Annotated in this window: 57 protein-coding genes and 1 pseudogene (2 of these 58 only partly in view); 34 read left to right on the top strand and 24 right to left on the bottom strand. The window is 54.1% G+C overall.

All coding sequences use genetic code 11. From position 1 onward, the window contains the following. A protein-coding gene (locus AC3WOK_RS04160; protein WP_492353990.1) for an autotransporter outer membrane beta-barrel domain-containing protein crosses the window boundary here: on the top strand, positions 1–3,036 show its 3' portion. 1,110 nt of this gene lie to the left of the window's left edge; 3,036 of the gene's 4,146 nt are visible here — the last part of the coding sequence; its start codon lies off the left edge, out of view; it ends in the stop codon at positions 3,034–3,036. A 60-nt stretch (positions 3,037–3,096) separates the two neighbouring features. Then, positions 3,097–3,618: a helix-turn-helix transcriptional regulator gene (locus AC3WOK_RS04155; protein WP_059311324.1), complete on the top strand. Its 522-nt coding sequence runs from the start codon at positions 3,097–3,099 to the stop codon at positions 3,616–3,618. A 65-nt stretch (positions 3,619–3,683) separates the two neighbouring features. Here AC3WOK_RS04155 and dcp read toward each other — a convergent pair whose 3' ends face one another. Beyond that, complete coding sequence (gene dcp / locus AC3WOK_RS04150; RefSeq protein WP_492353989.1) at positions 3,684–5,717, bottom strand: peptidyl-dipeptidase Dcp; 2,034 nt, start codon at positions 5,715–5,717, stop codon at positions 3,684–3,686. Between the two features lie 142 nt (positions 5,718–5,859). Here dcp and ydfG point away from each other — a divergent pair, with 142 nt between their 5' ends. Next, positions 5,860–6,606 carry a bifunctional NADP-dependent 3-hydroxy acid dehydrogenase/3-hydroxypropionate dehydrogenase YdfG gene (ydfG, locus tag AC3WOK_RS04145; RefSeq protein ID WP_063431503.1) on the top strand — a complete coding sequence of 249 codons (747 nt, stop codon included), beginning with the start codon at positions 5,860–5,862 and terminating at the stop codon, positions 6,604–6,606. Positions 6,607–6,697: 91 nt separating this feature from the next. Beyond that, complete coding sequence (locus AC3WOK_RS04140; RefSeq protein ID WP_047348670.1) at positions 6,698–7,384, top strand: GntR family transcriptional regulator; 687 nt, start codon at positions 6,698–6,700, stop codon at positions 7,382–7,384. Between the two features lie 35 nt (positions 7,385–7,419). On the opposite strand, the gene AC3WOK_RS04135 is transcribed toward AC3WOK_RS04140, so the two are convergent. Beyond that, complete coding sequence (locus AC3WOK_RS04135; protein WP_059311321.1) at positions 7,420–7,851, bottom strand: universal stress protein; 432 nt, start codon at positions 7,849–7,851, stop codon at positions 7,420–7,422. 286 nt (positions 7,852–8,137) lie between these two features. On the opposite strand from AC3WOK_RS04135, the gene ydfZ reads away from it, so the two are divergent. Beyond that, positions 8,138–8,341 carry a putative selenium delivery protein YdfZ gene (ydfZ, locus tag AC3WOK_RS04130; RefSeq protein WP_025757991.1) on the top strand — a complete coding sequence of 68 codons (204 nt, stop codon included), beginning with the start codon at positions 8,138–8,140 and terminating at the stop codon, positions 8,339–8,341. 43 nt (positions 8,342–8,384) lie between these two features. Here ydfZ and AC3WOK_RS04125 read toward each other — a convergent pair whose 3' ends face one another. From AC3WOK_RS04125 to AC3WOK_RS04100, 6 genes are all read right to left on the bottom strand, one after another. Then, positions 8,385–9,848: a mannitol dehydrogenase family protein gene (locus AC3WOK_RS04125; RefSeq protein WP_492353988.1), complete on the bottom strand. Its 1,464-nt coding sequence runs from the start codon at positions 9,846–9,848 to the stop codon at positions 8,385–8,387. Positions 9,849–10,084: 236 nt separating this feature from the next. Further along, positions 10,085–11,419 (bottom strand): MFS transporter, encoded by a 1,335-nt coding sequence (locus AC3WOK_RS04120; RefSeq protein ID WP_059311319.1) that lies wholly within the window; start codon positions 11,417–11,419, stop codon positions 10,085–10,087. Between the two features lie 24 nt (positions 11,420–11,443). Next, positions 11,444–12,808, bottom strand: a complete 1,365-nt coding sequence (locus AC3WOK_RS04115) for an MFS transporter (RefSeq protein ID WP_063431505.1) — start codon at positions 12,806–12,808, stop codon at positions 11,444–11,446. A 73-nt stretch (positions 12,809–12,881) separates the two neighbouring features. Further along, positions 12,882–13,901, bottom strand: a complete 1,020-nt coding sequence (locus tag AC3WOK_RS04110) for a Zn-dependent oxidoreductase (protein WP_447855548.1) — start codon at positions 13,899–13,901, stop codon at positions 12,882–12,884. 14 nt (positions 13,902–13,915) lie between these two features. Next, entirely contained in the window at positions 13,916–15,130 is a 1,215-nt protein-coding gene (gene manD / locus AC3WOK_RS04105; RefSeq protein WP_059311316.1) for a D-mannonate dehydratase ManD, read from the bottom strand. A gap of 111 nt (positions 15,131–15,241) precedes the next feature. Beyond that, positions 15,242–15,568: a YnfA family protein gene (locus AC3WOK_RS04100; protein WP_023330304.1), complete on the bottom strand. Its 327-nt coding sequence runs from the start codon at positions 15,566–15,568 to the stop codon at positions 15,242–15,244. Positions 15,569–15,720: 152 nt separating this feature from the next. On the opposite strand from AC3WOK_RS04100, the gene AC3WOK_RS04095 reads away from it, so the two are divergent. Together AC3WOK_RS04095 and speG are read left to right on the top strand one after the other, a co-directional pair. Then, a complete protein-coding gene (locus tag AC3WOK_RS04095) occupies positions 15,721–16,059 on the top strand; it encodes a DUF1283 family protein (RefSeq protein ID WP_047348677.1) in 339 nt (112 codons plus the stop codon). Further along, positions 16,059–16,619, top strand: a complete 561-nt coding sequence (gene speG / locus AC3WOK_RS04090; RefSeq protein ID WP_047348678.1) for a spermidine N1-acetyltransferase — start codon at positions 16,059–16,061, stop codon at positions 16,617–16,619. The genes AC3WOK_RS04095 and speG overlap by 1 nt, the downstream gene beginning before the upstream one ends. Before the next feature lie 143 nt (positions 16,620–16,762). On the opposite strand, the gene AC3WOK_RS04085 is transcribed toward speG, so the two are convergent. Beyond that, positions 16,763–17,479, bottom strand: coding sequence for a YnfC family lipoprotein (locus AC3WOK_RS04085; RefSeq protein WP_047348679.1), 717 nt, complete (start codon positions 17,477–17,479; stop codon positions 16,763–16,765). Positions 17,480–17,577: 98 nt separating this feature from the next. Between AC3WOK_RS04085 and AC3WOK_RS04080 the strand changes: the two genes are divergently transcribed. The 3 genes from AC3WOK_RS04080 (at position 17,578) to dmsD (ending at position 21,122) form a co-directional block, all read left to right on the top strand. Next, complete coding sequence (locus tag AC3WOK_RS04080; protein WP_492353987.1) at positions 17,578–17,844, top strand: DUF1161 domain-containing protein; 267 nt, start codon at positions 17,578–17,580, stop codon at positions 17,842–17,844. Positions 17,845–17,975: 131 nt separating this feature from the next. Next, complete coding sequence (gene ynfE / locus AC3WOK_RS04075) at positions 17,976–20,414, top strand: selenate/tellurate reductase subunit YnfE (RefSeq protein ID WP_063956149.1); 2,439 nt, start codon at positions 17,976–17,978, stop codon at positions 20,412–20,414. Between the two features lie 93 nt (positions 20,415–20,507). After that, entirely contained in the window at positions 20,508–21,122 is a 615-nt protein-coding gene (gene dmsD / locus AC3WOK_RS04070) for a Tat proofreading chaperone DmsD (protein ID WP_492353986.1), read from the top strand. 51 nt (positions 21,123–21,173) lie between these two features. Here the strand turns inward: dmsD and AC3WOK_RS04065 are convergent, their stop codons facing one another. Beyond that, positions 21,174–22,889 (bottom strand): SulP family inorganic anion transporter, encoded by a 1,716-nt coding sequence (locus AC3WOK_RS04065; RefSeq protein WP_063956145.1) that lies wholly within the window; start codon positions 22,887–22,889, stop codon positions 21,174–21,176. 290 nt (positions 22,890–23,179) lie between these two features. On the opposite strand from AC3WOK_RS04065, the gene AC3WOK_RS04060 reads away from it, so the two are divergent. Next, a complete protein-coding gene (locus AC3WOK_RS04060) occupies positions 23,180–23,581 on the top strand; it encodes a cell envelope integrity TolA C-terminal domain-containing protein (protein WP_492353985.1) in 402 nt (133 codons plus the stop codon). Between the two features lie 126 nt (positions 23,582–23,707). Beyond that, positions 23,708–24,193, top strand: coding sequence for a GNAT family N-acetyltransferase (locus AC3WOK_RS04055; protein WP_063431517.1), 486 nt, complete (start codon positions 23,708–23,710; stop codon positions 24,191–24,193). A gap of 16 nt (positions 24,194–24,209) precedes the next feature. Here AC3WOK_RS04055 and AC3WOK_RS04050 read toward each other — a convergent pair whose 3' ends face one another. After that, positions 24,210–24,620, bottom strand: a complete 411-nt coding sequence (locus AC3WOK_RS04050; protein ID WP_063431519.1) for a VOC family protein — start codon at positions 24,618–24,620, stop codon at positions 24,210–24,212. A 259-nt stretch (positions 24,621–24,879) separates the two neighbouring features. Between AC3WOK_RS04050 and AC3WOK_RS04045 the strand changes: the two genes are divergently transcribed. After that, on the top strand, positions 24,880–25,428 hold the full coding sequence (locus AC3WOK_RS04045) for a hypothetical protein (RefSeq protein ID WP_235836414.1): 549 nt from the start codon (positions 24,880–24,882) through the stop codon (positions 25,426–25,428). 154 nt (positions 25,429–25,582) lie between these two features. On the opposite strand, the gene AC3WOK_RS04040 is transcribed toward AC3WOK_RS04045, so the two are convergent. Further along, entirely contained in the window at positions 25,583–26,419 is an 837-nt protein-coding gene (locus AC3WOK_RS04040; protein WP_059311308.1) for a MipA/OmpV family protein, read from the bottom strand. Between the two features lie 203 nt (positions 26,420–26,622). Between AC3WOK_RS04040 and AC3WOK_RS04035 the strand changes: the two genes are divergently transcribed. From AC3WOK_RS04035 to oqxR, 3 genes are all read left to right on the top strand, one after another. Then, entirely contained in the window at positions 26,623–27,300 is a 678-nt protein-coding gene (locus AC3WOK_RS04035) for a response regulator (RefSeq protein WP_059311307.1), read from the top strand. Further along, positions 27,300–28,688, top strand: a complete 1,389-nt coding sequence (locus AC3WOK_RS04030) for a sensor histidine kinase (protein ID WP_059311306.1) — start codon at positions 27,300–27,302, stop codon at positions 28,686–28,688. Before AC3WOK_RS04035 ends, AC3WOK_RS04030 begins: the two co-directional genes overlap by 1 nt. Positions 28,689–28,825: 137 nt before the next feature. Beyond that, positions 28,826–29,305 carry an efflux pump transcriptional repressor OqxR gene (gene oqxR, locus AC3WOK_RS04025; RefSeq protein WP_047348690.1) on the top strand — a complete coding sequence of 160 codons (480 nt, stop codon included), beginning with the start codon at positions 28,826–28,828 and terminating at the stop codon, positions 29,303–29,305. Between the two features lie 65 nt (positions 29,306–29,370). On the opposite strand, the gene oqxB is transcribed toward oqxR, so the two are convergent. Beyond that, the gene (oqxB, locus tag AC3WOK_RS04020; protein WP_059311305.1) at positions 29,371–32,526 is read right to left on the bottom strand and encodes a multidrug efflux RND transporter permease subunit OqxB; all 3,156 of its coding nucleotides are present in this window, start codon (positions 32,524–32,526) and stop codon (positions 29,371–29,373) included. A gap of 24 nt (positions 32,527–32,550) precedes the next feature. Further along, a complete protein-coding gene (oqxA, locus tag AC3WOK_RS04015; RefSeq protein WP_059311304.1) occupies positions 32,551–33,726 on the bottom strand; it encodes a multidrug efflux RND transporter periplasmic adaptor subunit OqxA in 1,176 nt (391 codons plus the stop codon). Positions 33,727–34,062: 336 nt separating this feature from the next. Between oqxA and AC3WOK_RS04010 the strand changes: the two genes are divergently transcribed. Both AC3WOK_RS04010 and AC3WOK_RS04005 read left to right on the top strand, forming a co-directional pair. Then, positions 34,063–34,416 (top strand): helix-turn-helix domain-containing protein, encoded by a 354-nt coding sequence (locus tag AC3WOK_RS04010; RefSeq protein ID WP_492353984.1) that lies wholly within the window; start codon positions 34,063–34,065, stop codon positions 34,414–34,416. Positions 34,417–34,486: 70 nt separating this feature from the next. After that, positions 34,487–34,804 (top strand): YebG family protein, encoded by a 318-nt coding sequence (locus tag AC3WOK_RS04005; protein ID WP_059311303.1) that lies wholly within the window; start codon positions 34,487–34,489, stop codon positions 34,802–34,804. Positions 34,805–35,013: 209 nt separating this feature from the next. On the opposite strand, the gene AC3WOK_RS04000 is transcribed toward AC3WOK_RS04005, so the two are convergent. Both AC3WOK_RS04000 and AC3WOK_RS03995 read right to left on the bottom strand, forming a co-directional pair. After that, a complete protein-coding gene (locus AC3WOK_RS04000) occupies positions 35,014–35,550 on the bottom strand; it encodes a GNAT family N-acetyltransferase (RefSeq protein WP_492353983.1) in 537 nt (178 codons plus the stop codon). Positions 35,551–35,740: 190 nt separating this feature from the next. Further along, positions 35,741–36,781, bottom strand: coding sequence for an NAD(P)/FAD-dependent oxidoreductase (locus AC3WOK_RS03995; protein WP_242658893.1), 1,041 nt, complete (start codon positions 36,779–36,781; stop codon positions 35,741–35,743). A 339-nt stretch (positions 36,782–37,120) separates the two neighbouring features. Here AC3WOK_RS03995 and AC3WOK_RS03990 point away from each other — a divergent pair, with 339 nt between their 5' ends. The 4 genes from AC3WOK_RS03990 to AC3WOK_RS03975 all read left to right on the top strand — a co-directional run bounded on the left by AC3WOK_RS03990 (position 37,121) and on the right by AC3WOK_RS03975 (position 39,872). Further along, a complete protein-coding gene (locus AC3WOK_RS03990; protein ID WP_063431529.1) occupies positions 37,121–37,507 on the top strand; it encodes a VOC family protein in 387 nt (128 codons plus the stop codon). Between the two features lie 239 nt (positions 37,508–37,746). Then, complete coding sequence (locus AC3WOK_RS03985; RefSeq protein ID WP_063431531.1) at positions 37,747–38,307, top strand: hypothetical protein; 561 nt, start codon at positions 37,747–37,749, stop codon at positions 38,305–38,307. 84 nt (positions 38,308–38,391) lie between these two features. After that, positions 38,392–38,763 (top strand): nuclear transport factor 2 family protein, encoded by a 372-nt coding sequence (locus AC3WOK_RS03980; RefSeq protein ID WP_447856659.1) that lies wholly within the window; start codon positions 38,392–38,394, stop codon positions 38,761–38,763. 185 nt (positions 38,764–38,948) lie between these two features. Continuing rightward, positions 38,949–39,872, top strand: a complete 924-nt coding sequence (locus tag AC3WOK_RS03975) for a hypothetical protein (protein ID WP_131797886.1) — start codon at positions 38,949–38,951, stop codon at positions 39,870–39,872. 177 nt (positions 39,873–40,049) lie between these two features. Here the strand turns inward: AC3WOK_RS03975 and hxsA are convergent, their stop codons facing one another. Genes hxsA through hxsD form a run of 4 tightly spaced genes read right to left on the bottom strand, consistent with a single transcriptional unit; the run spans position 40,050 to position 43,447 of the window. Then, on the bottom strand, positions 40,050–40,685 hold the full coding sequence (hxsA, locus tag AC3WOK_RS03970; RefSeq protein WP_072250640.1) for a His-Xaa-Ser repeat protein HxsA: 636 nt from the start codon (positions 40,683–40,685) through the stop codon (positions 40,050–40,052). Further along, positions 40,682–41,794, bottom strand: a complete 1,113-nt coding sequence (gene hxsC / locus AC3WOK_RS03965) for a His-Xaa-Ser system radical SAM maturase HxsC (protein ID WP_492353982.1) — start codon at positions 41,792–41,794, stop codon at positions 40,682–40,684. Before hxsC ends, hxsA begins: the two co-directional genes overlap by 4 nt. Beyond that, complete coding sequence (hxsB, locus tag AC3WOK_RS03960) at positions 41,787–43,175, bottom strand: His-Xaa-Ser system radical SAM maturase HxsB (RefSeq protein ID WP_063956135.1); 1,389 nt, start codon at positions 43,173–43,175, stop codon at positions 41,787–41,789. Before hxsB ends, hxsC begins: the two co-directional genes overlap by 8 nt. Next, positions 43,175–43,447: a His-Xaa-Ser system protein HxsD gene (gene hxsD, locus AC3WOK_RS03955; RefSeq protein WP_059311294.1), complete on the bottom strand. Its 273-nt coding sequence runs from the start codon at positions 43,445–43,447 to the stop codon at positions 43,175–43,177. Before hxsD ends, hxsB begins: the two co-directional genes overlap by 1 nt. Before the next feature lie 307 nt (positions 43,448–43,754). Here hxsD and AC3WOK_RS03950 point away from each other — a divergent pair, with 307 nt between their 5' ends. Beyond that, on the top strand, positions 43,755–44,165 hold the full coding sequence (locus AC3WOK_RS03950; protein WP_059311293.1) for a YybH family protein: 411 nt from the start codon (positions 43,755–43,757) through the stop codon (positions 44,163–44,165). A gap of 44 nt (positions 44,166–44,209) precedes the next feature. On the opposite strand, the gene AC3WOK_RS03945 is transcribed toward AC3WOK_RS03950, so the two are convergent. Continuing rightward, positions 44,210–44,665: a hypothetical protein gene (locus AC3WOK_RS03945; RefSeq protein ID WP_492353981.1), complete on the bottom strand. Its 456-nt coding sequence runs from the start codon at positions 44,663–44,665 to the stop codon at positions 44,210–44,212. Between the two features lie 358 nt (positions 44,666–45,023). On the opposite strand from AC3WOK_RS03945, the pseudogene AC3WOK_RS03940 reads away from it, so the two are divergent. Next, positions 45,024–45,101: pseudogene (locus AC3WOK_RS03940) on the top strand (helix-turn-helix domain-containing protein); the annotation flags it as partial. Positions 45,102–45,111: 10 nt separating this feature from the next. On the opposite strand, the gene AC3WOK_RS03935 reads toward AC3WOK_RS03940, so the two are convergent. Then, positions 45,112–45,570 carry a winged helix-turn-helix transcriptional regulator gene (locus AC3WOK_RS03935; protein ID WP_059311291.1) on the bottom strand — a complete coding sequence of 153 codons (459 nt, stop codon included), beginning with the start codon at positions 45,568–45,570 and terminating at the stop codon, positions 45,112–45,114. A gap of 61 nt (positions 45,571–45,631) precedes the next feature. Between AC3WOK_RS03935 and AC3WOK_RS03930 the strand changes: the two genes are divergently transcribed. Next, entirely contained in the window at positions 45,632–45,868 is a 237-nt protein-coding gene (locus AC3WOK_RS03930) for a tautomerase family protein (RefSeq protein ID WP_021241201.1), read from the top strand. 65 nt (positions 45,869–45,933) lie between these two features. Here the strand turns inward: AC3WOK_RS03930 and AC3WOK_RS03925 are convergent, their stop codons facing one another. Continuing rightward, a complete protein-coding gene (locus AC3WOK_RS03925) occupies positions 45,934–46,818 on the bottom strand; it encodes a LysR family transcriptional regulator (RefSeq protein WP_492353980.1) in 885 nt (294 codons plus the stop codon). 114 nt (positions 46,819–46,932) lie between these two features. Here AC3WOK_RS03925 and AC3WOK_RS03920 point away from each other — a divergent pair, with 114 nt between their 5' ends. From AC3WOK_RS03920 to AC3WOK_RS03905, 4 genes are all read left to right on the top strand, one after another. Beyond that, on the top strand, positions 46,933–48,060 hold the full coding sequence (locus AC3WOK_RS03920) for an alpha/beta hydrolase (RefSeq protein WP_059311289.1): 1,128 nt from the start codon (positions 46,933–46,935) through the stop codon (positions 48,058–48,060). 49 nt (positions 48,061–48,109) lie between these two features. After that, the gene (locus AC3WOK_RS03915) at positions 48,110–49,306 is read left to right on the top strand and encodes an MFS transporter (RefSeq protein ID WP_059311288.1); all 1,197 of its coding nucleotides are present in this window, start codon (positions 48,110–48,112) and stop codon (positions 49,304–49,306) included. Positions 49,307–49,378: 72 nt separating this feature from the next. Further along, positions 49,379–50,002 carry a glutathione S-transferase family protein gene (locus AC3WOK_RS03910; protein WP_059311287.1) on the top strand — a complete coding sequence of 208 codons (624 nt, stop codon included), beginning with the start codon at positions 49,379–49,381 and terminating at the stop codon, positions 50,000–50,002. Positions 50,003–50,154: 152 nt separating this feature from the next. After that, positions 50,155–50,892, top strand: a complete 738-nt coding sequence (locus AC3WOK_RS03905; RefSeq protein WP_059311286.1) for a YoaK family protein — start codon at positions 50,155–50,157, stop codon at positions 50,890–50,892. Here AC3WOK_RS03905 and AC3WOK_RS03900 read toward each other — a convergent pair. Further along, the gene (locus AC3WOK_RS03900; RefSeq protein ID WP_447855541.1) at positions 50,842–51,291 is read right to left on the bottom strand and encodes a MerR family transcriptional regulator; all 450 of its coding nucleotides are present in this window, start codon (positions 51,289–51,291) and stop codon (positions 50,842–50,844) included. The genes AC3WOK_RS03905 and AC3WOK_RS03900 overlap by 51 nt on opposite strands. A gap of 92 nt (positions 51,292–51,383) precedes the next feature. Between AC3WOK_RS03900 and AC3WOK_RS03895 the strand changes: the two genes are divergently transcribed. The 5 genes from AC3WOK_RS03895 to osmV form a co-directional block, all read left to right on the top strand. Further along, positions 51,384–52,331, top strand: a complete 948-nt coding sequence (locus AC3WOK_RS03895) for an NAD-dependent epimerase/dehydratase family protein (protein ID WP_447855540.1) — start codon at positions 51,384–51,386, stop codon at positions 52,329–52,331. A 275-nt stretch (positions 52,332–52,606) separates the two neighbouring features. Continuing rightward, on the top strand, positions 52,607–53,317 hold the full coding sequence (osmY, locus tag AC3WOK_RS03890; RefSeq protein WP_047348711.1) for an osmoprotectant ABC transporter permease OsmY: 711 nt from the start codon (positions 52,607–52,609) through the stop codon (positions 53,315–53,317). 18 nt (positions 53,318–53,335) lie between these two features. Next, the gene (osmX, locus tag AC3WOK_RS03885; protein ID WP_492353979.1) at positions 53,336–54,250 is read left to right on the top strand and encodes an osmoprotectant ABC transporter substrate-binding protein OsmX; all 915 of its coding nucleotides are present in this window, start codon (positions 53,336–53,338) and stop codon (positions 54,248–54,250) included. Positions 54,251–54,258: 8 nt separating this feature from the next. Further along, the gene (osmW, locus tag AC3WOK_RS03880) at positions 54,259–54,906 is read left to right on the top strand and encodes an osmoprotectant ABC transporter permease OsmW (RefSeq protein WP_014169860.1); all 648 of its coding nucleotides are present in this window, start codon (positions 54,259–54,261) and stop codon (positions 54,904–54,906) included. Next, positions 54,906–55,983 carry the 5' portion of an osmoprotectant ABC transporter ATP-binding protein OsmV gene (gene osmV / locus AC3WOK_RS03875; RefSeq protein WP_059311281.1) on the top strand. Its footprint extends 71 nt past the window's final position, so the window shows 1,078 of its 1,149 coding nt (coding positions 1–1,078); its start codon is at positions 54,906–54,908; its stop codon lies off the right edge, out of view. The genes osmW and osmV overlap by 1 nt, the downstream gene beginning before the upstream one ends.

Raw genomic sequence — 55,983 nt, 5'->3', positions numbered from 1 at the left:
CAAAATGCGTACGGCTCGGCCACCTCTACTAACATCAACAGCGGTGGTGAACAGAACATCTTTAATGGTGGCTCTGCCATCTCCACTACCATCTACAATGGTGGTCAACAGAACATCTCTAGTGGCGGCACTGCCATTAGTACTACCATTAACAGTGGTTATCAATACGTTTCCAGTGGCGGTTCGGCCAACATCACTACCATCAGCGGCGGTGCTCAGATCGTTTACAGTGGCGGCTCGGCCACTGACACCACTCTTGATGGCTGGGGCTATCAGACCGTCTTCGCTGGCGGTTTGGCTACATCTACCACTCTCAACAGTGGTGCCCGACAGTACGTCAATGGTGGCTCGGCGACCTCTACCACCATCAATAGTCGTGGTGAACAACACGTCAACAGTGGTGGTTCGGCCACATCTACAACCATCAAAGGCGGTGGAAATCAGTACATTAACAGTGGCGGATCGGCCACTGACACCATAATTAATAGTGGAACTCAGAGCATTTCAGATGGCGCTTCGGCTAACTTTACTGAAATCATTAGTGGCGGATATCAGTTCATTTCTAGTGGCGGCTCGGCCACTTCTACAACCATCACGCTCGGCACTCAGTACGTTTCAAATGGCGGCTCGGCCACTTCTACAATCATCACACGCGGCAATCAGTGGGTCAAAAGTGGAGGTTCGGCCACTGTCACTACCCTTGATGGTGGGCACCAGCACGTATCCAGTGGCGGCTCGGCCACTTCTACAACAATCACAAACGGCACTCAGCACGTTTCAAGTGGTGGCGTTGCTACTAGCACCACCATCAGTGGTTCTGGTTACATTTTTAATGCCCTGTCTAACCTGGAAGGAGGTACTGCCATTAGCACCACCATCACTTCAGGCGCTCAATTCGTCAGCAATGGCGGCGCAGCTATTTCCACTACCCTCAACAGTGATGGCATTCAGATCGTCTCCAGTGGCGGTTCGGCCACTGTCACTATCATCAGTGGTGGCGGTAAACAGAACATATCCAGTGGCGGAACGGCCATCTCGACTTTCATAAGCAATGGTGGTCAACAGAACATTTACAATGGCGGCTCGGCCACCTCTACTGACATTTACGGCGGTGGGATACAGAACGTATCCAGTGGTGGCAAGACCACTAACACGACCATCAGCAGCGGCAAGTCCTGGCTGATGACCGGCGCAGTGGCCGACGGCAAAACCATAGTGAGCGCGGGAGGCGTACTGCTGATGAACGCAGGCTCTCTCGCAACGGACGTCAACATCCAGGGAGGCACCCTCTCTGTCAATGACCTTTCCGATGCCACATACGGTACGGACACTGCTCAGGTCGATAAGCTCACCATGGACGGCGGTAACGTCAACTTCCTGCGTAACAGCGACGGTCAATTCGCGAAGTTGACGATTATGGAGCTGAACGGCACCGGGAACTTTCTACTTAACACCTCTTTGGCTGATAAAGCCGGCAACTACGTCACGATTGAGCAGGGTACCGGTCAGTTTGGTCTTGCCGTTAATGATTCCGGTAAGGAGATATCAGACCACACTGATCTGACACTGAACCTCATCCATGAGAAAGGCGGTTACATAGACTTTGAAATGGTCACGGCGTCCGGTCGAAGTACCAGATTCGTGGACGGCGGTACGTACATGTACACCCTGTACAGCCAGCAGGATAAGGACGGCCTCACCGGCGGTAACGTCTGGTATCTGGGGGCCATGGGGAGTGGCGGCGAGAATCCAGGTGGTGAGAATCCAGGTGGTGAGAATCCAGGCGGCGAAAACCCGGGCGGTGAGAACCCCGGTGGCGAAAACCCTGGCGGTGAGAACCCGGGCGGTGAGAACCCGGGCGGTGAGAACCCGGGCGGTGAGAACCCGGGTGGTGAGAACCCTGGTGGTGAGAACCCTGGCGGTGAGAACCCTGGCGGTGAGAACCCTGGCGGTGAGAATCCGGGCGGTGAGAATCCGGGCGGTGAGAATCCGGGCGGTGAGAACCCTGGTGGTGAGAACCCTGGCGGTGAGAACCCTGGCGGTGAGAATCCGGGCGGCGAGAATCCGGGCGGTGGTGACAACGGCAACGCAGGAGGTAACGGAAATGGCGGTAAGAAGCCAATGACCACACCTGCAACTGATGCCATTCTGGCCATGTCCAATGCAGGTCTGAACGTCATCCATTCCGAGCTGGATGGCCTGCGCACGTATCGCGCGAGTCTGGATAAAACCGGACCAGAAAGCAACGTATGGGGACACTACCTCGGCAGTAAAAGTGACATTGATACAAGCAATGGCGCAGCCTATAAGTTGAGCCAGAACGGACTTGAGATCGGTGCTGATACCCGTACTGACTTTGACCGAGGCAGCGTTGTCACTGGCGCATTCATGTCCTTTAGCGATAACAAAGTGAAACATGCCCGCGGCGGCACAAGCAAAATCGACAGCTATGGTCTTGGCCTGTATGCCACGTGGTTTGACGCCAGTGGGTTCTACGCTGACGGCGTAGTGAAAGGTAACCGTCTTAACAACAAACTGAGAGCAGTTATGACTAACGGAGGTAAAACCGGCGGTGACTGGAAGCAGTATGCACTCAGCACCGCCGTTGAAGGTGGTTATCAGTTCGATCTCAATGATGATATAAGCATCACGCCTTATGGACGCCTGGCGTTTGTTCAGATGACGAGTGAGGATGTGAAACTCAGTAACGGCATGAAAGGTAATACGGGCTCACCGCGTTCTGTCACGGGTGAAGCCGGTGCGAAGATTGCCGGGAAGTTCAATATTGGCTCGACTGAGTTCAAACCTTATCTGTCAGCTGCAGTGCTGCAGGAGTTTGCTAACTCCAATGAGGTCACGATCAATGAGCGCAATCGCTTTGACAACAACGTCAAAGGCACTTCAGGCAAGTACGGTCTGGGCGCTTCAGTCGATGTTGGCAAAGACGTAACCTTGTACGGTGAGGCTAATTATCGTCAGGGCAGCCAAATCGAAACACCGATTCAGGGTGTGGCAGGTATCCGTATCGGATTCTGATGTTACCAGAGGGGCCTTTAGGCCCCTTTTCACTTTGTTCTGAGATGCTCAGGTTTTTTTATGCCTCACATGATTTTGACGAAAGATGTATTTTTGAATAAAGCGCTGTCTGTCATTCTCCAGCAAGCGTCCCCCAGCAGAAAGCTTTGCATCGTAGATATTGAATCATTCAGAAGCCTGGGAGCCATTTTCAACCTTCTGAAAAGGAAGAAACTTACGGAACACCATCAGGTGATCTTCATCGGTGGCAAGGATGTCAGTTCAAGGGTCCTGCAGCCACTTGTGACGATTTACAGGAAATCCTGCTTTATCGAGTTTCGAAAACAACTCACTAGCGGGCGGATGCATTCTCCTGAGTATGTGTTAAATCACATTGCGCGCTGCAGGAGTCTCAGCATGCTTTCAGACCAGGAAAAAAAGACTCTCTTTGCCCTGCTGGATACTGATGACACTGTTGCGGCTGCAAGGAAAATTTACCTGTCACCCAAAACTGTCTATACCTACACCAATAATATAGGGCACAAACTTAACCTCAATTCGATACTTCAGGTCAGACAGTTTATTCACTCAGAATTCGAATAGCCGTTGCGTGAAAAATACAAAAAAACCGGGCGCGAGCCCGGTTCTGCTACCAGCTAACGGTAACGCTATTCGCTCAACCCGCGATTCTCCAGCATCGGTTCAATCTTCGGATCGTGCCCGCGCCAGTTCCGGTACAGCTCCGCTAAATCCGTGCTGTTACCGCTAGACAAAATCGCCTCGCGGAATTTCTGCCCGTTTTCACGCGTCAGGCCGCCCTGCTCGACAAACCACTGGTAGCCATCGTCCGCGAGCATTTGCGTCCACAGGTAGGCGTAATACCCTGCCGCGTAGCCCCCGCCAAAAATATGGGCAAAATAGCTGCTGCGATAGCGCGGCGGCACGGCGGGCAGATCCAGCCCCTCTTTTTTCAACGCTGCCGCTTCAAAATCTTCCACGCTCGACACGGCCTCACCGATGCCGTGCCAGCTCATGTCCAGCAGCGCGGCCCCCAGCAGCTCCGTCATGTCATAGCCCTTGTTGAAATGCGTCGCGTTGAGCATGCTTTCCCGCAGCGCGTCCGGCATCGGTTCGCCGGTTTCGTAATGGCGGGCATAGTGGGTAAACACCAGCGGGTGGCTGGCCCAGTGCTCGTTGATTTGCGACGGGAATTCAACGAAGTCACGCGGGGTATTGGTGCCGGACAGCGTGGCGAAGCGCTGGCTGGCAAACAGGCCGTGCAGCGTATGGCCAAACTCGTGGAAGAGGGTTATCACATCGTCCCAGGAGAGAAGCGCGACGCCGCCGTTAGCCGGTTTTTGGTAATTACAGACGTTGTAGATCACCGGACGGGCAGCAAACTCGAAGGATTGCTCGACGAAATTCCCCATCCACGCCCCGCCCTGCTTGGAATCGCGCGCAAAGAAGTCGCCGTAAAACAGCGCCATGCCTTCTCCCGTATGGTCGAAAATCTCCCATACGCGGACGTCCGCGTGATAAACCGGAATATCGAAGCGCTCGACGAAGCGGATGCCAAACAGCTGGCTGGCCGCCCAGAATACGCCATCCTGCAGCACGGTGTTGAGCGCAAAATAGGGCCGGATTTGCGACTCATCGAGGGCATATTTTGCCTGGCGCACGCGCTCCGCGTAAAAAGCCCAGTCCCAGGCCTGCACGGTGAAACCACCCTGCTCGTCATTAATGACCTTCTGAATATCGGCCTGCTCGCGTTCCGCGCGGGCGCGGGCGGCAGGCACAATGCCGCGCATAAACTCCAGCGCGGCCTCCGGAGTTTTCGCCATCTGATCGGCGATGCTCCAGCTGGCGTAATCCTCAAAGCCCAACAGGCGAGCCTGTCGCGCGCGCAGCGCCGTCAGGCGAAGGATCAGCGCGCGGGTGTCGTTTTCATCCCCTTTCTGGGTACGCGTCCAGCCTGCGTTGAACAGGTTTTCGCGCGTCTGACGGTCGCGCAGCGCTGAAAGCGCAGGCTGCTGGGTGGTGTTCAGAAGCGGGATCAGCCAGCGATCCTTTAGCCCTCGCTCCGCAGCAGCCTGCGCAGCGTCAGCGATCTCAGCGGCGCTCAGCCCATCAAGCTGGTGCGCATAATCCACCACCAGCCCGCCCGTCTTATCGGCAGCCAGCAGACGCTGATTAAACTGGCTGGTCAGGGAGGCCGCCTCGGTATTCAGCGCCTTCAGCTCGGCTTTTTCTGCCTCATTCAGACGCGCGCCGGCCAGAATAAACCGCTGATACATCTCCTCTACCAGCCGGTGTGATTCGGCATCCAGCGCGGCGCGGTCCTGCCAGACGCTCTCAACGCGGGCGAAAAGCACGTCGTTCAGCCAGATATCGTTCGCCAGTTCGGCAAGCTCGGTAGAGAACTGTTCCTCCAGCTCCTGCAGGTACGCATTGGTGTGAGCGGAGGTCATGGCGAAGAAAACGCTGCTGACGCGCGAGAGCAAAGCGCCGCTTTTCTCCAGCGCCAGTACGGTATTGTTGAAATCTGGGGCAGCCGTTTGAGAGATAATGGCGTCAACGTCCGCCCGCTTCTGACGCAGGGCTTCATCGAAAGCCGGACGATAATGGCTGTCGTTGATTTCATCAAAATGGGGAGCCTGGTATGGCAACAGGCTGATTTCAAAAAAGGGATTAGTGGCCGTCATCTTTCACTCCTGAGTACGGGTATTCTCCCAGAGTAGGCCAGGCCGCCATCCCCTGCAATGCCGTCATACAAATGTTGCCTTAACGCACCCTCTGCGGCCGTGCTATGTTAGTACAACACAAAAAGCGTTGAGGAACAGTGAGATGATTATTTTAGTTACCGGGGCAACGGCAGGTTTTGGTGAAAGCATCACGCGTCGCTTCGTCGCCAACGGGCATAAGGTTATTGCGACCGGTCGCCGTCAGGAACGTCTGCAGGAGCTGAAAGACGAGTTAGGCGACAGTATCCTGACCGCGCAGCTGGACGTACGTAACCGCGCGGCCATTGAAGAGATGATTGCCAACCTGCCCGCCGAGTGGCGCGCCATCGACGTGCTGGTCAACAATGCCGGTCTGGCGCTGGGCATGGAGCCCGCCCATAAAGCCAGCGTGGAAGACTGGGAAAACATGATCGACACCAACAATAAAGGGCTGGTCTATATGACCCGCGCGGTCCTGCCGGGCATGGTCGAGCGCAACCGCGGCCACATTATCAATATCGGCTCTACCGCCGGGAGCTGGCCTTACGCAGGCGGCAACGTCTATGGCGCGACGAAAGCGTTCGTGCGCCAGTTCAGCCTTAACCTGCGTACCGATCTGCACGGCACCGCCATTCGCGTCACCGATATCGAGCCGGGTCTGGTAGGTGGCACCGAGTTTTCCAACGTCCGATTCAAAGGCGATGACGCGAAAGCGGGCAAAACCTACGAAAATGCTAACGCGCTGACGCCGGAAGATGTCACCGAAACGGTGTGGTGGGTGGCGACGCTGCCAAAACACGTCAACATCAATACCGTAGAAATGATGCCAGTCAGCCAGAGTTTTGGCGGACTTAGCGTTCATCGTGGCTAAATCTGCCCTTCCCGGCCTGCGGGCCGGGTCTGTTTCGGGTCATAAAAGAATGGTAGTATGTTCAGGCTAACTCTCTGAGAAATGACAACTCATGGCCGCTGAATCGCAACTTAATCCTACCCAGCCCGTTAACCAGCAAATCTATCGCATTTTGCGACGTGATATTGTCCACTGCCTGATCCCGCCGGGAACGCCGCTCTCTGAAAAAGAGGTGTCCGTGCGTTTTGACGTTTCCCGCCAGCCGGTGCGTGAAGCCTTTATTAAGCTTGCGGAAAACGGTCTGATTCAGATCCGCCCGCAGCGCGGTAGCTACGTGAACAAAATTTCACTTTCTCAGGTTCGTAACGGGTGTTTCGTTCGTCAGGCCATTGAATGCGCGGTGGCGCGGCGCGCCGCGGCGCTCATCAACGACAACCAGTGTTACCTGCTGGAGCAGAACCTCCATCAGCAGCGCATTGCGATTGACCGCAAGCAGCTCAATGACTTCTTCCAGCTTGATGATGAATTCCACCAGAAACTGGCGCAAATTGCGGATTGCCAGCTGGCCTGGGACACCATCGAAAACATCAAGGCCACCATCGACCGCGTGCGTTACATGAGTCTCGATCACGTCTCTCCCCCGGAAATGCTGCTCCGGCAGCATCATGATATTTTCAGCGCGCTTGAAAAACGCGACCAGGACGGCGTGGAAAAAGCGATGACGCTGCACCTGCAGGAAATTAGCGAGTCCGTGCAGCTTATTCGTCAGGAAAATAGCGAGTGGTTTAGCGAAGAGTAATATTACGCCGCCCCCTTTCGGGCGCGGCGACAGGGTTAGCGAACGACTAATACCGGAATAGTGGCGTAGCGCAGGATTGTTTCGGCATTTGAGCCCAGCAAATGCGTAGTGATGCTCGGATTTTTCGACCCGATGACGATGACGTCATATTCTCCCTCTTTGCTGAGCTTGATGATCTCATCGCGGACGTTGCCAAAGCGAACCATGCTGTGAATATTCTCAGGGGAGATATCGAACAGCCTTTTAAGCTCGTTCATTTTCTTCCCGGATTCTGCGGTCATATACTCTTCAAACTTTTTAATATCGGCATTGAATCCCCGCAGCAGAGACCGACTGCTGGCAGGCAGAATGTTGACCAGGGTAATCGAGGCGCCCTCAGCCTTCGCAAGGTTAGCCGCGTGGCGCACCGCTTTGTCGCTCAAATCCATTTCAAACACATCAACAGGCATCAAAATCTTCTTATACATAAGCCTGACTCCTTATTCCGATGAAGGGTTATTTCCTGAACCCAGCATGACACCGGGAATATAAACCAACCCTCAACGCTTCCCTGTCGAAACTATCAGTAAAAGAAAATAACTGTCTGGTTTGTAAATTACCGTCGTGAACGGTCAGCGCCCGGCACAATAAAGAAAAAAGTGTGAGTTTGATCAAAAACAAAAAAATGAAGCGCGGACAGGCGTATTTATATGCCCCGTGAACGGCAAACCTGAAATAGCGCCGTAACGAACAGGTTAGAGAGGAGAAAATACCATGATGACATACGACCGTAACCGCAATGCAATCACCACTGGCAGCCGCGTCATGATCAGCGGCACAAACCAGTTCGGCGTGATTAAAGCGATCCACAGCGACGGTCTCAATGCCGAGCAGGTGCGTCGTAGTAAAACGGTGGAAGTGGAAGGATGCGAAGGTAAGTTCGAACCGATCGAGCTGATTCGCCTGGGCATGCACTAAACCGCGTGCAGACATGCCGCCGCGCACGGCGGCATGTGCCGAATTACCGTTGAGACACGTACTGGGCCACGGTCGCTTTCGCGCCCTTTTGCAGTAAAGTCTGGTATGCCTTCATCACCGCATCAACAAAGACTGATTCCTGCGGTAATTCTTTGCCGAAGATGGCCTCGATGCCGAGCAGCGCGTTGACTCGACTTTCCCCCTCCGTACTTCCCTTCACTGCCGCCTGAATAACCGCCAACTGCGGGTCGCTCACGTCGATGGCGTTACCCTGCTCATCCACGCCGCCGACATAGCGCATCCAGCCGGCCACGCCCAGCGCCAGCAGCGGGAAAGGTTTCTGATGCACGAGGTGCCAGCGCACCGAATCCAGCATACGCTGTGGAAGCTTCTGGCTGCCGTCCATTGCAATTTGCCAGGTTCGGTGGCGCAGGGCCGGGTTGCTGTAGCGGGCAATCAGCAGATCGGCATAGCGCGCTAGATCAACGCCTTTCACTTTTAAGGTTGGCGCCTGCTCGTTAAGCATCAGCTCGTGGGCGGCGACGCGGTAGTTCTCATCTTCCATGCACTCGTTGATATGCTGATAACCCGCCAGATAGCCCAGGTACGCCAGGAACGAGTGGCTGCCGTTGAGCATGCGCAGCTTCATCTCTTCAAACGGAATGACGTCCGACACCAGCTCGGCTCCGGCCTTTTCCCATTCGGGACGCCCGGCGACAAAGTTATCTTCAATCACCCACTGGCGGAACGGTTCACAGGCCACCGCGGCGGGATCGCGTACGCCGGTCAGTTGTTCGATTTTATCCAGCGTATCGGACGTAACCGCGGGCACGATACGATCCACCATGGTGGACGGGAAGGTAACGTGAGCTTCGATCCAATCCGCCAGCTCGCCGTCTACCGCACGAGCGTAAGCGCACGTCACGTTGCGCATCACGTGGCCGTTCTCCGGCATGTTGTCGCAGGACATCACGCTGAACGCAGGCAGGCCCGCCGCCTTGCGCCGCGCCAGCGCTTCAACGACCACGCCAGGCGCGGATTTTGGCTGGTGCGGGTTTTGCAGGTCGGCAACGATAAACGGGTGATCGAGCATCAGTTGTCCGGTCGCCGGCGAATGACAGTACCCTTTCTCGGTGATGGTCAGCGAGACAATCGCCACCTGCGGTTCGCACATCGCGGCCAGCACGGTCTCGAGCCCGTCGACCTGCGCATGCAGCGCATTTTTGACGACGCCAACCACGCGGGATGTCCACGCATCGGCGGACATTTCCGCCACGGTATAGAGCTTATCCTGCGCGTTCAGATCGGCAATCTGCTGCTCGCCGCCAATCAGGTTTACTTCACAGTAGCCCCAGTCGCTTCTGTGTTCAGCCGCGAGAATGTCGGCATACACTGCCTGATGCGCGCGGTGAAAAGCGCCAAACCCTAAATGAACAATGCGTGCTTTAAGGCTGTTGCGATCGTACTGAGGCAGCGTCGCCCTGGCCTGTAATAACGTGTTTTCCATGATTATGACTCGTTAATTAGAAAGCTGTGGATCGCTGCCGCTTTTTGTGAAGCGGCAGCGTCTGCTGACTACACCAACTAGAATGGCAGTCGAGGTAAGAGATTGCTGCCATCCACCATACTGATAATGCCGTTTGTGATTTTGATTTATATTAACTTTTGGTCATGTGGTGTGACATAAACATCAAGCTGTGTGACAGGTTTCAAAAGATATAAACCAAAACCTCTCTTCTGAACTTAATGTTTTCCCCACTCCTGATACTCGCTCTCGCGCCGACGAGGCGCAGTTTCAGGCAGGGTCAACAGGCCCACCACCGAGATCGCGCCAAGGACAATCACGTAGGCCGCCATGCCATAGTAGTGGCCGTGCGTCATTTGCAATATTTTAACCGCCACCAGGCCGAGAACGCCGCTGCCAATCAGCGAGCCCACCTGCCAGATCAGCGCAATGCCGCTACAGCGGATATGGGTCGGGAACAGTTCCGGAAAATAGGATGCCTGCGGGGCATAGCACATGCTGTGGCCGAAGGTAATCACGGCAATCATCGCTATTTGCGTCAGCCAGTAGCTGTCCTGATTGATAGCCATAAAGAACGGCACGATAGCCACTACCTGCAGAAGTGCACCCATAATGTAAACCGGCTTGCGGCCAATCCTGTCGCTGAGCGCACCCATGAGCGGAATCGCAAAAATCTCCAGCAGAACAGCGACGATCATCGTTTCCATCAGGATCGTGGCGCTGAGACCGTTGGCTTTCCCGTAGGCCAGCACGATAACCGTAAACATCGCGAACGTGCAGGCTTCGATTAGCTTGGCACAAACGCCTTTTGCCACAATGCCCGGATAATCTCGTACCACTTCTATCACCGGGCGAGACTCTACGGCTTTGGTCTCACGGATTTTGGCAAACACCGGTGACTCATCGATGCGCAGACGAATAAACAAACCAACCAGCACCAGCACCGCGCTGAGTAGGAACGGAATGCGCCAGCCGTAGCTCATCATCTCTTCAGGCGTCAGGACGATGTTGAGCAAGGCAAACAAGGCCATCGGCAGCAGAAAACCCGCCGGCGCCCCCACCTGTACCCAGCTGGCAAAGAATCCGCGTCGTTTGGGCGTGGAGTATTCTGCCGTCATCAGGACCGCGCCCGCCTGTTCGCCGCCCACGCCAAATCCCTGCAGTATGCGGATCAAAATCAGTAACACCGGCGCCCAGATGCCAATTTTTTCATACGTAGGCAGAAGGCCGATACAAAATGTCCCTAGCCCGACGATCAGGATAGTCATTACCAGCGCTTTTTTACGTCCGACTTTGTCGCCGATATGACCGAACACAATGCCGCCGACAGGACGAGCCAGGAAGCCCACCGCATAGGTTGCGAAGGCGGCAAGCGTGCTAATCAGCGGGTCGCTGCTCGGGAAAAAAAGATGACCGAAAAACAGCACCGCGGCCGTGCCATAGGCAAAGAAGTCGTAATACTCGGCCGCGGTACCAATCGCCGAAGCGGTCGCCACGCGCTTGATAACAGGGGTGTTATCCACTTCATTGTTTACATCAACTGAACTCACCATGTGTTTGTTCCTGCCAAAAAGAGGTTAAATGAATCGCGTGCTGCGTTGGGATAACCCCTGCTGCGCCGTGTGTTCCGCAGCGTCTTCTGCAAGACTCAAATCACGGTCGCGCACCTCTGGCATCAGGAGCGCCGAGATCAGCCCAATCACGGAATAGGCCACCAGCATGGCAACAATGGGCCACCAGGAGCCGGTCATATTGCAGAAGATCCCCGCCAGCACCGGACCAAAGCCCACCGCCACCAGACCGCCCGCCTCTTTTGAGATAGCCATGCGGGTAAAGCGATTCCGTGAACCAAACATCTCCGCCATGGTGATATTTTCCAGCGCAAACAGCCCCAGTACGGCGAAGTTATGGATAACGATGATAGAGAGCATGATCGTTCCCGGCGCATAGCTTTTATCGACGATGATCGACAGCATCGGATAGGCGAGAATAATGGCCGAGATATTGAGGATAATGTACGGCAAACGGCGCCCAACTTTATCAGAAAGCCAGCCCAGCAGCGGGATGGAGATAAACCCGAGAATGGAGCTGATCATCAGCGCGTCGGTAGGGATGGCTTTATCGAACAGCAGCGTCTGGACCAGATACCCGGCGAGGAAGGTCTGGATCAGCCCCGAGTTACCCGCCTGACCAAACCGCAGTCCGGTCGCCAGCCAGAAGGATTTACTTTTCACCATTGAGCCCAGCGAGGTGTCCGGCACCGCGCGTTCTTCGTCATTTACTTTCTCGAAGACCGGGCTCTCTTTCAGGTTCATTCGCAGCCAGATAGCGAAAATCATCACCACAACGCTGGCGAGGAACGGCACGCGCCAGCCCCAGGCGAGCAGCTGTTCGCGGTCGAGGGCAAAGAACATAATGGCCCAGATAGCCGTTGCGCTCAGCGTCCCGCAGTTGGTGCCCATCGCCACCAGCGAGGAGATGATGCCGCGTTTTCCTTTTGGCGCATACTCCGCCAGCATGGTCCCGGCCCCGGAGATCTCGGCCCCGGCACCCAGCCCCTGAATAATACGCAGCGTTACCAGCAGAACCGGGGCGAAAATACCGATCTGCGCGTAGGTCGGCAGAACGCCAATCAGCGTGGTGCAGATCCCCATCATGGTGATGGTGATAAACAGCACCTTCTTGCGGCCGATGCTGTCGCCCATTCGGCCGAAAATAAAGGCCCCGACGATGCGCGCAATATAGCCCGCGCCGTAAGTTCCCATCGCCAGGATCAGCGCCATCGCGGCAGACTGTTCCGGGAAGAAGATCTCATGGAAGACCAGGGCCGCCCCCAGCGAGTAAAGCTGAAAGTCCATAAACTCCAGGGCGGTGCCCAGCCAGCCGGAAACGGCGGCTTTCACCAGATCGGAGGTGGTTCTTTGAGGTTGTGCTTGCGTCATAATGGCTATCTCTGAAAGGTAAGATGCGTACCACTTAGAGCCTGTCTGCGCAGGCTCTTAACCGCTTATAGGATTATTGGCCGAACGTGAGTAACACTTTGCAGCACTGCCGCTGGTCTTTCTCAAACAGTTCGATGGCGTCTGTAACGTGTTGATAGTCAAAGGTATGGGTAACCAGTTTTTCGGGGTCGATTAGCCCCTTTTCCAGCCAGTCGATGACGACCGGGAATTTGTTGGCATTCAGGCGCGAGGAGAATATCGCCAGCTCTTTGCCGGTGATGCCCTGCTGAACGACCTGGCTCGGCTCGCTGGAGAAGCCCATCAGCACGATGCGCGCCGCCGGAGAAGCGAGGGTTACCGCCTCCTGCAAAATCGTCGGATGGCAGGCAGCATCAATGATTAACGTCGGTTTAATGCCTTTTTCGTCCAGCGCGGCCTGCAGCGACTGCTCGCAGTTATTCAAGACCCAGTCTGCGCCGCTGCGCTGTGCCATCGCCAGCCGTTCGTCTATGCGGTCAACCACGATAACCTGCTTCACCTTGTAGACGCCCTTCAGCGCCTGAACGGTGACCAGCCCCATCGGGCCCGCGCCGTAAATCAGCGCAACGTCCTGTTCAGTGGGACTGGCCTGCCCAGTCACGTTGGCGGCAATAGTGAAGGGCTCAACCATGACGGCGTGTTTATCCGGGATCGCATCCGGGATGGGCCAGGCATTTTTAGCGGGCACTGCTGCATATTCGCTGAACCCGCCGTCGCGGTGAACGCCCAGCACCACCAGCGAGGTGCAGACGTTAGGCTTACCCACGGAGCACGGGTAGCAGTGCCCGCAGCTGATCACCGGATCGACCGAGACGCGCTGGCCCAGGCGCGCGCTGTCAACGCCCTCGCCCACGGCGTCAATCACGCCAAAAAACTCATGGCCGATGACGCGCGGATACTTCGCAAACGGGTTATGCCCGCGGTAGATGTGGCTGTCTGAACCGCAAATCCCGGCCAGTTTAACCTTAACGCGCACTTCACCTGCGCCCGGCAGCGGGAGTGGACGCTCTTCAATAACCAGCTGGTTCGGCTGTTGAATCACTACGCTTTTCATCGTTCGCTCCTCGTTTACCAGTTCCACAGCGTGCCGTCTTCAAGGCGGGCGACCGGCAGATAGGCAGGATCGTACGGATACTTCGCTGCCAGTTTTTCATCAAATTCGATGCCCAGGCCCGGCTTGTCGCCCGGATGCATATAGCCATTATCAAACCGCCAGCTGTGCGGGAAGACCTCCAGCATCTGTTCGGAATAGCCCATATATTCCTGCACGCCAAAGTTCGGTACCCACAGGTCGAAATGCAGCGCGGCCGCGTGGCACACTGGCGACAGATCCGACGGGCCGTGTGAGCCGGTACGCACCTGGTAGAGCGAAGCGAAGTCCGCGATGCGACGCATCCCGGTGATCCCGCCCGCGTGGGTAATGGTGGTGCGGATATAGTCGATAAGCTGCTCTTCTATAAGCTGCTTGCAGTCCCAGATGCTGTTGAACACTTCGCCCACCGCAATTGGCGTGACGGTGTGCTGGCGGATAAGACGGAAGCAGGCCTGGTTCTCCGCCGGCGTTGGGTCCTCCATCCAGAACATGCGGAATTCCTCAATGCTCTTGCCGAAGCGCGCCGCTTCGATCGGCGTCAGGCGGTGGTGCATGTCGTGCAGAAGATGCTCGTTGAAGCCGAACTGATTGCGCACCGCGTCGAACAGCTTCGGTGTGAAATCGAGGTATTTTTCGGTGGACCAGAGCTGCTCTTCCGGCCAGTCGCCTTTGGTCGCAGGCTCATAGGCCAGCCCTTTCCCTTTGGCCATACCGTAGGTGGTTTTCATGCCCGGCACGCCGCACTGCACGCGGATCGCCTTAAAGCCCATTTCTTTATGGCGGGCGTAATCTTCCAGCACGTCGTCAATGGTGTGGCCGGTAGTGTGACAGTAGACCATCACTCCTTCACGGGAGGCTCCGCCAAGCAGCTGATAAAGCGGCATGTTGGCGGCTTTGGCTTTGATGTCCCACAGCGCCATATCCACGGCGGAGATGGCCGACATGGTGACCGGGCCGCGTCGCCAGTAAGCGCCCTTATAGAAAAACTGCCAGATATCTTCAATGCGGTGCGCATCGCGGCCAATCAGCTGGGGGCAAAGGTGATCCTTCAGGTAAGAGGCCACGGAGAGCTCGCGACCGTTCAGCGTAGCGTCACCGAGGCCGACAATCCCCTCATCGGTGGTGATTTTTAGGGTGACAAAGTTCCGCCCCGGGCAGGTAACAAACACGTCAGCCGCGACAATCTTCATAATTCCTTTCCTTACATCGTTCGTTGTGATGCTGGAAATTTACCCACCAACCCTACTACCATACAAGTATAACGATCATAAAATCAGCGAACGATCACAAAATCCGGTGGCTCAGGCCCGCCCCCATCCCGCCACAATAATCAGCATACCGCACAGGGCAATCAGCGCGCCGGCCCAGTCGTACGCGCTGAGCCTGACGCCGTCCACCACGCGTAACCACAGCAGCGCCGTACAGACATAGACCCCGCCGTAAGCCGCATAAACGCGGCCGCTGGCCGCCGGATGCAGCGTTAACAGCCAGACGAATAGGGCCAGCGCAACGCCCGCCGGGATCAGCAGTAATGCGCTTCCCCCCTTCTTCAGCCAGAGCCAGGGCAGGAAGCAGCCGATGATTTCGCAGAGCGCGGTGGCAAAAAAAAGCAGCGTCGTTTTAAGCATATTTCACATCAGGTGAGGATTTATTTAGACATCATACCTGATGATGCCCTTTACTTTTCCATACTTGCTCCGCGGGTATGCCGTGATTTCGCTTTGGTGTAGAATCTGTACGGGGTAACTTGATTATCTGCACCCATTTAAAAGGAAACGCTATGACCACATTAAGCAAACGCCTTTGTCTGACAGCCGTGCTGGCGCTGTCATCGTTCGCCTTTGCCGCCTCTGCGACAGCGGAAACCAGCAAGCTCATTATTGAGTCTGGTGACAGCGCGCAGAGCCGTCAGAACGCCGCCATGGACAAAGAACAATGGAATGACACCCGTAACCTTCGTCAGAAGGTTAACAAACGTGCTGAAAAAGAGTGGGACAAGGAAGATGTCGCTTTTGACGCGCGCGATAAGTGTCAGCAAAGCGCAAACGTCAACGCTTACTGGGAGCCTAACACCCTGCGCTGCCTGGATCGCCGCACTGGCCGTACGGTAGCTCCATAATGTCGGCTCCCTGTGACATTAAGCTCCGCCCGCTGGAGCGTGAAGACCTGCGCTTTGTCCACCAGCTCGACAACAATGCCAGCGTAATGCGCTACTGGTTCGAAGAGCCTTACGAGGCCTTTGTCGAGCTGTCCGATCTCTACGATAAGCACATTCACGATCAGAGCGAACGGCGTTTTGTGGTGGAGTGTGAAGGCGAAAAAGCCGGTCTTGTGGAGCTGGTTGAAATCAACCACGTTCACCGCCGGGCAGAGTTCCAGATCATCATCTCCCCTGAGCATCAGGGAAAAGGCCTTGCCTCACGGGCGGCGAAGCTGGCAATGGATTACGGATTCAACGTTCTGAATCTCTACAAGCTTTACCTGATTGTGGACAAAGAGAACGAGAAAGCGATCCATATCTACCGCAAGCTGGGCTTTATGGTGGAAGGTGAGCTGATTCACGAGTTCTTTATCAACGGTGAATACCGCAATACCATTCGCATGTGCATCTTCCAGCATCAGCACCTGGCCGGACACAAACCGTCAGGTGCCAGCCTGCTGAAACCTACCGCGCAGTGAGATGAATGACAAACCCTGTCATCAACAATCGAGTTGTCTTTCTTGCCGGGTGGCGCTTTGCTTACCCGGCCTACACTGTGCAAAATATGTAGGCCCGTGCAAGCTTAGCGCCGCCGGGCGAAGTAACCTGCGCGGCTTTACTCTCAGTAATATTCGATCGTGTTTTTGATGGTGTACTTGCGCTCCACGGCGGGTTTGACGCTATCGTCCGTGATGGTCAGATCGCAGCTCACCGGATTATTGTGGCGATCGTAGTCGCAGCTCTGCGTCACGTTACCCAGCGGCTTGTCGTTCAGCATGCTGACTGCCGAGTAATCCATTCTCTTGCGCACGTCTTTAGACGGCGTGGCCTGGACGGAAAGATGCTGATCCCCGGAGACGGTGGTTTTGCCCAGCGGATAGCCGTCCGCATCGTAGCGATATTTCACTTCCATCTCTTTGCCGTGCGCCGCCACCACAAAACCGTTGTCGTCGGTATCCCACGTCACGCCGGCTGACGGCAGTTCTGCCAGCTGGCATTTCCCCTGCAGCTTCACTTTCCGCTGCTGGGTTTCCGCATCAAGGTAGTAATTGGCATCCAGCACCAGCGCCACGCCGGTGTTGGCCTCCAGGTCATGCAGCTCCAGCGTATCAAAACACCCTTCCGCCGACACGGTGCCGGCAATCCGTTTGGACACTTCACCCTTCTCGTTGAACAGCGTCTGGGTAAAGTCTTTGACCGGGCCGCGCAGAGGATCAAAATCAAATTCGTTCGAAAAGCTCGCCATCTCGGGCGTAAACGACAGCGGCGCGGAGCTGTTGTCGCACCCCACCAGTGCTGCTGCCAGTAGCGTTATCGCTGCGTATTTCTTCACATTCATTACCGTACAGAGAGATTATTCCCAATCATATTAGCAAATACAGTTGTTTACACGAAGCCTGCTAAAATTAATCTACACACAGAGAAAAGGAGCTACAGATGAAACGGTTACCCTGGATTACCGCCCTGCTGTTAATGAGTGCCTCAACGGCCGCGCTGGCGGCGCCGGATTCCTGCGAGCGCGTGAAAAACGACATTCAGCAGAAAATTATCAACAACGGCGTGCCGGAATCAGGCTTTACGCTGAGCATTGTGCCGAACGACCAGGCCGACCAGCCGGGCACGCAGGTGGTGGGCCATTGTGCTAACGACACCTTTAAAATTTTGTACACCCGTACTGGCAGCGGGGCTGCGGACGCTCAGTAATTTACCCTCAATCCCCGTTGATTTGATGAGGATTAAGATCTCATACCCCCAAATAAGTAACACTCACCCCATCATTAGCCCGGTTGTAATTACGGGAAAAATAATACGCAATTATAATGATGGGGTGAGCCATGTCCGATACTGAACATCACGGCGGAATTAGCCGTCGAACACTCGTGAAATCTACAGCCATAGGTTCTCTGGCGCTTGCCGCCGGCGGTTTGTCGTTGCCCTTTGGCGTGAAACGCGCTGCCGCCGCGGTGCAAAGTGCCATGAACGCTGCCGAAGATAAAGTGGTCTGGGGTGCCTGCTCGGTCAACTGCGGCAGCCGCTGCGCATTGCGACTGCACGTTCGGGACGACGAAGTATACTGGGTCGAAACGGACAACACCGGCGAGGATATTTACGGTAACCATCAGGTGCGCGCATGCCTGCGCGGACGTTCTATTCGCCGTCGCATTAACCATCCTGACCGCCTGAACTACCCGATGAAACGCGTGGGCAAACGCGGTGAAGGCAAGTTTGAGCGCATCACATGGGATGAAGCGCTGAACATCATCACCGCCAGCCTGAAAGACGTGGTGGCCAAATACGGCAACGAAGCGGTTTACATCAACTACTCCTCCGGCATTGTCGGTGGCAACATCACCCGCTCCTCACCTTATGCTTCACTGGTGGCACGCCTGATGAACTGCTACGGCGGCTTCCTGAGCCACTACGGCACCTACAGCACGGCGCAAATCGCCTGCGCGATGCCCTACACCTACGGCAGCAACGATGGTAACAGTACGTCCGACATCGAAAACACCAAACTGGTGGTCATGTTCGGCAATAACCCGGCGGAAACGCGCATGAGCGGCGGCGGGATTACGTACTATCTGGAGCAGGCTCGCGAGCGCTCAAACGCGCGCATGATCGTTATCGACCCGCGCTACACCGACACCGCCGCCGGACGTGAAGATGAATGGATCCCTATTCGTCCGGGCACCGATGCCGCGCTGGTGGCGGGTATCGCCTGGGTCTTGATCGACGAAAATCTGGTCGACCAGCCGTTCCTGGATAAATACTGCGTTGGCTACGACGAAAAAACGCTGCCGGAAGGCGCGCCCGCTAACGGTCACTACAAAGCGTATATTCTCGGTCAGGGTGAGGACAATACGGCGAAAACCCCTGAGTGGGCCTCCCGCATTACGGGCATCCCCGCCGATCGCATCATTAAGCTTGCGCGCGAAATTGGCTCCGCAAAACCGGCCTATATCTGCCAGGGCTGGGGGCCACAGCGTCAGGCGAACGGGGAACTGACCTCCCGCGCGATCGCGATGCTGCCAATCCTGACCGGAAACGTAGGCATCAACGGTGGTAACAGCGGCGCGCGTGAGTCGACGTACACCATTACCATCGAGCGTATGCCGCTACCGGAAAACCCGGTCAAAACGCAAATTTCCTGCTTTAGCTGGACGGACGCCATCGCCCGCGGGCCGGAGATGACCGCCCTGCGCGACGGCGTGCGCGGCAAGGATAAGCTGGATGTGCCGATTAAGTTCATCTGGAACTACGCGGGCAACACCATCATCAACCAGCACTCCGATATCAATAAAACCCACGACATCCTGCAGGATGAAAGCAAGTGCGAAACGATCGTCGTCATCGATAACTTCATGACGTCGTCGGCGAAGTACGCCGATATCCTGCTGCCGGACCTGATGACCGTCGAGCAGGAAGACATCATTCCTAACGATTACGCCGGGAACATGGGCTACCTGATTTTCCTTCAGCCCGTGACCGCGCCGAAGTTTGAACGCAAGCCCATCTACTGGATCATGAGCGAAGTGGCGAAACGCCTCGGCCCGGATGTCCATCAGAAATTCACCGAAGGACGCACGCAGGAGCAGTGGCTGCAGTACCTGTATGCCAAAATGCTCGAAAAAGACCCCAAGCTGCCGTCCTATGACGAACTGAAAAAAATGGGCATTTATAAGCGCAAAGATCCAAACGGGCACTTTGTGGCCTATAAGAAATTCCGCGAGAACCCGGAAGCTAATCCGCTGAAAACGCCGTCGGGCAAGATTGAAATTTACTCCAGCAAGCTGGCGGACATTGCCGCCAGCTGGGAACTGGAAAAAGATGAAACCATCAGCCCGCTGCCCGTCTACGCCTCGACGTTTGACGGCTGGGATGCGCCCGAACGCGAGCAGTTCCCGCTGCAGCTGTTTGGCTTTCACTTCAAGGCCCGTACCCACTCAAGCTACGGCAACGTCGACGTGCTGAAAGCGGCCTGCCGTCAGGAGGTCTGGCTTAATCCTGTTGATGCCGAAAAACGCGGCATTAAGAACGGTGATACGGTGCGCGTCTTTAACGATCGCGGTGAGGTGAGAATTGAAGCGAAAGTCACGCCGCGCATCATGCCCGGCGTGAGCGCCATGGGCCAGGGCGCCTGGCACGACGCCAATATGAACGGTGACCGCATCGACCACGGGTCATGCATCAATACCCTGACCACGCACCGTCCGTCGCCGCTGGCAAAAGGCAACCCGCAGCACACCAATCTGGTGCAGATCGAGAAGGTCTAGAAAGTGAAGCGCATGACCGTGGTTTATTCTATGGTCTATAAATTGGCTTAACACAGTCGCACGGGTGAAATCCGCGCGAGCAAGGAAGATGTAATGAAAGACGTCTCACAGCGTGAATCGTTCGCGTTTAGCGCCCGCGTACTGGGCGCGCTGTTTTATTTTTCACCCGACAGCGAGCAGGCTGCGCCGCTGGTGCAGGCTCTCACCGCTGGCGACTGGGTTCAGGACTGGCCCCTGCCGCCGGAATCGCTGCTGCCCGTTGCCGAATCCTTTGCCACGCCTGCCGATGAGCCGCTGACGGACGCCTGGCAACGGCTGTTTATTGGCCCTTATGCCCTGCCCGCTCCGCCATGGGGTTCCGTCTGGCTTGACCGCGAATCCGTACTGTTTGGCGACTCGACCCTCGCACTGCGCCAGTGGATGCGGGAAAACAGCATTGCTTTTGAGATGCAGCAGAATGAGCCGGAAGATCATTTCGGTACCCTGCTGCTGCTGGCGGCGTGGCTGGCCGAGAATGGCCGCGAAGCGGAGTGCTCTCAGCTTCTTGCTTGGCACTTGCTGCCGTGGAGCACACGCTTCCTCTCGGTGTTTGTCGACAAGGCCGGGCACCCGTTTTATACCGCGCTGGGTCAGCTTGCGCAGCTGACGCTCGCAGACTGGCATTCTGCGTTACTTATTCCGGTTGCGGAAAAGACGCTCTATCGCTAAGGGGTGTGGCTTGCTCGCGGGTGGCGAGCAAGCCTTCTACCCGAATTTGGTTTACACCTCTGCACCCGATTCACTCGCACTCTCTTTGCTTTGAATGAACCGGAGTGCCAGATAAAGATCTGGCGCAAGAATCATGTCATCATCATTCATTGTTGGCCGACTATCTTTAAACCAGCGCGTTAGTTCCGTTTTCCTGCCCGCCAGGATTAACGTCACCTGCCGAGCTTTCAGGTCGCGCTTTAGCTCATTTATGGTTGCCAGGACGCTGATGTCTGAATAGGTGAAGCAAGCCACGGCATCAATAATCACCCATTTAGGCTGTAACGCTGCACCATCAACTAAGTTCAACACCCGGCGTTTAAAATAAGCCACATTAAAATAGGTCAACGGTGAGTTAAATCGATACATCAGCACGCCCGGAACCATTTTAATATCGGTTGTATTACCTAATGAGTGAATCATTCCATCTTCGTCAATTCCCAGTAAGTGCTCAGAAGGACGAAACACGGTGCGCAGGAATTGTAGCAGGCCAAGCAACACCGCAAGGCCGATCCCCTGGATAACGCCGATAATTAAAACACAGCCAAACGTGAAGAAGGCCAGGCGAAATGCCTGTTTATTTCTTCGCCTCAGGTTCCATAGCCCACGTAAATCAATTAATGACCACGATGCGTACATCAGAACGATACCCAATGCAGATACCGGAATAAACTGCAGTGGCTGAGTGAAAAATATCACCACGATGCCGATGAGTAAGGCTGCGACTACGGAAACCAGCTGACTTTTCCCCCCGGCGGAATCATTTACCGCGGTTCGGGAATCGGCGCCACTGATAGCAAACCCCTGAGATAATCCCGACATGAGGTTTGCGATACCCAGTGCCCGGAACTCTGCATCAGCATTGATTTCATAGCCATTTTTCGCGGCGAAACTGCGGGCGGTCAGCATCAGGCTGACAAAACTGACCAAGGCCAGGTTCAGCGCCGGGATGACTAAATCACGCATGGGACCAGGCTGGAACGCTCCCCAGTGAACGACAGGTAAACCCGGCTGGAAGCCGTCTCCTCCAATGGTGGCAATACCGTACTGTTGCGCAGAGGTTCCCCATACCAGTGCCGTTGTTATGACTATGGCAATCAAAGGTGCTGGCCAGTGGCGACGATACGTTTTAATAACCATTAAAATAATTAACGTTACTAGCGATATTCCTATCGTTAATAAATGGCTGTCTGAAATTCGGCCTGGCAAAGCCATTATTTTCTCAATAACCTGGGCTTCATCTAGCTTTATCCCCAAAACCTTGCCTAATTGCCCGACAATAATCGTCACGGCTACGCCATTAAGCAACCCCGTAAGAATGGGATGAGAAAGCAGATCGGCAAGCGCGCCCAGGCGAAATTTACTGGCAAGCAGGCACCATCCGCCCATCATCAATGTCATGACGATCGTCAGCTGCCAGTGCAGTTCAGGATTTCCCGCAGAAAGAGGAAACACGACGGCCGCAATCACCGCGCAGGTCGTGGCATCAGGGCCCACAATAAGCTGACGTGAAGAGCCAAACAGTGCGTAAGCTATCATCGGTAAAACGCAGGAATACAGCCCTACTATTGCCCCAACCCCCGCCAGCTCAGCATAAGCAATAGCAACGGGTAGCGCGACAGCCGCAACGGATAACCCGGCTTTAACATCATCTTTTAGCCAGCTTTTATCGTAGGCTAACAAATTTTGTAACCCAGGCATGTAGTTCAACAATAGCTTTCCGAACACGTTATTCTCCGGACATGAATATTACCCGCGAAATGTTGGCACACTTTTAAGTGAGGTTCTGGCTTTCAAATGCTCCGGTCGGAGGCCCCGCCGCTCGGGTCCTGTAAATACTTAACTACTTTGATTGGTGTTAAACATAGTTCAAAAACGACCGATTAGCCGAAGGTGGAGCCGGCAGCCAGGTCGCCGACGCTGTGACCCGTTATTGGTAGTTGAAAAGAGATCAGGAAATACGGAAGAATATATAAATATTACTGAAACTTAAATGGATTGCGGGGTAAGAAATGGAAATGTCTCAGGCAGTAAAGAAAATCGCGATGGTGACTCTACTGGTGAACCTGGCCGCGGGATGCGCACCGCTACACCCTTCCGGTTGCCATAAGACCACGGCAACGGGTAATTGCGGTTCAGGACGCTGGGACGATCGGGATGAATGGGGCGCGCAGGCGCGGGCAATCAGGGCGGCAATCAATGCCGAAATTGAAGAGCCGCAAAACTGGAAAGGGAAAAACTGCAGGTTGCATATTGAATTTGCTCCGGATGGCACGCCTTTAAATATCTCAACCAGCAACGGTAATAGAGCCTACTGCGAAGCGATAATGTCAGCCGCCCAAAAAGCCAAATTCCCGGCCTTCAGCAATCCGGAAGTTTATAGAGATTTTCAAAAATCCCGCTTCGACATGCGCGGATAGCTTCATGTCAGAAGCGGCCATCGGCTGAATTGAAAGTAGCCATGATCTGTTTTCATTATTGCCGGTCACGTTAGAATGACCTCGTTTCGCAGGATGGAAATCCGGTCTTCGCTCATAGAGGTATACATGAACATCACCATCTGTAAACCATACGAGTATGATGATTTAACGGATATTTTTATTGAGATGGAAACTTACTATAACCCGAAGCTTTGCTTGACCAGGCGTGAAATGTCCTTATATCTGAAGGAAAAGGTCTTTGCTGCCGACTCCAGTACAGAGGTTCACAAAGTGGTTTGTGATGGAGTCATCGCTGCGTTTTCATGTATATCTGTGCTGTACCCCTCACCGCGTTTCAGTGGGCAAATGTTTATCAAAGAGCTTTTTGTTTCTGCTCCTTTCAGAAGAAAAGGAATGGGGAGAAAGCTTATGGGGTTTATAGCCAACCGCGCCAAGGAGCGCGGCTGTTTGCAACTCGACTGGTTATCGGTGGCGGCAGATCCGTTGGCACAGAAGTTTTATGAATCTCTCGGTGCGCAGATTATCAAGAGCGTTAACTATCACAGGGTTTATGATCAAACATTAAATGAGCTTGCCCGCAGCGCCGACTAAAGTATTATTGAGATGATTACGTCTCAGCTTCAGGAGAGTAATGCTGACAAACGCATGCCAGCTTATTCCCATCGGGATCGCGCAGATAGGCAACATAAAAATCGGGGCCGTACGCGGGTCGTGTACCCGGCGCGCCTTCATTCTTTCCACCCGCAAGAAGTCCTGCTGCATGGAACCGTCTGACAAGGTCCGCGTTTTCTGCCCTGAATGCGAACATTGTCCCGTTTCCAGCCGTTGCGGGATGCCCGTCAAAAGGTGGACAAATACAAAAGCTGAACCCCTCATCCGGATTATTTTCATCTCCCCACATTGCCCACTCCTCTGTCCAGGCTGGCAGACGTGAATAGCCAAGCACTTTAATAACAGCGTCATAAAACGCCACGGAGCGCTGAAGGTCATTTGTACCTACAGTGATATAAGTCAGCATTTTTTCATATCCTTTTTGCCGTTTATCTGAGCAGACATTATACCTCAGCGTCTATGAATTAAGAGGCCAGAAAAAGGCTGCATTTGCCCCTTGTAAGAGCGTGGAGGAATGGGTTGCGGAACATGTTCTGTAAGGTCATCTCAGCCCCCCAACCCGTGACGTGAGTATCACAAGTTTCCGTATGTATGCTAAAGTTTATACTGCTGCAGCCCCAAAATTACCTCTTATAATTTCAGTACGTTAGATAGAGTGAGCGAATATGGATAATATTCCGCATAAGCAGATAGGCTGGAAAAGATACCCCGTATGGCTGTGGTGCGGAGTTTTTTATCTGATTACATTGCATTGCTCTGCAGATGAAATAAATTTGTATTCAATAAACACTGGCTCATACGTTTATCATCTGACACATAATCGCGGACAATATACGGAGAACTTTGAAAATAAATTTATATCCGTGGAGAGGAAATTCTCAGATACGTCGAAATACAGCGTGGTGCTCGGCACAATGAAAAACAGCTTCAATGACAGATGCCTGGCTGCCGGCGTAAGAAGAGATTGGGCCGGATGGGATAACGGTTGGGTTTTTAAAGGAATCTATGGCTATGTAGGTGAATTTTTCTTTGATACTTTCGATGATTGTGGCGACCACGGCTCATACCATGATTTTAAAAAAGCGACAGGAATAGGATTTTCTCCCTACATATACCATGGATTCCAGTATAATTTTACATCTTATTTTGGAATGGATGTGGGTATTATCATACCCTCCGTATTTGTCATTACAGCGCAATGGAGTTTTAGATAAATCCTTCAACCGCGAGTGCAGTGCTGTTACTGCATAATTAAAGCATGAGGTTTGAGACGGTCGCCAGCAATGCGGACCGCCCCGTTCTCGAAACCGGAGCGGCTCAGATTAGCGTAAGTGCGTGCTCAAAACGTTAAGCAGCCGCAACCAACAGTCAAAAGCTATACGTCACCTTCAAACTTCCCGTAGGCGACGTCTTGCGATGCACAATCGGGCTGTCGGCGGCATCTCCCGCCAGCTGCGTCACGCCCGCTGCGGCAAGCACGCTCCAGCGTGAGGTGAGCCTGTGGGTCCAGTCAAGATTCAGCGAATACGCATAAATTCCGGCACCGGCGTCATGTCGGGCAAATCCCGATGCGGCCGACTGGGCGGCGCTGACCCCATAGTACGTTTGCATATACTTGTCGGATCCCCAGCTGCCGGTCAGCGCCAGCGTGACCGCATTATTTGGTGAAGTATAGAGCGGACTGGAAATGCCGAAGTGTACCGCCTCACCATTGTCTCTCTCAGAAACCGGAACCTCAGCCTGCAGCTGCAGATTAAGCCAGTCGGTCACCCTGTATCCCAGCCCGGGCACCACGATAGCCGAGCCTTTTATCTCGCCCATCCCACGCAGCTCGTCGCTGCCGGAGCTGATCGAATCGCTGCTCACGTCTTTATCTTTACGGCCTATGCGATAGCTCAGCGCCGCGCTGTAATCCAGGTTGCCGATGTTATTGCCGTAACCGATCCCCCGCGTGGTGCCGATAAAAAAACCATTGGCCATGGAGTAATCCACCACCTGCGCCGCGCTGACGCGGGTTTTATCTGAACCCGAATAGCGTGGCGCGACGTCCACGCCGCCCCCGAGGGTTAACACATTGCCCTGGCCCTGCTCTGCCGCCAGCGTTGGGGAGGCCAGTAGGGCCAACACGATGCCCGGTACGATGTTTTTCAGGCGGCGGCCCGGGAATAAATGGGGGAACGTACGACGCAGTTCGATGTTTCTCATTAAGGAAGTCCTTATGGATTCAAATGATGACGATGCAGGCGGTTAAACGCCAGAACGCCCATTTTGAATACTGACCCTAAGGTTCTTATGAGCCGAAAATGAAGAAAGACTGAAGCGCGCGCGGGTGCTGTAAACCGGACAGATTACCTGATACCGTTTTTTTCTTAAGATGTTCTTCATTCACTGCCGATACAGTAACTAATGTGAAAATTCTACTTATTGAAGACGACCTGGATCTCGGCAACGGCGTACGTATCGCCCTCTCAGATCAGGGATTTGACGTTATATGGGTTCGCCGGAAAGAGGATGCGCTGCATCAGCTTAACGTCTGCGTGCCCGAACTTATTTTGCTCGACCTGGGGCTTCCCGATGGCGATGGCATGAGTCTGATGACGCGATTGCGCCATCAGCTTAAGGGGATCCCCGTTATCATCCTGACGGCGCGAGGGACGCTGCAGGATCGCCTGTGTGGGCTGGATGCGGGCGCAGACGACTATCTCGTCAAACCCTTTGTCCTCGCCGAGCTGCTGGCGAGAGTACGAGCCCTTGCGCGACGCAGCTACGGTTTTGAGAATGAGGCAATTGAAATTCGCGGGCTGTCTCTGCACGTGCCGACGCGTCGCGTGACGGTGAGCGCGCGCCACGTTGACCTGACGGCCAGTGAATACGCCCTGCTTGAAACGCTGATGCTGCGCGCAGACCGCGTGCTTACGCGACGCTTCCTGGAAGAAAGGATATTCGGCAACAAAGAAAACCTCAGCAACGCGCTCGACGTGCATATGGGTAACTTGCGGCGGAAAATCGGCGACGGCTATGTGCGAACGGTACGTGGGGTCGGGTATGTCATTGATACCGTCTCTGTCCAGAAGGTGACCGGTTAATGCGAAGCTTTTGGTATCACCTGAGACGCCCGACGCTGGTGCGGCGAATTATCATCGCCCAGATGCTGCTGCTTACCCTGCTGTGGTGTCTTTTTTTAACCTTTATTCTGTGGGAGGACCTGCGCAGCCCTCCCATTCTCACGGGCAGCAAGACGTACGAAACCCTTTTTACCCTGGTCGAACGGATGGACGAACGCCCGCAGGATCGTACCGCCGTGCTGGCAGCGTTCAGCAAAGCGTTGCGGGAGGGCTATGGCGGCGGTGAAGATCCCGCGCTGTCAATCAACTTCATCGTGCGCAAAAATAACGCGATTGTTTTTTCATCGCCTGGTGCACCAACGGGGGTAACCAACACCCGGCTGGGGGAAATGCAGCGTGTTCAGAGTGACGGTCGTACCTGGACCAGCCGAACCCTTAAATCCGCTCATTCCGACGTTGAGGTCACCCTTTTCACCCCGGCCGGTGGCTGGAACTTCTTTATCTATCTGAACTCGCGCGGGTACTACATCATGCCGCTGCTGGTCTGTATTCCTTTTCTTCTGTTCCCCGCGTGGATGTCGATCCGCATTGCGATGCGCCCCTGGAACAAGGTGGTCAATGAAATTACGTTACGCACGCCTGACGATCTCTCGCCCTTAAAAGCCGTTCCCAGGCACAGGGAGCTTCGCCAGATGGTGGACGCAATCAATGACTTCCTTGCCAGAGTGCGTGAAAGCGCTGAAAGGGAGCGGGTTTTCATTGGCGATGCCGCACACGAGCTGCGGACTCCCCTCGCGGCAATGCGCATCAACGTGGAGGCGCTGCAGTCCTGGGTCATCAGCGAGAGCCAGCAGGAACTGCTTGCGGGGGTTATTCGCAGCAACACCCGCGCTGCGCGCCTCGTCAATCAGCTGCTGCTGATGATGCACAGCGAAGCGCGCATTGACACGGACATGGAGCCCGTGCCGCTGACGTCGCTCATCCAGGAGCGAATGGCCGAGCTGGAACCGTTAGCCTCTGCGCGCAGGATCGAGCTGGAATTCTTCGCTGAGGATGAAATCTGGATCGCAGGCGTCAGGGAACGCCTGATGTCGCTGGTTGATAACCTCATTGAGAACGCCGTGAAGTACAGCCCTGAGGGCGGTCGGGTTCAGGTCGACGTGCGTGCGCTCGATCGCTGCACGCAGCTGCGCGTTTCCGACGCAGGCCCCGGTATTCCGGCGGAACTACAGGAGCGCGTATTCGACAGGTTTTTCCGCGACCCGAATCAGATGCAAAGCGGAAGCGGCCTGGGGCTTGCCATCGTCAAAGCGGTGGCGCAGCAGCACAACAGCAGCGTAAACCTGAGCACTTCAGCAGAAGGCGGTCTCATGGTGACGGTCGACTTCCCAAACCGCACGTTTAGCTAAACCGAAACAGGGTGTTCGATCGCAAATGCCGCAGATTGCTTCAAAATAATTACCGTATTTGTTATATTGTTGTTTATTGCTTATTCACCTCTGCGGTGCCAAAAAGAACAAGATTCACCGCAACCCAGGATACAAAAATGCTAGATTACCGCTTCCCGACAGCTTTGCAGATGGTTCTCAGCGTAGCGATGGCGGAGCAATTAGGTGAACGTTCGACGAGTGCGATTCTGGCCTACGGCCTGGAAGCGAACCCGAGCTTCATCCGCAAACTGATGGTTCCGCTCACGCGCGACGGCATTATCGTCTCTACGCTTGGCCGCAATGGTTCTATTCATCTTGGCCGCCCTCCGGAAGAGATCACCCTGCGCGATATCTACCTTTCGGTCATCGAAGATAAAAAGCTGTGGGCGTCGCGCCCTGACGTGCCGGCCCGCTGCGTGGTCAGCGCAAACGCATGCTGGTACTTCAAGTCGATTTCCGAAGAAGCCGAGGAGGCTTCGCTGGCGGTACTGGCCCGCCATACCGTGGCAAGCGCCCTGGAAGAGGTCAAAAAGGCCGATACCAGCGGCTGCGATCCGGTGCCTGAACTTATCGCCAAGTATAAAGAAGCGCTTTAACTTTTCTTGAGTGCAAAAAAAACCGCCTTCACAGTGAAGGCGGTTTTTTATTATCTGTAACGTCCCTACGCAGGCAGAACGTCCCTTTCCTCTTTTTTCCCGCGCGTTACGAATTTACGCAGCGTCACGTAAAACACCGGCGTCAGGAACAGACCAAACAGCGTCACGCCCAGCATCCCGGAGAACACCGTGATCCCGGTGACGCCGCGCACTTCGGCACCCGCGCCGTGGCCGAGGATCAGCGGAATGGTCCCGGCAATAAAGGCGATGGAGGTCATCACAATCGGGCGTAAACGCAGGCGGCACGCCTCCAGCGCGGCCTCCATGATCCCTTTGCCCTGAATTTCCAGCTCGCGGGCAAACTCCACGATAAGAATGGCGTTTTTACAGGCCAGCCCCATCAGGACCACCAGCCCCACCTGCACGAACACGTTGTTATCGCCGCCGGTCAGCCAGACGCCGAACAGCGCGGAGAGCATCGTCATCGGCACGATGAGGATCACCGCCAGCGGCAGCGTCCAGCTTTCATACAGCGCCGCCAGCACCAGGAACGCCAGCAGTACCGCGACCGGGAAGACGATCAGCGCCGTGTTGCCCTGCGTGGCCTGCTGGAAGCTCAGGTCCGTCCATTCAATGTTCATCCCGTTCGGCAGGATCTGCTTAGACATGCCTTCGAGCTGCGTCATCGCCTGCGTGGACGAGAGCACGCGCGGGTCGGCATCGCCAATCAGATCCGCCGCCGGGTAGCCATTGTAGCGAATCACCGGGTCCGGCCCGTAGGTAGTACTGATTTTCACCATACTGCCAATCGGCACCATTTCGCCCTGGCTATTGCGGGTGCGTAAGTTCGCAATATCCTCCACGCTGTCGCGGAACTGCCCGTCCGCCTGGGCCATCACGCGCCAGGTACGCCCGAACTGGTTGAAGTCGTTCACGTACGACGAGCCCAGATAGGTTTGCAGCGTACCGAAGAGATCGGTCAGCGACACGCCCTGCGCTTTCGCCTTATCGCGGTCAACCTGCACGTCCAGCTGCGGCACGTTAGCCTGATAGGTCGAGATCGGGAAATGCATCCCCGGCGTCTGCATAATCGCACCGGACATCGTATTCACCGCGTTTTGCAGCGCGCCATAGCCCAGACCGGCGCGATCCTGAATGTACAGCGAATAGCCCGACCCCTGGCCCAGCCCTAAAATCGGCGGCGGCAGGATGGAGAAGCCAAAGCCCTCCTGGATTTGCGCGATTTTCGCGTTGATCTCCGCGTTAATTTCCGCCGCGGAATGTTTACGCTGGTCAAACGGCTTCAGGCCAAAGAAGACCGTCCCGGTATTCGGCGTGTTGGTGAACTGCAGCGCATTGAGCCCCGGAAACGCGACCGCATAGTCCACGCCTTCGGTATTCATTCCAATCTCGCTCATTTTGCGGATCACCGCGTCGGTGCGCGCCAGCGAGGAGCCTTCCGGCATTTTCACGCCGCCAATCAGGTACAGTTTGTCCTGCGTCGGTATAAACCCGCCGGGTACCGCTTTGAACATCACGCCCGCTGCGCAGAGCAGCAGCAGATAAACGACAAACACCGAGCCGCGACGTCCGAGCGTTTTGCCCACCAGCCCCTGATAGCCGTTCGAGCTGCGGTGGAAAAAGCGGTTAAACGGACGGAAAAGCCAGCCGAACAGGCGGTCGATAAGCCGGGTCGGAAAATCTTTCGGCGCGCCGTGCGGCTTTAGCAGCAGAGCCGCCAGGGCTGGCGAAAGCGTCAGCGAGTTAATGGCGGAGATCACCGTGGAGATGGCGATCGTCACCGCAAACTGCTTGTAGAACTGACCGGTCACGCCCGAGAGAAACGCCATCGGGACAAACACCGCGCACAGCACCAGCGCAATTGCGATAATCGGCCCGGACACCTCACGCATCGCCTGATGCGCCGCCGCAAGCGGCGCCAGCCCCTCTTCGATATTTCGCTCGACGTTTTCCACCACCACGATGGCGTCATCCACCACGATACCGATGGCCAACACCAGCCCGAAGAGGCTCAGGGTATTCAGCGAGAAGCCCAGCAGGTAGAGAATGCTGAAGGTACCCACCACCGAAACCGGCACCGCGATCAGCGGAATGATCGACGCGCGCCAGGTTTGCAGGAACAGGATCACCACCAGCACGACCAGCACCACCGCTTCCAGCAGCGTTTGCACCACCGCACGGATGGAGTCGCGGACAAATACCGTCGGATCGTAAGGTGCGGCCCACTTCATATCCGCCGGGAAGCGCGTGGACAGTTCGTCCATTTTGGCGCGCACCGCGTTAGACAGGTCGATGGCGTTCGCCCCCGGAGACTGGAAGATACCAATCCCGACCGCGTCTTTATTGTTGAGCTGGGAACGCAGCGCGTAGCTGCCGGAGCCCATTTCGATACGCGCCACGTCGCGCAGGCGAACGACCGAACCATCCTGCGCCGTTTTCAGCACAATATTGCCAAACTCTTCTTCGGTGTGCAGACGGCCCTGAGCGTTAATGGAGATCAGGAAATCGCTCTCTTTCGGCAGCGGCTCGGCGCCAAGCTGTCCGGCAGAGACCTGTACGTTCTGCTCCTGCATCGCCGTCACCACGTCCGAAGCGGTCAAGCCGCGGGACGCCACCTTGTTGGGATCCAGCCAGACGCGCATCGCGTATTCGCCGGAGCCGAAGATCTGAATCTGGCCGACGCCGGGCAGGCGCGCCAGCTCGTCCTTCACCTTCAGCGTGGCGTAGTTGCGCATGTACAGGGAGTCGTATTTACCGTTTGGCGAAAACAGATGCACCACCAGCGTCAGCGTCGGCGACTGTTTCTGGGTGGTAATACCCAGACGCCGCACGTCTTCCGGCAGTCGCGCCTCGGCCTGCGCGACGCGGTTTTGCACCTGAACCTGCGCCTGATCGGGGTCAGTCCCCGGACGGAAGGTCACGGTGGTTACCAGCACGCCGTCCGAGCCCGCGACGGATTTCATATACATCATGTTTTCCACGCCGTTGATGGCTTCTTCCAGCGGCGTCGCCACGGTCTCGGCAATCACTTTCGGGTTGGCGCCCGGGTACTCCGCGCGCACCTGCACGCTTGGCGGCACGACGTCAGGATATTCGCTCACCGGCAGCAGCGGGATGGCGATTAACCCTGTGATAAAGATCAGAATCGACAGGACGGCGGCAAAAATCGGCCTGTCGATGAAAAAGCGGGAAAAGTCCATGGGTTGGATTCTCAGGTCAAAGGATCAGTTGAGGGCGGTGCTGGCGGTCATGGCGACGGTTTTGGCGTTCACCGGCATACCCGGCATAAACACTTTTTGTAAACCATCGATGATGACTTTATCGCCAGGGTTCAGCCCCTGCCGCACGATGCGTAAACCGTCTGCCAGACGCCCCGGCGTAATGTCGCGACGCTGCGCTTTCCCCTCTTTATCGACGATATAGACGTATTTGCGATCCTGATCGGTCAGCACCGCTTTGTCGTCGACAAGCGTGGCTTTGAATTCCGCGCTGCCCGGCAGGCGTACGCGGGCAAACAGTCCCGGCGTGAACTGACGCTGCGCGTTATCCAGCAGCGCGCGCATGCGGATGGTGCCGGTGCTCGGCGTGAGCTGATTGTCCAGGAAGTCGACTTTGCCCTGATGGGGATAACCCTCCTCGCCCGTCAGGCCAATCTCAACCGGTAGCGCCGTATGGTTGCTGGACGCCCCCTGCCCGCTGCGGGCAAGATTTTGATAGTGAAGGTAGGTTGACTCGTCCACGTCAAAGTAGACGTAAACCGTCTTCTGCGAGACCAGCGTGGTGAGGACGCTGGCGGTGTCACCCGCGGTGACCAGGTTACCGCTGGTGATCAGCGCCCGGCTGGCGCGGCCGTCGATAGGCGCGGTCACTTTGGTGAAGTCCAGGTTGAGCTGCGCCGCGTCTACCGCCGCCTGCGCGGCGCGAATGTCGGCCTGCGCCTGAACGGCGGCCGAGCGACGCTGCTCCCACTCTTCCCGTGAGACCAGGTGAGTATTGATCAGCTTATCGGTGCGGTTAGCCTCGCTTTGCGCCAGGCTGGCCTGCGTTTTGGCTCTCGCCAGGTTCGCCTGCGCCTGTTCCAGCGCGGCGCGATAGGTTCTGTCATCAATGGTGAACAGCACCTCGCCCTTCTTCACTTCCTGGCCGTCGGTGTAATTCACCTTATCAATATAGCCGGAGACGCGCGGGCGCAGCTGAACGCTCTCCACCGCTTCAATCCGGCCGTTAAAACTATCCCACTGGCTAATGGATTTCACGACCACGTCAGCGGCGCTGACGGCGGGCGCGGGTGGCGCGGCGTTTTGCGCGACGCTGTTGTCACACCCGACGAGCAGCACGGAGAGGAACATCACCCCCAGCGCGCTCGGATAAACGTTACCCCAGGTTTTTTGCAGGCTCATTATTTTTATTCCGGTATTGGTAGCCGCCGGGCAAGACGCTGCGGGAGACGCCGCGCCACTTCCTTTGTCCGGTAGCTGGCTTAAGGCCATTTGTGTCGTTCATCGCCACAAAACTGTAACAGTTGCGAATACACTATCGCGGCGATTGTAGGAAGGCGCTTAATTAAGTGCAAGAATAATTGTTGCACTTTATGTGCTATTTGAGCCGATGTTAAAAGACCCGTTTCGGTCAGGGATTTAAATGCAACAATAAAACTTGCAATTAATACAAAAACGCGCCACCTTTAAATGCAACAGACAAAGTTACTTTTAGATATTCTGCGTGGGGGTACCCAGATGAACACTGGCGCATTTATGCATGATTTACTCGACTGGATCGACAACAACCTGGACAGCCGTTTGGACATTGAGTCCGTCGCCAGGCGATCCGGCTATTCAAAATGGCACCTCCAGCGCCTGTTCAAAGAGCATACGGGCTATCCCCTCGCCGGGTACATTCGCGCGCAAAAGCTGAAAAAATCGGTTGAGCGGTTATCCCTCAGCGACGAACCGATTCTGAACGTGGCGATCGCGCTGGGCTTTGACTCCCAGCAGTCCTTCAACCGCAGCTTTAAGCGTCAGTATGGTCAGGCGCCTGGGGCATGGCGGCGGAGCATGGGTGGCCCGGAAACGCAGCAGCTACGCCAGTAATGCATATTTTGCTGCAACTTCGATTTGTAGCTGTTATACTGTATATAATTACAGTATAGCGAGGTGCACGATGGCTGTTGAAACAAAATTTGTTGTCGTAAGAAAAGGTGAAGAGAAAATGACTTTTGCCAGTAAGAAAGAAGCTGACGCTCACGACAAGCTGCTTGATATGGCAGACGCATTCACCGACTGGCTGTTGCAAAGCGGAATGCAGATGGACGAAACGCAGGCTGAAAACCTTGGCCTGTATTTCGCCGAGCAGAAAGAGACCGTGCAGCATATTCTGCGTACCAGCAAGCTTCCCGATGTCACTGCCCCAGCTGCAGCGGATAAACCAGAATCCGATGCGGCTGACACGAAAAAAATCAGGGCCGTGAAAGCGGCCTGATTGTCAGAAAATCATCACCTATCCGAAAGCCGTAAGCAGATAACTGCTTACGGCTTTTTTAGTCAGAAAATGAAAAGAGTCAAGGAGATGGCGTGCGGCAAGGAATAAAGGAAAAAATCATCAGGATCTGTGATGAAAAAATCACCGTTAAGGGAAGCGACGTTGGTACTTTCCTAATCGCTAATATCAATAAGTTAGAATAAATACGCTCACATAGATTGTCTTAACCATTCACTCAGTGTGAGAGAAAAAAGCAGGCTAGGCGGCGCATCTTTCACATCATGAATCTCTTTTATGTATTGCAAACCCGCTTTTTGAAGAACTTTCTGCGATGCCACGTGATGGCCTCTTACTACGGCAGATATCTCAGTCAGCTTTAACTCATCAAATCCATATCTGATAGCGCTTTTCGAAAACTCTGTTGCCAGACCTTTTCCCCATGCCTCTGTGGCGAAACGATATCCTAAATTATTAATTACGATATCCGCATAACTGCTGACGCTCAGACCACCAAAACCAATGATTCTTTCAGGACTTTCCTGTAACGCGATTGCCCAGTTTCCAAAGCCGTGCGTTTCCCAGTGGTTGATCCAACGGGCTAAGACAGTTTGTGCATGCTGTATGTCCGGATATGGCCCTGCTGGATTAAAGGTGTTCGTAGCCGGGTCGCCATAAATTCTGAAAAGATCATCCAGGTCAGACGTCGTTACGGGGCGAAGGTGCAGTCGGGAGGATTGAAGTTGCAAAACAATTTCCTGAATAATGAGCTTATTAGCTTAGTGATAGAACTGTTTTTATAGTAAGAAAAAAGCAGGTTCGCAACACCGTGTCAGGAATGGACGCTATCGTCATTTATCATCACACCTTCTGCAGGATTGCTCTGAACATTTCCACCTCGCTATCTTTCCTGTTTGTAATAATCGCTTCCCAGGAACGCTATTTATTTATAAAGCGTGATGGCCGGTAACATTGCGGGATTGCATTGCTCTGCCCCTCGCGTAACTCCTCTGAAACCACTCTGCCAATCGTCGCTGCGCACGTCACGGCTGGGTGCATTGAAGCAACGTAAACGCTCCTGCTCTCATCCGTAAAACCAAGAACGGGATACCCATCCTGAATAACAGGACGCTCTCCTGTTGAGTACTGAATGAGAGCAGCCGACTCTGCGCCCGTGAGCCTGCTTCTTACCGCACTTTGTGCAGCCTCCACCGTTTCTCTGGCGTTGCCGCTTGCCGGGTAATCTTCTGCGGCTAATAACTCACCGTTGCGCGCTTGCCGAACCTCAATATCATCACCTGAGACGATCGTATTGACCACGCGCTGGGGGACCGTAAAGCGCAGTAATATAGCCGATGATGACAGAACCGGAACATGGATACCCACCTGCTCAGTCAGCGCTGGAATACCTGTCCCACAGGCCAGCACGACGCAATCTGCGTCCAGTTTTCCCCGAGAGGTCAGGACGCCTGTCACCCTCCCCTCCGTCATGCAAAGATCCGTAACGGTTGTTTGCGTATTTAGCACGATGCCTTTTTCACAGGCTTTTTCGAGCAATAGTCGCGTTGCGCTGGCGGCATCAATGGCACCATCTTTTGCAGCATAGCGGGCCTGTGAGGGAGGATTTATCAGGGCGGGCACAAGACGGGTAATTTCAGCCTTATCGATGAGACGTTCGCCCTGCCAGCAGGACCCGGATGCCGCGCCGTAGCTTAACGAACCACCCCATTGAATGTGAAGTTCCGGTATGTATTCTTCCAGCCTATGCCAGTCCGCAAGTGCGATGCGCCGGATAAACACGTCGGCCGCGTCATCCTTCACCACACCGGTCAGCCAGCCAAACGCGCTACCTGTCGCACCTGAGGCAGGCATAGCCTGTTCAACAAGGGTGACGTCAAATTCACCGTGGGCGAGATGCCATGCGATGGATACACCAGTGATCCCAGCACCTACGACAACGATCCTTTTTTTATGGTTCACGGTGCCCTTCTCCTGTGTGGGGAACATGTCATGCCATGATGCGAAAGTAATCTCTTACAGGGGATTTTGTAGGATTGCAAAGTTGGTGGGTACGGCGGTTCAGGACGGCGGCTTTTCAACCGCCAGGTCCCTTTCAAGTAACGAAACTGCTTCTACAACAATAAAAGTTGACGATGACTGAATTGGATCAGTGAGCGGGATACCAACAATGGGTGTAATTGTTATCAAGTCTTAGCAGGAGATTGCAGGGGCTCTTATCGACAAAAGAAAAGCGTAATCACATGTAGACTCAGCCAGGATTTCAACATTAAAGCAGTATTTACCCCCGGAGAATGCCAGATGTTTACCCATATGCGTATTGCCAAACCCGTCACAAATCTCGAAAGGTCTTTTCAGATGTACAGCCAAGGACTGGGTCTGCATAAAATTGCTGAATTCAACGATCATGACGGTTTCAATGGAATAATGTTAGGACGGGGAGACTTACAATGGCATATAGAGTTCACCTTTTGCCATAACCATCCCGTTCAACCCTTGCACACTGAAGAGGATTTACTCGTTCTTTATTATTCGGATGAAAATGAATGGATGCGTGCCTGCAAAAGAATGCTCGAGGCTGGTTTCAGAGTGTCAACGTCGTTCAACCCCTATTGGGATGTTAACGGAAAGACACTTGTTGACCGCGACGGATATAGAGTGGTCATGCAAAACAAGGCATGGGCATAACCTCAATAAATATTTCTTTGTTGCCACCACTTGCTGCAAGCTTAACGTCCGCTCCTCGCTCACAGCGGACTTTCAACGCAGGTAACTCATCCGCTAAGTCCTAGGAGCGGACGTTGCTAACACTTGAATATACTCATCCGCGGGGCCCGGTCAGCGCAATATGGCAACCTAAGGCACTGTTGTGACATCAGCTTGTAAAGTAGTATGTGTTCTTCTGCTGTTCACACTTTGGATACTCAGTGACATTGCAAGCAACCTGGCTTGAACAGCCTAAGCCTAGTGATGAAAGGGAAGGTGTTTCGATCATCGACGTCAATCCCTTTGGCGCTAATGGAGAAAAGGATCGACGACTGTTAATCAGTAAGGGCGGTGAGCCCAATGTGCTTTTACAGTTATATATACATGCCAATGAGGATGGCTGCCTGATTTCCAGCGCCTTTTGTGATTTCCTACTGAATGAATCCCAGGTGGCAATCATTTGTGGCGACCACTTTCATGTTGTTGAGATGACCACACACTCGTTCAGTAGCCATCCACTAGGTGATTACGTTGGCCATATTTATTCAGTTCCTGACATCCATTCTGACAGGCTACATAATCGGGTTCTGGTCACCACTTACTGCCACGTTTTTCTGATGGATATTGCTGCGGGCATTCTCTGGAAATCCAGGCAGTGCGCCATTGATGGCGTGATCATTACATCGATAGAGAATGAGACGGTGCTGGGCCTGGGAGAGTGGGACCCGCCAGGAGGTTGGGAACCTTTTAAGCTCGATCTTAAAACGGGTATCCCGATTTGAAGAAGGGGGCCCCCTCACGGTCTTCAGCCGGCGCGGACGTTGCATTCCAGCAATTATTGCCTTAAGAGTTAATGTTCGATTGTGATGAGGACAAACACTATGCTCCTGGAGACGCTAAAAAGACTTGAGTGCTCTCTTCATAGCAGCAGGCGGAAAGATCGGGTATGGCTTGAACAGATACTCCACGATAGATTTTGCGAAATAACACGCTCAGGTGTAGTCGTTGATCGTACTCATACTATTGAAGCGCTTTTAAGTGAAGATAATGTTCCGGCTATTCTTAGTCGTGATTACCGGCTTATCAGCGTTGGAAATAATTTCGCAATATTGCACTACAGAACTGTTAATCCAGATGGCAGTCGTGCAACCCTACGTTCTTCATACTGGGAATTTTCTGCGGACGGGCAATGGAAATTGGTATTCCATCAGGGAACGCCAGAGGCAGGGAGCGTATAGATGCCAGATACAATGTCCGCTCCTCGCTCACAGCGGACCCTCAACGCAGGTAACTCATCCGCTAAGTGCCAGAAGCGGACGGATGTTTATCCGCGAAGCTCCCTTTTTTATATACCCATAAAAATTAAGCTATTGGCCGGTGTTGCCGATATTAGTTTCTTATGATTAAACAACGGGAAGTATGAATGAATAGTTTGTTATCGAGATCACTTTCAATTGTGTTTACAACTCTGCTACTGACGGCCTGCTCTGGCGTTCGCGACAATTCTGCAAAGTCGTACACATACCACACTGAACATAGCATCGCCTGGAATATCAGCAATGCATCGGGTATGGATCCTTTTAGCGATGCCCAGGTCAGCCACTCTCAAAGCGAAATGTTCAGCCGCACGGATTACGATTTTACTTTTCCGATAGTGGAAAATGATAAATTGAATGAAGCGTCATTGCCTTTAACCCCGTTACTGCAGTATCGACCAACAGGTATGGGCGTGGAAGAGTGGCAAACCGATGGAATTCTGGCGTGGATCCCTACTGAACTGGCCCCTACCCCCGAGGCGGCATCTCTGGTGCTCTCAGATAAAATTGAATCTGCTGTGCTAGCGACCTTAAAAGAATCTAAACGCAAACATGGCGATGTCCGTAAGGGAGAGGGATATAATAACTGGTTAGGAAAATATGTGTTTCAGACCAATGAATCCCGCTATCTGGTCGTTAAATTTGCAGATAAAGATGCGGGATGTGAGCTTCCAAAAAATGGATATTATGATCCTGCAAGCCAGAATAGTCCGACCTGCGGCTTTTACACCAGCTTCCACGACGCAGAAAAAATTGTTCGTACTCCTGACTTCATAAGTGCGAATGCGACCGGGAAAAGTTATCTCGTAAGGCACGATGGGTTAAATGGAAGTCACCTCAGCCCGGTATTTATAAACAGCGCCGGTCAATCGGATGCAAAAAATCAGCGTATGAATTACGCCTTCATGCAACAAGTTAGCCGCCATCTTCCAGCGTGGGTAATTATCTACCTCTCACCCAAAGAAGATAAGGGTTTACCTGCCGTTGTATTACAGCAAGGGAAAGTGCATTTTTTCTTTCGCGAAAAATAAAGCTGATCGCATCAGCGGTTGATTTAATGTCCGCTCCGTGCCAGGAGCGGACATTGATAACATCGCAATATCTTAATTTATGGGGAGCAGTTCACGGACGTTGCTTGCTCTTAGTAACCAATAGTGGGCACGCGACTAATACAATTTATTACTTTTTATTTTATGCCCCACTGAGATTTAACGAGCCAAAATATTTAACGAGTTCAATAATTGAGTATCCAGCGTTTCAGTTGCAGGTGTTGGTAGTCCGTTCGCAATGCGATAATTTTTTATTGACTGCCTTGTGGAAGGCCCCATTATGCCGTCAATATTCCCGTTATAATAACCTTTGTCCAGCAAAGCGAATTGAACCCGCATGATTAAGCGCTTACGCTTCTCTGTACCAGAAGTCAGCCCATTACTTGCACGGTTAGCTTCTGTAGTTCCACCAGAATTCGCAGTAGTAGAGTTGTTATTGTCGTTAGAACGAAGCGAACGCACAGAGGAAGAGGATGATGAGGAACTTGTTCCTGAACTTGAAGACCCAGATGAACTTGGTGAGCTGTATGTTTTTGGATAATAAGGAGTGCTGCCACCATAGTACCCGCCACCTGATGATGATCGGTGAGAACTATGGCTTCGATGGGAGCTATGACTGCGATGCCCTGCAATGTAGAATGGAACTTCGGTGTTAAGTGGGGCTATCACTAAATCATGTTCATTAAGAGTCATACCAGGCAAATCACTTGCTCCGGTGGATGAATCACTTGCCCATACAGAATTATTGAGCGCCAAAAATCCCGGAAGTAGAGCAGCAAAATTAAATTTTTTCATAAAATTGGTCTCGGTGGTTGATGAAAACGGCCTGTTGAGGAACTGAAATAACCAGTACAGGAAGACTTCTGAGTGCATTCATCACATTCTTTAGGATAGTAATTTTTCCAATCAGAGATCGACTGAGCAGCAAGCTCCCAAGCTCTTTCAGGAAGATGACACAAAGGATAATTAAAAATTGTTAGAGGTATACCTGACCTGTGTGCAGCGTCTATGGCGGAGATTATTTTCTCACTATAACTGCTGTGCTCAATGAAGACTGTTGACCAGTTCTTTCGTGCCCAACCGATAGATTCCAGCCCCATAAGGGAAATCTGATTGATGTTAGAGAACACACGGCCAACGAACTCTACAATATCATCCAATTCTGTATAGTTAGCCAGTGTCGGAATAACTCTAAGTTCGATATTAATCCCTGAGTTTCCTGCATTAATTAACCCCTTAACCGTTTCATTAAATGCGCCATCATTCCCTACCAGATGATCATGCACAAGTGGTCTTGATGAGTAGAGCGGAATACCAAAGGTGATTTTGATCTTTTTGCTTCGCTTTGCCATTTCCTGAGTAAAGTTGGTATCAGCAAATTTGCGTCCGTTTGTTAAAACATGCAAAGCAGTATCTGGTGAATTCTCGATGATAAAATCAATGAAGTGAAGGAAATCATCTCCATATAGCAAAGGTTCACCACCGCTGACCCCAACAACTCCATCCAAACCAAATGAAGCTATAGCAAGAGCTGATTGGGTAAGTAGCCAGTCATCATTTGATTTCTTTGGTGGCTGCGAACAAAACAGACACAAGTTATTGCAGCGTTCCGTGACTAAGACAGTATTATGATTGGCTCTGCGAGACAGAATAACGCGTATCATATTGCCATTGTTGATTATCCCAATATCTCCATCTTCAATCGACTCAAATAATTCAGTGCTAATAACAGAGTAATCAAAGCATGGTTGAATGGCATCATTATTGCCTTCAGCAACTACCAGTAAATTGGGCAAAAAGAATAAAGGGTTCGCTGGTTTTTGTTTGCATAACCGATAGAACCCCTTGGGCACATTCTTTTTTGAAGCAAAATGAAAGATATCGTTCCTGATAACCTCAGACATATGCCCATCCTTTTAGCATCTCAGCCTTCGGACCACCTTCTGAGATGGAGTTCATCAGATACCTGAACATCCCCTTGTGATACTGACAAAACGTTGAACGACTCCTATCACCGACAGGTTCACCTTGTACACTTATGTTCTGGCATGGGTCTGCACCGCAAAATGGTTGATACGCGCATGTATCACAACCTGGCAAAGCAAAATTGAACGATGAACTCAATACTGCGTTATAGTAAGGACTCTTGGAAAATGATAGCGTCTTAACCTCACCCGCACTGAACTCCGTTTCAGGATTCACCTTCTGCAACATACGGCTCTCATCGCTACCATATACCCGACCGTCATAATTGAAAAGAATACTGTTAAGCACGACGCCACTTGGCGACTTCAAATCCGCATAACCACTAAAACCGGGATTGAAGATCCTTTTCAGATGAATGGAGGCCGAATGTTCCACAACCCTTATCCCTTCATTGTTGATCTTAAGGATTTCATCTATCAACGAGGCATAGAAACTTAAGTATTCGTCCATAGAAAAGGTGAACGATGCTTTTTGTGCAAACCCATAGGGACTAACAGGTCGGATAAACATGTCCTTGAGGCCAAGAGACAAGTGAGCTTGGACAATCGATTCAGGATGCCTGATAAGATCTTTAGTAACTGTAGTAACCGTTGCAACGCGACCAGCGCCTAAAGACCGTTTGATAGCCTCTACTCCTGATACTGTTCTACTGTAAGCAAGCCCATGTCCAAGAATTCGATTACTGTTGTGAACAACTTCCTCACCATCAAGCGAAACAGAGAACGTTATGTTCCTGTCTCTCGACCATTCAAGCATATCCTCATTCAAGACAGACAGGCTTGATGCTATCACCATCTCAAAATCGGTGCTTCCCAGCGTTTCAGTACATTGCTCATAGATAGACTGAATTAAATCGAACCGCAAGAGTGGCTCTCCACCCTGTATCTCTATCTTGTAAGGTGGTATCGATAGTTTTTTGATAGTCGAAATGATATGAGGGATGAGATCGGGATCTAGATCATAACCAGAGGCGTTCACTGAAGCTCTACTGACCTGACAATACTTGCAGGTATGGTCGCAACGCAATGTGGGCACAATCATGAAAATTGGCCTGATCGCCAGTTCATTCATCAATCGTTTTGCAAAAGCAGAACTTAAAGCATAGGGAGCAATAGCTGATGAGCTTTCGTTGGTTATGAACAGCTTGCTTTCTAGTGCGTTTGATTGCTCCGCACTGATTTGCTCATCAGAAAGATCAAGCAGCTCTTGCTCATTAATGAAGTGATGAAAGCCAGCGAGGTTGCTTATAAAAACCCGTCCATTAGGCAATCTGTCAAAATTGAATGGCATCAATTCCATTACGAAAGCCTTTCATCTACGCTGCGAAGCACTTTATGGACAATAGAATCTCTCAACGCCCCTGTTTTATGCTGTAGCTTTTCTCGCAAAGCGTAATCATTCAGCAGCCTCTCGAATTCATAGAAGCATTCGGGACTATCGTTTTCAAAAGAGATTGTCCAAGAGGAGAGCTCCTCAAGGAGTTTCCATCGAGTAAGTGGAGTCATCCAGTATAGGCTATTGCGTATAACCCACTCAGAATAAATTTCTTTTTCAAACGTTCTTTCGCACATTGCCATTACCTTTCAATGCAAATAATCACGATCAACAACTTCTTTAAAGCGGATTTTTCCTATGGAAATTATGATACAACATATCTATCGATATGTTACAGGTGACTAGCGTGCCGTTGATCAATACATCGCAACGTTCGTAATGCCATCACCAATTGTGAACTTCTGCTTCTCGCTAATAGCAGACCTAACGTTACCTACCCCCTCAACTTCCCCCCAACGCTACCAGCCACAAAACCTGGTAGCTATACAAACACGCCATATTCTCACGTTAATACGCATTCCCCCCTTCCCCGAGGAAACGCGCATGACCCCACACCCGCTACGCCAGATAATCGAATCCTGTGACCACGCCATCACCACCAAAAACTATGACGCGTTGATGGAGTACTACGCCGAAGACGCAGCCCTGGTCGTTAAACCCGGCATGACCGTTAAAGGCAAAGAAAACATCCGCAGCGCGTTTATTGCCATCTCTGATTATTTTCAGGACCAGCTGATCGTCGAACAAGGGGAGATGCAGGTAATCGAAGGTGGCGGCAATGCCCTCGTTATCATGGAAACCGTTCTGCGTTTTCCTGATGGTCAGGGTGGGATAACGGAAATGTCCCGCCGCGCAACCTATGTTTTTCGACAGGAAAGCGACGGTCGCTGGCTTTGTACCATCGACAACTCCTACGGAACGTCGCTTCTGGATACGGGGAACGCATCACGTTAATCACGCTTTCAAAGGGGCGCTACCGCCCCTCCACGTCAGCGTACTTAATGCGCAGTAATGCGCGGCTCCTTCACAAACTCAGCCAGCAGCCACACCATATCGTGCAGCAAGCCCGTAAGCTCTTTCGCTACGTGAGCGGGCAGCGTTCCACCCATAACCGCTTGCGTCAGCGCCAGTGCATAGTCCACCTGAGTCAGGGTGTCCTGCCAGCAGTCCGGCACGCAGGAGTTCATTTTCTCCCCCATGATCAACTGCGCGATCAGGTCCGGCGGAAGATCGACATCGCAGAGTTCCCGCAGCTTGCGCAAAGACTGAAGGAGACGCTCGCAAAGCACGGTAAACAGCTTCGCATCCTCGATTTCGACCAGCACGCTCACCAGCGCGGCGCAGCTGTCAGCGACGTCAAAAAGATCGGCATCAGCCGGAAGCGGCCGGGAGATAAGGTGCAGAATGACGTTTTCGTCAGACGGGAGATAAGTCAGGGTTGGGATAGTAGCCATACAAGGCATCCTTCTATATGTAGTTCATTAAGCCACCCAGTAAGTTCCTACGCTCGGGGGGTAGCGCTGACAGAGGTAGGAATACCGCCCATATAGAAAAACGGCCAGCCTTGCGGCTGCTCCGCCAGCGCCACCGCAATTGTAACGGGATCGGTGCTGCCGCGACATACGAAATGTCACTATATGGTAGATACGGGTTCCTACGCCCGATTGCGGATATGCCGCAACGCAGGCACTTTACGACTCCGTAGAAATTAATAAAAGACATAACCCTTGGTTACAGAGGGTTACTTTGCGGTTTGCGAGGCGCCTTCCAGAAAGACAACGCGGCCCTAAACTTTAAGGGTATCAATCACCGCTCTCGCTGGGCTTCGACTCCCAGCAGTCCTTCAACCGCAGCTTTAAGCGTCAGTATGGTCAGGCGCCTGGGGCATGACGGCGGAGTATTAGCTGTCGTGAAACGTTAACCGAACGTTTTTAGGGTCAACGAACTTACCGTCGGCGGTAACATAGGCGCTATTCACCACTTCTCCACTTTCTTTGTCTGTTAAGGCAATATGCGGTGCGTCATGCAGTATGTTTTTATGACCCCACTCCATCAAAGAGAAAAGAATCGGCGCAAGGCTGCGGCTTTTGGCGGTGAGAACATACTCATACCGTTCACGCGCCCCTTCTTCCTGATAAGGGATTTTGCAAAGCAGGCCGAGTTCAGTCATTTTTTTTAACCGGTTCGCCAGCGTCTGCCTGGTGATTTTTGTATGATCCCGTATCGTTTCAAAGCGTGTTACCCCATAAAACGCCTCCCTCAGAATCAACAAAACCCATTGATCGCCAAGAAGCTCAGCGGCCGCCGCTAGCCCACAAAGCTCAGGTAATAAGTACGGTAATGATTTATTTTTTGACATGTCTTCGTTTGCCTCGTAATCTGAGTATGATTTCAAGACTCAGTTATTTAAGGAGAATACAATGCCCTTCGTAAATGTGCAAACCATTAAAGGAATGATGAATTCGGAGCAAAAAAAAGAACTGCTACGTCGTATGACTGACCTTATTGTTGAAATTGAGGGAAACGGCGATCCTGAATTCCGGCGTTCAGTATGGATCCGTATTGACGAGCATGAACCGGAACAGTGGAGTCTTGGGGGAATACAGCCCACATCTGAAATGATTGCTGCAAAATTTGCCTCACCACAGCGGTCCTGATTTATTTTTAGTCATAGCTCACCGGCGGGCAGTTTGAATGTCCGCTCTCCTGATGTTATGCCGCCCTAAATTTTCAGCGTATCGATCACAGCCCTCAGGGCGGGCGACACGTTGCGGTGCGGATAATAGAGGTACAACCCTTCCATGCGCAGGCTGTAGCGCTGCAACACCCGGATAAGCGTTCCGCGCTCTATATCGTCAGCCACCAGCTCCACCGGAACATAGGCCAGCCCAAGCCCCAGCCGGGCGGCTTCGGCTTCCATGTAGCTGTCAGACAGCGCCCATTGCCCCTCTGGCCGATGGGTGATTTTTTTCCCGTCCTGCACCAGCTCCCACTGATAGTCACTACCGTCGGCAAGCTGGTAGGCAATGCACGGATGCGCCACTAAATCCGCAGGCGTCAGGGGAAAACCGTAGCGTCTGAAGTGTTCCGGGGCAGCCACTGCGGCCATTTCCATATCAGGCGTGATACGCACGGCAATCATTCCCTGCCCCACTTCCGGCCCCAGTCTGACACCCGCATCGAACCGCTCGGCGATAATGTCGACGAAGCGGCTTTCATTCATCAGTTCCAGCCTGATGTCCGGGTATCGCTGTTTAAAAATGGCGAGCTTTGGCAGCAGACATTTGTCGATGGCGTGCTGGCTGGCATTAATGCGTACCGTACCGGACGGCGTCTGGCGGTAGTGCGCCAGCGTCGCCAGACCCGTATCAAGCGCATCGAACGCGGACTCGGCGGTCTGATAGAGCTGCTCCCCGGCGTGGGTCAGCGACAGCTTGCGCGTGGTGCGGACCAGAAGCTGAACGCCCAACCGCTCTTCCAGCTCGCGAACCGAGCGGCTAATCCCGGATTGCGCCAGCCCAAGCCGCTGCGCAGCCGCCGTGAAGCTCCCCTCCCTTACCACCTGCATAAACAGGTACAGCTCATTGTAGTTTTCCCGCTTTGCCATCGTGACTCGCCATTTATAACAATCTGGTATTAATCCTAGCAGCTTTCGGCCTCTAATCAGCACTATTTCTGCTAACTATAATGACCGCAACACAACACCACAGGGTCCATTTTCATGAAAACATTCACCCAAAAACTGTCCGTTGCGATGCTGCTATGTGCATCATTAAGTGGAGTGACAACAATGAGCTATGCTGAGACGACCAACCCAAACGCGCCTGTTTCGATGGTGACCACTTGGGACAAAACCTTCGCCGAGAGTGATAAAGTCGACCACCGTAAGGTGGCTTTCCAGAACCGTTACGGAATCACGCTGGTGGGCGATCTGTATTTGCCTAAAAACCGCGGCGACCGCAAGCTGGCGGCCATTGCCGTGAGCGGGCCGTTTGGCGCGGTCAAGGAACAATCCAGCGGCCTGTACGCCCAGACTCTGGCGGAACAAGGGTTTGTCACCCTGGCATTCGATCCGTCTTACACGGGCGAAAGCGGCGGCCAGCCGCGCAACGTCGCGTCTCCTGATATCAACACCGAAGACTTTAGCGCGGCGGTTGATTTCCTGGGGTTACAGAAAGAGGTTGATCGTAACCGCATCGGTATTCTCGGCATCTGCGGCTGGGGCGGTATGGCGCTGAACGCGGCAGCCATGGACACCCGCGTGAAAGCGGTCGCCACCAGCGTGATGTACGACATGAGCCGGGCGATGGGTCACGGCGTCGGCGACGGCAAAGATCGTTATTCAACGTCCGATCGCCGTGCCGTACTGCAGTATCTGAACGAGCAGCGCTGGAAAGATGCCGAGCGTGGCACCTTTGCGCACGGCGGCCATGACATCTATGTCGATGCCAACGGCAAGGTGACTGCTGCGGAACGTATTCTGCCGGACGCGTTACCCGCCAACCCGAATCCGGTACTCAAGGAGTTCTTTGATTACTACCGGATGCCGCGCGGCTTCCATGCCCGCTCAGTCAACTCCACCGGCGCATGGACCGCGACAATGCCGCTGTCGTTTATGAATATGCCGCTGCTGAGCTATGCCGGCGAGATCGCTATCCCGACGCTTATCGTGACCGGTGAAAAGGCGCACTCCCGCTACTTTGCAGAAGATGCGTTTAAAACGGTCGGCAGCAAGCAGAAGGAACTGGTGATTGTCCCGGGCGCAAACCATGTCGATCTTTACGACAACGTTGCCGGGAAGATCCCGTTCACCCGGTTTGAAGAGTTCTTCAAAACCAGCCTGAAATAAACCCCTACGCCACCCGTTCTGCGCGGGTGGCTCTTCGCGAAAAAAGACTATGTCCTCACTGAGCCATACCTCACCACAACACGCTGAATATGCGCACTGGAGCGGCGTTTTTGCCATGACCCTCTGCGTATTTGTTCTGATTGCATCTGAGTTTATGCCCGTCAGCCTGCTTACCCCTCTCGCCAGATCGCTGGAAGTCACAGAGGGGCTTGCCGGTCAGGGCATTGCCATCTCCGGCGCGCTGGCGGTTCTGACCAGCCTTTTCCTTTCCCAGCTTGCCGGGAATATGAATCGTAAATACCTTCTGCTGGGCATGACCCTGCTGATGGCACTCTCGGGGATGGTTATTGGTTTCGCCTCGAACTATCTGACGTATATGCTCGGCCGCGCCCTAATCGGTATTGCCGTCGGCGGGTTCTGGTCCATGTCTGCCGCAACGGCCATTCGCCTTGTTCCCCCGCACCAGGTTGCGCGCGCGCTGGCCATTTTCAACGGCGGTAACGCGCTGGCAACGGTGGTGGCCGCCCCGCTTGGCAGCTACCTTGGCGCCACCATTGGCTGGCGCGGCGCATTTCTTTGCCTGGTGCCGGTGGCGATAGCGGCGTTCATCTGGCAGTGTTTTAGCCTGCCGGACATGCAGGGGCGTAAAAGTGGTACATCTCAGGGAAGCGTTTTTCGGCTATTCCGCCAGCCTGCGGTTTCCGTCGGTCTGATGGCCTGCGGCCTGTTCTTTATGGGTCAGTTTGCGCTGTTTACCTATTTGCGCCCGTTCCTTGAAACCGTCACCCAGGTCAGTGGAACCGGTCTGTCGCTGATTTTGCTCACCATCGGCGTCGCGGGTTTTGTGGGCACCCTGTTCGTTGCCGTGGTGCTTAATGCCGCGTTTTACGTGACGCTGATCGCGATCCCTCTGCTGATGGCCGCCATCGCAGTCGCGTTAATTCTCACCGGGCATAACGTGTGGATCGTCGCCCTGCTGTCAGGCCTGTGGGGGATGCTGGCAACGGCGGCGCCAACGGGATGGTGGACGTGGATTGCGCGAACGCTGCCGGAGGATGCCGAAGCCGGCGGTGGACTGATGGTCGCGGTGATCCAGCTCGCTATTGCGCTCGGTTCAACGGCGGGCGGTATAGCGTTCGATCGCTACAGCTGGCAGACCACGTTTGCCCTGAGTGGCATCGTGCTCCTCTGTGCGGCAGCGCTGACGTTTCTGCTTTCGCGTCTTCACAAACAACGCGCCGGATGATTTTTTGCCCCTTGTCTGCCTCGCTGGTGTATTGTTTTTAAACAATGACATCCAGTAAAGGACACCTGCGCAATGATCAGCATCCTCGGTAAAACCACCTCCATCAACGTTCGTAAAGTGCTCTGGACCTGCGAAGAAGCGGGTATCGCTTACCGGCAGGAAGATTACGGCAGCGGTTTTGCCTCGACGGAAACGGAGGCCTTCCGCGCCCTGAACCCCAACGCCATGGTGCCGGTACTGATTGATGGCGATTTCGTGCTGTGGGAGTCCAATTCCATCTGCCGCTATCTGGCGCGCAAGTCCGAACGTCACGATCTGCTGCCCGCAGAACCGCAGGCCTGCGCCAACGTTGAGCGCTGGATGGACTGGCAGGTATCGGAATTTAACACCGCCTGGCGCTATGTTTTCCCGGCGCTGGGACGTAAAAACCCGGACTTTAACGATCCCGAGCGCATTGCGGCGGGTATTAAAGAGTGGAACCACTGCGTCAACATACTGGAGAACCAGCTGCAGCGCACCGGAGCCTTTGCAGCGGGCGAGACGTTTACCCTTGCGGACGTAGTGCTTGGGCTGTCGGTGAATCGCTGGAAAATGACGCCGTTTGATAAGCCTGACGTGCCCGCGATTGAGGCCTGGTTTGAACGCCTTAACCAGCGCCCGGCGTTTTTGCGTCACGGAAATAACGGCATGATTTAACGCATTACCAACATCTTGAGAAAGGGTATTTTATTTAATTACTAAACCCGTGAAGTCGTCAGAGGGAATAATAATTAAGCCATATCCTGGACAGCCCGTTACGCCGCTTTGCTAGCCTGAATATTCAGGCAAAGTTCAACCCGGAGGTATTCTTGCTGATAAGACTCAAGAAAGAACGAACGCACCAGGAGGATCGCCGGCTTGCTCTCTGGCTGGCGACCTCTGCAGGTTTGCTGAACGCTATCGCCCTCGGGGCTTTCGGCTTTTTCCCCTCACACATGACCGGCAACACCTCTCAATTATCCAGCGAAGTCTCTTCCACCGATCTGAGCGATATTATTTTTTTCGGCTCGATTATTCTCTCTTTTGTGGCAGGCGCAATCATTGCGCGCACGATCGTGATATGGGGCATTATCCATAACGTCAGGCTGGTTTTTTGCCAGATCCTTTTTGTTGAGGGGTTATTACTGAGCGGCGTCTCTTTTTACGAAATGTATTTTCATGCCCTCACCAGCAACCGCGAGATTATTCTTTTTCTCTGCGGTCTGATGGGTATTCATAATTCCACCTCCACGCAGCTCTCCGGCGGACGGGTGAGATCGACGCATATTACCGGCACGCTGACGGACGCGGGCATATCCCTGGCCTCCGTTATGGTGGCGATGCTGCGCAGGGATTACTCCAAAGATACGGCGGCGCAAAAAAGCCAGCTGAAAACCCACTTAACCACCCTGTTCTCGTTTATTACCGGCGGTATCGCAGGGCTGCTGCTGTTCAGGTGGGTCGGGTTTAACGCCATGCTGGCGCTCGGGCTGATGCTCACGGTGGTTGCCACCGTCTCAATTATCACCGTCTCTACGCGGGTGCGACGAGTCCGTGCTGCCGTCTGAGCGCTGCAACTGCCCCAGCAGGCGCTGCATGTTGTCGTCACAGGAGATCCCATCCGGCCTGCTGGTGATGCTTGCGACCAGCGTCAGCAGCTCTCTACGGTTTTCCTCAAGCTGCTTCTGCATCGCCTCTATTTCAGCAATGCGCGTCTTAAGGGACTTGACCAGTCCCTCATGATCCCAGCGCTGCTGCGGCTGCGGCAGGAAGCGGCGTATTTGCTCGAGGGTGAATCCGGCACGCTGCGCATTGTCGATGATGTTCAGCAGCGCTGCCGCATCGGTGGAATACGAACGGTATCCGTTCCCCTGCCTGACCGGTCGCGGCAGTAAACCTTCCGCCTCATAAAACCGAATGCGCGACGGGGTAATTCCCGTCATTTTCGACAGCTCGCCAATTTTCATTTCGTCAGCTCTGGCATATTGACCTTAAAGTTAACTTTAAGCTTAAACTTTTGATACGGTCAACCGGATCGTCATCTCATCAGGGAGCTACCATGCAAACTATTCTCGGCGCCAGCGGGCAAATTGCCCGTGAACTGACCCGCGAGCTTAAACGCCAATACACCGACGATATCAGGCTGGTCAGCCGCCATCCGCAGAAAGTCAACGCCAGCGATATCACGGTGGCGGCCGATCTCCTGGATGCGCAGCAGACGCAGAAGGCGGTTAGCGGCAGCGACACTGTCTACTTTACCGCCGGTCTGCCGCCTGACTCCGCCCTGTGGGAGCGTCAGTTCCCCACCATGCTGGACAATGCGCTGGAGGCCACGCGAAAGGCGGGCGCAAGATTCGTCTATTTTGACAATACCTACATGTACCCCCAGAGCGACGCGCCGCAAACTGAAGAGACGCGCTTTACGCCCCGGGGGCGGAAAGGCAACGTGCGTGCGCTGATGGCCAACCGGGTGCTTGCCGAAATGCAGCGGGGCGACATTTCCGTCCTCATCGGTCGGGCACCGGAGTTTTACGGGCCTGAGAGAACGCAGAGCTTCACGAATACGCTCATTATCGACAGGCTGAAGCAGCACAAACGCCCGCGCGTTCCGGTCCGTGACGATACGCTTCGTACGCTCATCTGGACGCCGGATGCCAGCCGCGCGCTCGCCCTGCTGGGCAATACGCCTGAGGTCTACGGGCAGACGTGGCATTTGCCGTGCTGGGACGAAAGGCTAACGTATCAACAATTTGTGACCCTCGCCTGTGACATCTTCGGCCAAAAGGCGGATTACGTCGTGCTCGGCAAGCTGGCCTTCGCCGCGACGGCGCTGTTTTCACAGGGGGCCCGTGAAATGCGGGAGCTGTTGCCCAGGTACGACGTTGACAACCTGTTTGATTCAACGAAATTTAAGCGCCGCTTCCCTGATTTTGCCGTCACCTCCTACCGGCAAGGGCTGGAGGTAATCTGGCAGGAATGGAGAGCAGGAGACGCTAAAACCGCATAATTTCCGTGCCGCAAGAACTCGTGAGTGACGCTTTAAACGTGACGGTGTCACATTCTGATCTTCTCTTTAGGACTATTCTGCCCGCCCCATATCAGGCCTTACGCCATAAGGCCTGACCTGATGTTGTCACTATTTTCATAGGGTTACTGATTTCACCCCTTCGCTGGAACCCTTCCCAAACGCTTGCTATAGGTCATCTACCCCTGCCGAAACATGGCATAACAACAGGCAACCGGCGGTTGCTATAACGCATGCGCACAGGGAGACACACCGCAATGCACCCATTACTCAAACGTTCGCTGCTGTTCGTCGGCGCCATTATCGCGGTCCTCGCCCTCCTCGTCTGGGGCATCGGGCTGGAGACGATTAAGGCGCGCCAGGTTGACCTGGTTTATCTCGGGCAACAGCACATGATTCTGGTTTTCTCGTCGATGTTCTTTGCCCTGCTGGTCGGTATTCCTGCCGGTATCCTGCTGAGCCGCCCGGCCGCGCGGGGTATCGCCGAATACGTGATGCAAATCTTCAACGTCGGCAACACGCTGCCGCCGCTGGCCGTACTGGCGCTGGCGATGGTGGTGATTGGCATCGGCGATACGCCCGCCATCATCGCCCTGTTCCTCGCCTCGCTGCTGCCGATAGTTCGTAATACCTACGCCGGGCTGTGCTCGGTCCCGGCGTCGCTGCTTGAAGCGGCAAACGGGATTGGGATGACCAAATGGCAGCGTCTGCGCCAGGTCGAGCTGCCGAACGCCTGGCCGGTCATGCTCTCGGGGATCCGCATCGCCACCGCTATCAACGTTGGTACCGCGCCGCTGGCGTTCCTGATTGGCGCCAGCAGCTACGGCGAGCTGATTTTCCCCGGCATCTATCTGAACGATTTCCCGACCCTGATCCTCGGCGCGGCGGCTACCGCCCTGTTCGCCCTGATCCTCGATACCCTGCTGGCGGCGCTGGGTCGCGTGATGAGTCCCCATCTCGCTCGATAACTATAACAAGGAGCTTTTATGAGACTGTTTTCCGGCCTGACGGCGCTGTGTGCCGCGGCGCTGTGTGCCGCGGCGCTGTTCACCAGCCAGGCGATGGCGGCCCCGCTGATTCTGGCAACCAAGAGCTTTACCGAGCAGCATATTCTCTCGGCGATGACCGTGCAGTACCTGCAAAAGAAAGGCTTTCAGGTGCAGCCGCAAACCAATATCGCCACGGTGATTTCCCGTAACGCGATGATCAACAAACAGATTGATATGACGTGGGAATACACCGGCACGTCATTAATCATCTTCAACCACATCAACAAGCGCATGTCGCCGCAGGAGTCTTACGAGACGGTGAAACGCCTGGACGCGAAGCACGGTCTGGTGTGGCTCAAGCCCGCCGACATGAACAACACCTATGCCTTCGCCATGCAGCGCAAGCGCGCCGAGGCGGAACATATCAACACCATGTCAGAGATGGTGGCGAAGATTGAACAGGTTCGTAAAACCAACCCGGACAAAAACTGGCTGCTGGGCTTAGACCTCGAGTTTGCCGGGCGCAGCGACGGCATGAAGCCACTGCAGGCGGCCTATAACCTGACGCTGGATCGCCCGCAGATCCGTCAGATGGACCCCGGTCTGGTCTACAACGCGGTGCGCGACGGCTTCGTCGACGCCGGTCTGATTTACACCACCGACGGTCGCGTGAAGGGCTTCGACCTGAAGGTGCTGGAGGATGACAAAGGCTTCTTCCCGAGCTACGCCGTCACCCCGGTGGTGCGTAAGGACACGCTGGAGTCCAACCCGGGCCTGGAAGAGGCGCTCAACACCCTCTCGGCCCAGCTCAACAACGACGTTATCACCGAACTGAACAAGAAGGTGGATATCGACCATCAGTCACCGCAGCAGGTCGCCCGAGATTTCCTGCGTAGCAAACAGCTGCTGTAGGAGGCGCTATGGAGACGATTCACTACATCCTCGATAACTGGGACTACCTGCTGACCCTGACGCTGCAGCATCTGTGGCTGGTGGCGCTGGCCGTGGGCTTAGCCATTCTCATCGGCGTTCCGCTGGGCATTTTGATTGTCCGCCACAAGTGGCTGGCGACGCCGGTGCTGGGAATAGCCACCATCGTGCTGACCATTCCGTCCATTGCTCTGTTTGGCCTGATGATCCCGCTGTTTTCGCTGATCGGTCAGGGGATTGGTGCCCTGCCCGCGATTACGGCGGTGTTTCTCTACTCGCTGCTGCCGATTGTACGCAACACCCACACCGCGCTCGACAGCCTGCCGCCGGGCCTGCGTGAAGCCGGACGAGGCATCGGCATGACCTTCTGGCAGCGTCTGCGCTGGGTTGAAATTCCGATGGCGCTGCCGGTGATTTTCGGCGGCATCCGCACCGCCGTGGTGATGAACATCGGCGTGATGGCGATTGCCGCGGTGATCGGCGCGGGCGGTCTGGGCCTGCTGCTGCTCAACGGCATCGGCGGAAGCGATATTCGCATGTTGATTGCGGGCGCGCTGATGATTTGTCTTTTAGCGATTGTGCTCGACTGGCTGCTGCACCGTCTGCAGGTGGTACTGACTCCGAAGGGGATTCGATAATGATAAAACTGGAAAACCTCACCAAACAATTTTCACAGAAGCACGGCCAGACCTTTAAGGCCGTCGATAACGTCAACCTGAACGTGCCCGAAGGGGAAATGTGCGTCCTGCTCGGCCCTTCCGGCTGCGGGAAAACCACTACTCTCAAGATGATCAACCGCCTGATCGCCCCGAGCAGCGGGACGATCCTGATTAACGGCGAAGACACCAGCGGCATGGACACCGTGACCCTGCGCCGCAACATTGGCTACGTGATCCAGCAGATTGGCCTGTTCCCGAACATGACCATTGAAGAGAACATCACCGTCGTACCGCGCATGCTGGGCTGGGATAAAGCGCGCTGTAAAACCCGCGCCGAAGAGCTGATGGATATGGTGGCGATGGATCCGCACAAGTTTCTCCACCGCTATCCGCGCGAGATGTCCGGCGGCCAGCAGCAGCGTATCGGCGTGATCCGCGCCCTGGCGGCGGATCCTCCGGTACTGCTGATGGATGAACCCTTCGGCGCGGTGGACCCGATCAACCGCGAGGTGATCCAGAACCAGTTCCTGGAGATGCAGCGCAAACTGAAAAAAACCGTCATGCTGGTCAGCCACGATATCGATGAAGCCCTGAAGCTCGGCGACCGTATCGCGGTATTCCGTCAGGGGAAAATTGTCCAGTGCGCCAGCCCCGATGAGCTGCTGGCGAAGCCGGCGAATGAGTTTGTCGGCTCGTTTGTCGGCCAGGACCGCACGCTGAAGCGCCTGCTGCTGGTCTCCGCGGGCGACGTGACCGACCAGCAGCCAACCATTACGGTGCGGGGCTCTACGCCGCTTCCCGACGCCTTTGCGATCATGGATGATAATGACATTCGTGCCGTAACGGTGGTCGACGAGAACGGCAAACCGCTGGGCTTTGTGAAGCGTCGCGAAGCGCGCAACGCCAGCGGTACCTGCGCCGACATCCTGCATCCGTTCCGCATGACCGGCAAAGCGGAAGACAACCTGCGCGTGGTGCTTTCACGCCTGTATGAGAGCAATACCAGCTGGATGCCGATTGTGGATGAGGACGGGCGCTACAACGGCGAGATTTCGC

This window comes from Enterobacter sp. FW301-JW81 (genome assembly GCF_058788735.1).
The sequence above is the reverse complement of the archived record's forward strand: the minus strand, read 5'-3'. Positions and strand labels throughout refer to the sequence as shown.

Bases quoted from the DNA above. Each gene is read 5' to 3' on its own strand.
- AC3WOK_RS04030 (WP_059311306.1), top strand. From the start codon at position 27,300: ATGCGAAGCTTTTGGTATCACCTGAGACGCCCGACGCTGGTGCGGCGA.
- ydfZ (WP_025757991.1), top strand. From the start codon at position 8,138: ATGATGACATACGACCGTAACCGCAATGCAATCACCACTGGCAGCCGC.
- osmX (WP_492353979.1), top strand. From the start codon at position 53,336: ATGAGACTGTTTTCCGGCCTGACGGCGCTGTGTGCCGCGGCGCTGTGT.
- hxsB (WP_063956135.1), bottom strand. From the start codon at position 43,175: ATGGAATTGATGCCATTCAATTTTGACAGATTGCCTAATGGACGGGTT.
- AC3WOK_RS04155 (WP_059311324.1), top strand. From the start codon at position 3,097: ATGCCTCACATGATTTTGACGAAAGATGTATTTTTGAATAAAGCGCTG.
- AC3WOK_RS03945 (WP_492353981.1), bottom strand. From the start codon at position 44,665: ATGGCTACTATCCCAACCCTGACTTATCTCCCGTCTGACGAAAACGTC.
- hxsC (WP_492353982.1), bottom strand. From the start codon at position 41,794: ATGTCTGAGGTTATCAGGAACGATATCTTTCATTTTGCTTCAAAAAAG.
- AC3WOK_RS04120 (WP_059311319.1), bottom strand. From the start codon at position 11,419: ATGGTGAGTTCAGTTGATGTAAACAATGAAGTGGATAACACCCCTGTT.
- AC3WOK_RS03935 (WP_059311291.1), bottom strand. From the start codon at position 45,570: ATGTCAAAAAATAAATCATTACCGTACTTATTACCTGAGCTTTGTGGG.
- oqxR (WP_047348690.1), top strand. From the start codon at position 28,826: ATGCTAGATTACCGCTTCCCGACAGCTTTGCAGATGGTTCTCAGCGTA.
- AC3WOK_RS03920 (WP_059311289.1), top strand. From the start codon at position 46,933: ATGAAAACATTCACCCAAAAACTGTCCGTTGCGATGCTGCTATGTGCA.
- AC3WOK_RS03975 (WP_131797886.1), top strand. From the start codon at position 38,949: ATGAATAGTTTGTTATCGAGATCACTTTCAATTGTGTTTACAACTCTG.
- AC3WOK_RS04080 (WP_492353987.1), top strand. From the start codon at position 17,578: ATGAAACGGTTACCCTGGATTACCGCCCTGCTGTTAATGAGTGCCTCA.
- AC3WOK_RS04135 (WP_059311321.1), bottom strand. From the start codon at position 7,851: ATGTATAAGAAGATTTTGATGCCTGTTGATGTGTTTGAAATGGATTTG.
- AC3WOK_RS04060 (WP_492353985.1), top strand. From the start codon at position 23,180: ATGTCTCAGGCAGTAAAGAAAATCGCGATGGTGACTCTACTGGTGAAC.
- AC3WOK_RS03980 (WP_447856659.1), top strand. From the start codon at position 38,392: ATGAGGACAAACACTATGCTCCTGGAGACGCTAAAAAGACTTGAGTGC.
- AC3WOK_RS03900 (WP_447855541.1), bottom strand. From the start codon at position 51,291: ATGAAAATTGGCGAGCTGTCGAAAATGACGGGAATTACCCCGTCGCGC.
- AC3WOK_RS04040 (WP_059311308.1), bottom strand. From the start codon at position 26,419: ATGAGAAACATCGAACTGCGTCGTACGTTCCCCCATTTATTCCCGGGC.
- AC3WOK_RS04095 (WP_047348677.1), top strand. From the start codon at position 15,721: ATGACCACATTAAGCAAACGCCTTTGTCTGACAGCCGTGCTGGCGCTG.
- AC3WOK_RS04010 (WP_492353984.1), top strand. From the start codon at position 34,063: ATGAACACTGGCGCATTTATGCATGATTTACTCGACTGGATCGACAAC.
- hxsA (WP_072250640.1), bottom strand. From the start codon at position 40,685: ATGAAAAAATTTAATTTTGCTGCTCTACTTCCGGGATTTTTGGCGCTC.
- osmW (WP_014169860.1), top strand. From the start codon at position 54,259: ATGGAGACGATTCACTACATCCTCGATAACTGGGACTACCTGCTGACC.
- AC3WOK_RS04085 (WP_047348679.1), bottom strand. From the start codon at position 17,479: ATGAATGTGAAGAAATACGCAGCGATAACGCTACTGGCAGCAGCACTG.
- AC3WOK_RS04125 (WP_492353988.1), bottom strand. From the start codon at position 9,848: ATGGAAAACACGTTATTACAGGCCAGGGCGACGCTGCCTCAGTACGAT.
- hxsD (WP_059311294.1), bottom strand. From the start codon at position 43,447: ATGTGCGAAAGAACGTTTGAAAAAGAAATTTATTCTGAGTGGGTTATA.
- ynfE (WP_063956149.1), top strand. From the start codon at position 17,976: ATGTCCGATACTGAACATCACGGCGGAATTAGCCGTCGAACACTCGTG.
- AC3WOK_RS04110 (WP_447855548.1), bottom strand. From the start codon at position 13,901: ATGAAAAGCGTAGTGATTCAACAGCCGAACCAGCTGGTTATTGAAGAG.
- AC3WOK_RS03925 (WP_492353980.1), bottom strand. From the start codon at position 46,818: ATGGCAAAGCGGGAAAACTACAATGAGCTGTACCTGTTTATGCAGGTG.
- AC3WOK_RS04140 (WP_047348670.1), top strand. From the start codon at position 6,698: ATGGCCGCTGAATCGCAACTTAATCCTACCCAGCCCGTTAACCAGCAA.
- AC3WOK_RS03950 (WP_059311293.1), top strand. From the start codon at position 43,755: ATGACCCCACACCCGCTACGCCAGATAATCGAATCCTGTGACCACGCC.
- dmsD (WP_492353986.1), top strand. From the start codon at position 20,508: ATGAAAGACGTCTCACAGCGTGAATCGTTCGCGTTTAGCGCCCGCGTA.
- AC3WOK_RS03930 (WP_021241201.1), top strand. From the start codon at position 45,632: ATGCCCTTCGTAAATGTGCAAACCATTAAAGGAATGATGAATTCGGAG.
- dcp (WP_492353989.1), bottom strand. From the start codon at position 5,717: ATGACGGCCACTAATCCCTTTTTTGAAATCAGCCTGTTGCCATACCAG.
- ydfG (WP_063431503.1), top strand. From the start codon at position 5,860: ATGATTATTTTAGTTACCGGGGCAACGGCAGGTTTTGGTGAAAGCATC.
- oqxA (WP_059311304.1), bottom strand. From the start codon at position 33,726: ATGAGCCTGCAAAAAACCTGGGGTAACGTTTATCCGAGCGCGCTGGGG.
- oqxB (WP_059311305.1), bottom strand. From the start codon at position 32,526: ATGGACTTTTCCCGCTTTTTCATCGACAGGCCGATTTTTGCCGCCGTC.
- AC3WOK_RS03990 (WP_063431529.1), top strand. From the start codon at position 37,121: ATGTTTACCCATATGCGTATTGCCAAACCCGTCACAAATCTCGAAAGG.
- osmY (WP_047348711.1), top strand. From the start codon at position 52,607: ATGCACCCATTACTCAAACGTTCGCTGCTGTTCGTCGGCGCCATTATC.
- AC3WOK_RS04050 (WP_063431519.1), bottom strand. From the start codon at position 24,620: ATGCTGACTTATATCACTGTAGGTACAAATGACCTTCAGCGCTCCGTG.
- manD (WP_059311316.1), bottom strand. From the start codon at position 15,130: ATGAAGATTGTCGCGGCTGACGTGTTTGTTACCTGCCCGGGGCGGAAC.
- AC3WOK_RS04100 (WP_023330304.1), bottom strand. From the start codon at position 15,568: ATGCTTAAAACGACGCTGCTTTTTTTTGCCACCGCGCTCTGCGAAATC.
- AC3WOK_RS03915 (WP_059311288.1), top strand. From the start codon at position 48,110: ATGTCCTCACTGAGCCATACCTCACCACAACACGCTGAATATGCGCAC.
- AC3WOK_RS04045 (WP_235836414.1), top strand. From the start codon at position 24,880: ATGGATAATATTCCGCATAAGCAGATAGGCTGGAAAAGATACCCCGTA.
- AC3WOK_RS03895 (WP_447855540.1), top strand. From the start codon at position 51,384: ATGCAAACTATTCTCGGCGCCAGCGGGCAAATTGCCCGTGAACTGACC.
- speG (WP_047348678.1), top strand. From the start codon at position 16,059: ATGTCGGCTCCCTGTGACATTAAGCTCCGCCCGCTGGAGCGTGAAGAC.
- AC3WOK_RS04005 (WP_059311303.1), top strand. From the start codon at position 34,487: ATGGCTGTTGAAACAAAATTTGTTGTCGTAAGAAAAGGTGAAGAGAAA.
- AC3WOK_RS03910 (WP_059311287.1), top strand. From the start codon at position 49,379: ATGATCAGCATCCTCGGTAAAACCACCTCCATCAACGTTCGTAAAGTG.
- AC3WOK_RS04115 (WP_063431505.1), bottom strand. From the start codon at position 12,808: ATGACGCAAGCACAACCTCAAAGAACCACCTCCGATCTGGTGAAAGCC.
- AC3WOK_RS04055 (WP_063431517.1), top strand. From the start codon at position 23,708: ATGAACATCACCATCTGTAAACCATACGAGTATGATGATTTAACGGAT.